General features: G+C 51.8%; 59 protein-coding genes, 1 tRNA gene and 1 riboswitch (2 of these 61 running past the window's edge). Of the genes, 23 read left to right on the top strand and 37 right to left on the bottom strand.

Features of this window, described 5'->3' with window-relative positions; translation table 11 throughout:
• From J1778_RS16840 to acrD, 4 genes are all read right to left on the bottom strand, one after another.
• Positions 1–62, bottom strand: the 5' end (the start) of a protein-coding gene (locus J1778_RS16840; RefSeq protein ID WP_217174147.1) for a M15 family metallopeptidase. The gene continues 613 nt to the left of window position 1, outside the view; the window shows 62 of its 675 coding nt (coding positions 1–62); the start codon lies at positions 60–62; the stop codon falls past the left edge of the window.
• Positions 59–1,186, bottom strand: coding sequence for a succinyl-diaminopimelate desuccinylase (gene dapE / locus J1778_RS16835; RefSeq protein ID WP_217174146.1), 1,128 nt, complete (start codon positions 1,184–1,186; stop codon positions 59–61). Before dapE ends, J1778_RS16840 begins: the two co-directional genes overlap by 4 nt.
• Position 1,187: 1 nt before the next feature.
• Complete coding sequence (locus J1778_RS16830; protein ID WP_217174145.1) at positions 1,188–1,571, bottom strand: ArsC family reductase; 384 nt, start codon at positions 1,569–1,571, stop codon at positions 1,188–1,190.
• Between the two features lie 447 nt (positions 1,572–2,018).
• Positions 2,019–5,174, bottom strand: coding sequence for a multidrug efflux RND transporter permease AcrD (acrD, locus tag J1778_RS16825; RefSeq protein WP_217174144.1), 3,156 nt, complete (start codon positions 5,172–5,174; stop codon positions 2,019–2,021).
• Between the two features lie 336 nt (positions 5,175–5,510).
• Between acrD and J1778_RS16820 the strand changes: the two genes are divergently transcribed.
• Both J1778_RS16820 and nudK read left to right on the top strand, forming a co-directional pair.
• Positions 5,511–5,795, top strand: coding sequence for a winged helix-turn-helix domain-containing protein (locus tag J1778_RS16820; RefSeq protein WP_217174245.1), 285 nt, complete (start codon positions 5,511–5,513; stop codon positions 5,793–5,795).
• A gap of 72 nt (positions 5,796–5,867) precedes the next feature.
• Positions 5,868–6,458: a GDP-mannose pyrophosphatase NudK gene (gene nudK, locus J1778_RS16815; protein ID WP_217174143.1), complete on the top strand. Its 591-nt coding sequence runs from the start codon at positions 5,868–5,870 to the stop codon at positions 6,456–6,458.
• A 71-nt stretch (positions 6,459–6,529) separates the two neighbouring features.
• Here nudK and J1778_RS16810 read toward each other — a convergent pair whose 3' ends face one another.
• Positions 6,530–7,705, bottom strand: a complete 1,176-nt coding sequence (locus J1778_RS16810; RefSeq protein WP_217174142.1) for a hypothetical protein — start codon at positions 7,703–7,705, stop codon at positions 6,530–6,532.
• A 255-nt stretch (positions 7,706–7,960) separates the two neighbouring features.
• Here J1778_RS16810 and J1778_RS16805 point away from each other — a divergent pair, with 255 nt between their 5' ends.
• The gene (locus tag J1778_RS16805; protein ID WP_217174141.1) at positions 7,961–9,031 is read left to right on the top strand and encodes a DUF1176 domain-containing protein; all 1,071 of its coding nucleotides are present in this window, start codon (positions 7,961–7,963) and stop codon (positions 9,029–9,031) included.
• 78 nt (positions 9,032–9,109) lie between these two features.
• Here the strand turns inward: J1778_RS16805 and ybcJ are convergent, their stop codons facing one another.
• The gene (gene ybcJ / locus J1778_RS16800) at positions 9,110–9,328 is read right to left on the bottom strand and encodes a ribosome-associated protein YbcJ (RefSeq protein ID WP_112287597.1); all 219 of its coding nucleotides are present in this window, start codon (positions 9,326–9,328) and stop codon (positions 9,110–9,112) included.
• Positions 9,329–9,360: 32 nt separating this feature from the next.
• On the bottom strand, positions 9,361–10,233 hold the full coding sequence (gene folD / locus J1778_RS16795; RefSeq protein WP_217174140.1) for a bifunctional methylenetetrahydrofolate dehydrogenase/methenyltetrahydrofolate cyclohydrolase FolD: 873 nt from the start codon (positions 10,231–10,233) through the stop codon (positions 9,361–9,363).
• Positions 10,234–10,429: 196 nt separating this feature from the next.
• On the opposite strand from folD, the gene J1778_RS16790 reads away from it, so the two are divergent.
• Both J1778_RS16790 and J1778_RS16785 read left to right on the top strand, forming a co-directional pair.
• A complete protein-coding gene (locus J1778_RS16790) occupies positions 10,430–11,341 on the top strand; it encodes an L-lactate dehydrogenase (protein WP_217174139.1) in 912 nt (303 codons plus the stop codon).
• A 146-nt stretch (positions 11,342–11,487) separates the two neighbouring features.
• Positions 11,488–11,564 (top strand) — tRNA-Arg (locus tag J1778_RS16785).
• A gap of 2 nt (positions 11,565–11,566) precedes the next feature.
• On the opposite strand, the gene J1778_RS16780 is transcribed toward J1778_RS16785, so the two are convergent.
• From J1778_RS16780 to J1778_RS16770, 3 genes are all read right to left on the bottom strand, one after another.
• Positions 11,567–11,911, bottom strand: coding sequence for a DUF1294 domain-containing protein (locus J1778_RS16780; RefSeq protein ID WP_217174138.1), 345 nt, complete (start codon positions 11,909–11,911; stop codon positions 11,567–11,569).
• Positions 11,912–11,927: 16 nt separating this feature from the next.
• Positions 11,928–12,557, bottom strand: a complete 630-nt coding sequence (locus tag J1778_RS16775; protein WP_217174137.1) for an ECs1377 family protein — start codon at positions 12,555–12,557, stop codon at positions 11,928–11,930.
• A 140-nt stretch (positions 12,558–12,697) separates the two neighbouring features.
• Positions 12,698–13,411, bottom strand: a complete 714-nt coding sequence (locus J1778_RS16770) for a DUF2461 domain-containing protein (protein WP_217174136.1) — start codon at positions 13,409–13,411, stop codon at positions 12,698–12,700.
• Between the two features lie 316 nt (positions 13,412–13,727).
• On the opposite strand from J1778_RS16770, the gene J1778_RS16765 reads away from it, so the two are divergent.
• Positions 13,728–14,291, top strand: coding sequence for a sugar O-acetyltransferase (locus tag J1778_RS16765; protein WP_217174135.1), 564 nt, complete (start codon positions 13,728–13,730; stop codon positions 14,289–14,291).
• An 8-nt stretch (positions 14,292–14,299) separates the two neighbouring features.
• On the opposite strand, the gene J1778_RS16760 is transcribed toward J1778_RS16765, so the two are convergent.
• The 6 genes from J1778_RS16760 to J1778_RS16735 all read right to left on the bottom strand — a co-directional run bounded on the left by J1778_RS16760 (position 14,300) and on the right by J1778_RS16735 (position 20,570).
• Entirely contained in the window at positions 14,300–14,986 is a 687-nt protein-coding gene (locus tag J1778_RS16760; RefSeq protein WP_338019651.1) for a helix-turn-helix domain-containing protein, read from the bottom strand.
• Between the two features lie 41 nt (positions 14,987–15,027).
• A complete protein-coding gene (locus tag J1778_RS16755) occupies positions 15,028–15,474 on the bottom strand; it encodes a fimbrial protein (protein ID WP_217174134.1) in 447 nt (148 codons plus the stop codon).
• Between the two features lie 95 nt (positions 15,475–15,569).
• A complete protein-coding gene (locus J1778_RS16750; RefSeq protein WP_238484755.1) occupies positions 15,570–16,580 on the bottom strand; it encodes a fimbrial protein in 1,011 nt (336 codons plus the stop codon).
• A gap of 14 nt (positions 16,581–16,594) precedes the next feature.
• Entirely contained in the window at positions 16,595–19,177 is a 2,583-nt protein-coding gene (locus J1778_RS16745; protein WP_217174133.1) for a fimbria/pilus outer membrane usher protein, read from the bottom strand.
• 101 nt (positions 19,178–19,278) lie between these two features.
• Entirely contained in the window at positions 19,279–19,956 is a 678-nt protein-coding gene (locus J1778_RS16740) for a fimbrial biogenesis chaperone (protein WP_217174132.1), read from the bottom strand.
• 86 nt (positions 19,957–20,042) lie between these two features.
• Entirely contained in the window at positions 20,043–20,570 is a 528-nt protein-coding gene (locus J1778_RS16735; protein ID WP_217174131.1) for a fimbrial protein, read from the bottom strand.
• Between the two features lie 365 nt (positions 20,571–20,935).
• Here J1778_RS16735 and J1778_RS16730 point away from each other — a divergent pair, with 365 nt between their 5' ends.
• The 5 genes from J1778_RS16730 (at position 20,936) to J1778_RS16710 (ending at position 24,457) form a co-directional block, all read left to right on the top strand.
• A complete protein-coding gene (locus J1778_RS16730) occupies positions 20,936–21,595 on the top strand; it encodes a winged helix-turn-helix transcriptional regulator (RefSeq protein ID WP_338019650.1) in 660 nt (219 codons plus the stop codon).
• Between the two features lie 173 nt (positions 21,596–21,768).
• Positions 21,769–22,176, top strand: coding sequence for a (R)-mandelonitrile lyase (locus J1778_RS16725; RefSeq protein ID WP_217174130.1), 408 nt, complete (start codon positions 21,769–21,771; stop codon positions 22,174–22,176).
• 232 nt (positions 22,177–22,408) lie between these two features.
• Positions 22,409–23,476 carry a diguanylate cyclase gene (locus J1778_RS16720; RefSeq protein WP_217174129.1) on the top strand — a complete coding sequence of 356 codons (1,068 nt, stop codon included), beginning with the start codon at positions 22,409–22,411 and terminating at the stop codon, positions 23,474–23,476.
• A gap of 84 nt (positions 23,477–23,560) precedes the next feature.
• Positions 23,561–23,914: a hypothetical protein gene (locus J1778_RS16715; RefSeq protein WP_217174128.1), complete on the top strand. Its 354-nt coding sequence runs from the start codon at positions 23,561–23,563 to the stop codon at positions 23,912–23,914.
• Positions 23,915–23,938: 24 nt separating this feature from the next.
• Entirely contained in the window at positions 23,939–24,457 is a 519-nt protein-coding gene (locus J1778_RS16710) for a cupin domain-containing protein (RefSeq protein ID WP_217174127.1), read from the top strand.
• A gap of 50 nt (positions 24,458–24,507) precedes the next feature.
• On the opposite strand, the gene J1778_RS16705 is transcribed toward J1778_RS16710, so the two are convergent.
• Positions 24,508–24,753, bottom strand: a complete 246-nt coding sequence (locus J1778_RS16705) for a hypothetical protein (protein WP_217174126.1) — start codon at positions 24,751–24,753, stop codon at positions 24,508–24,510.
• A gap of 310 nt (positions 24,754–25,063) precedes the next feature.
• On the opposite strand from J1778_RS16705, the gene J1778_RS16700 reads away from it, so the two are divergent.
• The 4 genes from J1778_RS16700 (at position 25,064) to cspE (ending at position 29,843) form a co-directional block, all read left to right on the top strand.
• Positions 25,064–27,160 (top strand): prolyl oligopeptidase family serine peptidase, encoded by a 2,097-nt coding sequence (locus J1778_RS16700; protein ID WP_217174125.1) that lies wholly within the window; start codon positions 25,064–25,066, stop codon positions 27,158–27,160.
• Positions 27,161–27,343: 183 nt separating this feature from the next.
• Entirely contained in the window at positions 27,344–28,474 is a 1,131-nt protein-coding gene (locus tag J1778_RS16695) for an ABC transporter substrate-binding protein (RefSeq protein ID WP_217174124.1), read from the top strand.
• Positions 28,475–28,689: 215 nt separating this feature from the next.
• Positions 28,690–29,445 (top strand): DUF2076 domain-containing protein, encoded by a 756-nt coding sequence (locus J1778_RS16690; protein WP_217174123.1) that lies wholly within the window; start codon positions 28,690–28,692, stop codon positions 29,443–29,445.
• A gap of 188 nt (positions 29,446–29,633) precedes the next feature.
• Positions 29,634–29,843, top strand: a complete 210-nt coding sequence (gene cspE, locus J1778_RS16685) for a transcription antiterminator/RNA stability regulator CspE (protein WP_009636912.1) — start codon at positions 29,634–29,636, stop codon at positions 29,841–29,843.
• A gap of 64 nt (positions 29,844–29,907) precedes the next feature.
• Here cspE and J1778_RS16680 read toward each other — a convergent pair whose 3' ends face one another.
• From J1778_RS16680 to crcB, 3 genes are all read right to left on the bottom strand, one after another.
• Positions 29,908–31,095: a multidrug effflux MFS transporter gene (locus tag J1778_RS16680; RefSeq protein WP_217174122.1), complete on the bottom strand. Its 1,188-nt coding sequence runs from the start codon at positions 31,093–31,095 to the stop codon at positions 29,908–29,910.
• 9 nt (positions 31,096–31,104) lie between these two features.
• Positions 31,105–31,761 carry a TetR family transcriptional regulator gene (locus J1778_RS16675; protein WP_217174121.1) on the bottom strand — a complete coding sequence of 219 codons (657 nt, stop codon included), beginning with the start codon at positions 31,759–31,761 and terminating at the stop codon, positions 31,105–31,107.
• 467 nt (positions 31,762–32,228) lie between these two features.
• Entirely contained in the window at positions 32,229–32,612 is a 384-nt protein-coding gene (crcB, locus tag J1778_RS16670) for a fluoride efflux transporter CrcB (RefSeq protein WP_112287619.1), read from the bottom strand.
• Between the two features lie 66 nt (positions 32,613–32,678).
• Positions 32,679–32,741, bottom strand: a riboswitch (Fluoride riboswitch).
• A gap of 86 nt (positions 32,742–32,827) precedes the next feature.
• Between crcB and J1778_RS16665 the strand changes: the two genes are divergently transcribed.
• The gene (locus J1778_RS16665; RefSeq protein WP_217174120.1) at positions 32,828–33,259 is read left to right on the top strand and encodes a GNAT family N-acetyltransferase; all 432 of its coding nucleotides are present in this window, start codon (positions 32,828–32,830) and stop codon (positions 33,257–33,259) included.
• 32 nt (positions 33,260–33,291) lie between these two features.
• Here J1778_RS16665 and J1778_RS16660 read toward each other — a convergent pair whose 3' ends face one another.
• Positions 33,292–34,638, bottom strand: a complete 1,347-nt coding sequence (locus tag J1778_RS16660; protein WP_217174119.1) for an aminotransferase class I/II-fold pyridoxal phosphate-dependent enzyme — start codon at positions 34,636–34,638, stop codon at positions 33,292–33,294.
• 210 nt (positions 34,639–34,848) lie between these two features.
• Between J1778_RS16660 and J1778_RS16655 the strand changes: the two genes are divergently transcribed.
• The 5 genes from J1778_RS16655 to J1778_RS16635 all read left to right on the top strand — a co-directional run bounded on the left by J1778_RS16655 (position 34,849) and on the right by J1778_RS16635 (position 39,548).
• A complete protein-coding gene (locus tag J1778_RS16655; RefSeq protein ID WP_338019649.1) occupies positions 34,849–35,805 on the top strand; it encodes a substrate-binding domain-containing protein in 957 nt (318 codons plus the stop codon).
• 44 nt (positions 35,806–35,849) lie between these two features.
• Entirely contained in the window at positions 35,850–36,644 is a 795-nt protein-coding gene (locus J1778_RS16650; RefSeq protein WP_217174117.1) for a deaminated glutathione amidase, read from the top strand.
• A 221-nt stretch (positions 36,645–36,865) separates the two neighbouring features.
• Complete coding sequence (locus tag J1778_RS16645) at positions 36,866–37,774, top strand: ABC transporter substrate-binding protein (RefSeq protein ID WP_217174116.1); 909 nt, start codon at positions 36,866–36,868, stop codon at positions 37,772–37,774.
• Positions 37,771–38,754: an amino acid ABC transporter permease gene (locus J1778_RS16640; RefSeq protein ID WP_217174115.1), complete on the top strand. Its 984-nt coding sequence runs from the start codon at positions 37,771–37,773 to the stop codon at positions 38,752–38,754. The genes J1778_RS16645 and J1778_RS16640 overlap by 4 nt, the downstream gene beginning before the upstream one ends.
• Complete coding sequence (locus J1778_RS16635; RefSeq protein ID WP_274388774.1) at positions 38,751–39,548, top strand: amino acid ABC transporter ATP-binding protein; 798 nt, start codon at positions 38,751–38,753, stop codon at positions 39,546–39,548. The genes J1778_RS16640 and J1778_RS16635 overlap by 4 nt, the downstream gene beginning before the upstream one ends.
• 31 nt (positions 39,549–39,579) lie before the next feature.
• Here J1778_RS16635 and J1778_RS16630 read toward each other — a convergent pair whose 3' ends face one another.
• Positions 39,580–40,644, bottom strand: a complete 1,065-nt coding sequence (locus J1778_RS16630; RefSeq protein ID WP_217174114.1) for a diguanylate cyclase — start codon at positions 40,642–40,644, stop codon at positions 39,580–39,582.
• Between the two features lie 256 nt (positions 40,645–40,900).
• Between J1778_RS16630 and tatA the strand changes: the two genes are divergently transcribed.
• The gene (gene tatA, locus J1778_RS16625; protein ID WP_217174113.1) at positions 40,901–41,107 is read left to right on the top strand and encodes a Sec-independent protein translocase subunit TatA; all 207 of its coding nucleotides are present in this window, start codon (positions 40,901–40,903) and stop codon (positions 41,105–41,107) included.
• 144 nt (positions 41,108–41,251) lie between these two features.
• Here the strand turns inward: tatA and lipA are convergent, their stop codons facing one another.
• The 13 genes from lipA to leuS all read right to left on the bottom strand — a co-directional run bounded on the left by lipA (position 41,252) and on the right by leuS (position 55,269).
• Positions 41,252–42,217, bottom strand: coding sequence for a lipoyl synthase (lipA, locus tag J1778_RS16620; RefSeq protein ID WP_217174112.1), 966 nt, complete (start codon positions 42,215–42,217; stop codon positions 41,252–41,254).
• A gap of 334 nt (positions 42,218–42,551) precedes the next feature.
• Positions 42,552–43,235 carry a lipoyl(octanoyl) transferase LipB gene (lipB, locus tag J1778_RS16615; protein WP_112287627.1) on the bottom strand — a complete coding sequence of 228 codons (684 nt, stop codon included), beginning with the start codon at positions 43,233–43,235 and terminating at the stop codon, positions 42,552–42,554.
• A 76-nt stretch (positions 43,236–43,311) separates the two neighbouring features.
• A complete protein-coding gene (gene ybeD, locus J1778_RS16610; protein ID WP_013576500.1) occupies positions 43,312–43,575 on the bottom strand; it encodes a DUF493 family protein YbeD in 264 nt (87 codons plus the stop codon).
• Positions 43,576–43,699: 124 nt separating this feature from the next.
• Positions 43,700–44,908: a D-alanyl-D-alanine carboxypeptidase DacA gene (dacA, locus tag J1778_RS16605; protein WP_217174111.1), complete on the bottom strand. Its 1,209-nt coding sequence runs from the start codon at positions 44,906–44,908 to the stop codon at positions 43,700–43,702.
• Positions 44,909–45,080: 172 nt separating this feature from the next.
• Complete coding sequence (rlpA, locus tag J1778_RS16600) at positions 45,081–46,232, bottom strand: endolytic peptidoglycan transglycosylase RlpA (RefSeq protein ID WP_217174110.1); 1,152 nt, start codon at positions 46,230–46,232, stop codon at positions 45,081–45,083.
• Between the two features lie 9 nt (positions 46,233–46,241).
• The gene (gene mrdB, locus J1778_RS16595) at positions 46,242–47,354 is read right to left on the bottom strand and encodes a peptidoglycan glycosyltransferase MrdB (RefSeq protein WP_112287630.1); all 1,113 of its coding nucleotides are present in this window, start codon (positions 47,352–47,354) and stop codon (positions 46,242–46,244) included.
• Positions 47,355–47,360: 6 nt separating this feature from the next.
• Complete coding sequence (gene mrdA, locus J1778_RS16590; protein WP_217174109.1) at positions 47,361–49,265, bottom strand: peptidoglycan DD-transpeptidase MrdA; 1,905 nt, start codon at positions 49,263–49,265, stop codon at positions 47,361–47,363.
• Positions 49,266–49,303: 38 nt separating this feature from the next.
• Positions 49,304–49,774 carry a 23S rRNA (pseudouridine(1915)-N(3))-methyltransferase RlmH gene (rlmH, locus tag J1778_RS16585; protein WP_112287631.1) on the bottom strand — a complete coding sequence of 157 codons (471 nt, stop codon included), beginning with the start codon at positions 49,772–49,774 and terminating at the stop codon, positions 49,304–49,306.
• A gap of 3 nt (positions 49,775–49,777) precedes the next feature.
• Positions 49,778–50,095: a ribosome silencing factor gene (gene rsfS, locus J1778_RS16580; protein WP_217174108.1), complete on the bottom strand. Its 318-nt coding sequence runs from the start codon at positions 50,093–50,095 to the stop codon at positions 49,778–49,780.
• Positions 50,096–50,301: 206 nt separating this feature from the next.
• The gene (gene nadD / locus J1778_RS16575) at positions 50,302–50,982 is read right to left on the bottom strand and encodes a nicotinate-nucleotide adenylyltransferase (RefSeq protein ID WP_217174107.1); all 681 of its coding nucleotides are present in this window, start codon (positions 50,980–50,982) and stop codon (positions 50,302–50,304) included.
• Positions 50,983–50,996: 14 nt separating this feature from the next.
• Positions 50,997–52,037 (bottom strand): DNA polymerase III subunit delta, encoded by a 1,041-nt coding sequence (holA, locus tag J1778_RS16570; RefSeq protein ID WP_217174106.1) that lies wholly within the window; start codon positions 52,035–52,037, stop codon positions 50,997–50,999.
• Entirely contained in the window at positions 52,034–52,672 is a 639-nt protein-coding gene (lptE, locus tag J1778_RS16565) for an LPS assembly lipoprotein LptE (protein WP_217174105.1), read from the bottom strand. Before lptE ends, holA begins: the two co-directional genes overlap by 4 nt.
• 14 nt (positions 52,673–52,686) lie before the next feature.
• Positions 52,687–55,269 (bottom strand): leucine--tRNA ligase, encoded by a 2,583-nt coding sequence (gene leuS, locus J1778_RS16560; protein ID WP_217174104.1) that lies wholly within the window; start codon positions 55,267–55,269, stop codon positions 52,687–52,689.
• A gap of 268 nt (positions 55,270–55,537) precedes the next feature.
• Between leuS and J1778_RS16555 the strand changes: the two genes are divergently transcribed.
• A complete protein-coding gene (locus J1778_RS16555) occupies positions 55,538–56,041 on the top strand; it encodes a zinc ribbon-containing protein (protein ID WP_217174103.1) in 504 nt (167 codons plus the stop codon).
• Between the two features lie 80 nt (positions 56,042–56,121).
• On the opposite strand, the gene J1778_RS16550 is transcribed toward J1778_RS16555, so the two are convergent.
• Together J1778_RS16550 and gltK are read right to left on the bottom strand one after the other, a co-directional pair.
• Positions 56,122–56,847, bottom strand: coding sequence for an amino acid ABC transporter ATP-binding protein (locus J1778_RS16550; protein WP_217174102.1), 726 nt, complete (start codon positions 56,845–56,847; stop codon positions 56,122–56,124).
• Positions 56,844–57,089: the final stretch of a glutamate/aspartate ABC transporter permease GltK gene (gene gltK, locus J1778_RS16545; RefSeq protein ID WP_217174101.1), read on the bottom strand. It continues 432 nt past the right edge of the window; the window shows 246 of its 678 coding nt (coding positions 433–678); its start codon lies beyond the right edge, outside the window; its stop codon occupies positions 56,844–56,846. Before gltK ends, J1778_RS16550 begins: the two co-directional genes overlap by 4 nt.

The raw sequence follows: 57,089 nt of genomic DNA, 5'->3' as shown, positions 1-57,089 counted from the left end.
CCTTCGCCCAGCGTCACCAGATGCTCAGCGGACCGGCCGGTCAGCATTTCATGGCTAATCATGCGACTAACTGTTCCATGATGCGCTGATACATACGGCTCAGAACCTGCAAATCCGCTGCGTGAACGCATTCATTAATTTTGTGGATGGTGGCGTTGACCGGCCCCAGTTCGACCACCTGCGCGCCCATCAGTGCGATGAAACGCCCGTCAGAGGTGCCGCCGGTGGTTTGCAGTTCCGGTGTGATTTCACTGTAGTGACGCACGGCATTCACCACCGCATCGACCAGCGCACCGCGTGAAGTCAGGAACGGCTGACCGGACACCACCCAGTTCAGGGTGTATTGCAGGTTATGTCGGTCCAGCAGTTCTGCCACGCGCTGTTTGATGATGGCGTCGGTCAGTTCGGTGCTGAAACGGAAATTGAACTGAACATACAGCTCACCAGGGATCACGTTGTTGCTGCCGGTACCGGCGTTGATATTGGCGATCTGCATGCTGGTCGGCGGGAAGAATTCGTTGCCGTTATCCCACACGGTGGCGACCAGTTCATTCAGCGCAGGCATCGCGCGATGCACCGGATTGTCCGCCAGATGCGGATAGGCTACATGTCCCTGAACGCCGTGCACGTGAAGATTAGCCGTCATCGAACCGCGGCGGCCATTTTTAACAATATCGCCGACGCGCGTGGTGCTGGAAGGCTCGCCGACTAAGCAGTAATCGAGACGCTCATTGCGTTCCATCAGCGCGTTGACCACTTTTACGGTGCCGTTGACGGCGCTGGCTTCTTCATCTGAGGTAATAAGAAACGCCAGACGGCCCTGATGATTCGGGTTTGCGGCAACGAAACGTTCCGCCGCAACGACCATCGCCGCCAGCGAACCTTTCATGTCTGCCGCACCGCGACCATATAACATTCCGTCGCGCAGTGTTGGCTCGAACGGACCGGTCACCCACAGCTTATGATCGCCGGTTGGCACGACATCAGTATGACCGGCAAAGGCCAGCGTTTTTCCTTCGCCACGCGTGGCCCAGAAGTTCTGGGTATCCCCAAAATGCATCGGCTCCACGTGAAAGCCAGCGGCTTCGAGGCGGGCAATCATAATTTCCTGGCAGCCTGCGTCGTCCGGGCTGAGGGAAGGGCGGCGGATTAACTGTTGGGCTAAATCGAGAACCGGACAACTCATGTTACTTCACCTGTGCGAGAAATTGCTGATAGGTTTCTGGTTTGAATCCCAGCAGGGACTGACCGTCGGCGGCCAGCAAAAATGGGCGTTTGATCACCGCAGGCTGTTCGAGCATCACCGCTTTGGCGCTGGCTTCGTTATCACAGGCTACGCGCGTGGCTTCATCAAGTTTGCGCCAGGTCGTCCCGCGCGTATTGAGCATGGCTTCCCAGCCTTGTTTATCCAGCAGGTTCTGCAACAACGCCTCATCCAGCCCGTCGACACGGTAATCATGAAACTGGTATTCAACCCCGTTTTCTTCCAGCCAGCGGCGGGCTTTTTTCACGGTATCGCAATTTTTTATGCCGTAGAGAATAAAAGAAGTTGGAGCGGAAATCGTTGCCATAGAAAAACGTAACCTGTCAGTAAAATAAGAACTTTTCGCCCGTACAACAACAGACGTAAGGATGGGACACATAATGAGGCAAAACGGCTGCAGGATCCAGACGGGGCGGGATTGTGATCGCGCTTAAAAAATAATGATGGCCTTTTTACATGGTCAAAAAATAGACGTATAATCCGTCCGTCCAATCAAGGGGAGTAAAATGTTAGAGCAAGAGTTAGGTCACTGGAAAGACTTTATCGACCGTATGTTGAAAGCGTAATTGCCCGCATCGTTACCGTTAAAGCAAAGAAAAGATTTATTCTCAGTGCAGTACGTCATTATAAAAAGCGTTTGTTCAGGAAGACCATTACGTCCGATTTAGCGACGATTCTCACAGCCAGTAAATCATTAATAAAAAAGGCGTTAATTCACATTAACGCCTTTTTTGTTGCCTGAAATCCAGTGCCGTTATTTGTGCTCTGCGGGCAACGTCTCAACGATATCGGCAATCACGGGATGCGCAGTTTTCCCGGGAAACCTGCGGCGGATCAGCACAAAGAACAGGGGCACGAAGAAGATGGCCAGAATCGTCGCGGAAATCATCCCGCCGATGACACCGGTACCGACGGCGTGCTGGCTGCCTGAACCTGCGCCCATGCTGGTTGCCATCGGCAGAACACCGAAAACAAATGCCAGCGATGTCATCAGAATCGGACGCAGACGCATTCTCGACGCTTCAAGCGTGGCCTCCAGCAATTCCTTTCCGCGAACATTCAGGTCATTGGCAAACTCGACAATCAGAATGGCGTTCTTGGCTGATAGCCCGATGATGGTCAGCATCCCGACCTGGAAATACACATCGTTTTCCAGTCCGCGCATCCAGGTGGCAATTACCGCCCCCAGTACGCCGAGCGGAACGACCAGCATGACGGAGAACGGAATCGACCAGCTCTCATACAAGGCGGCCAGACACAGGAACACCACCAGCAGGGAAATGGCATACAGCGCAGGAGCCTGCGACCCTGACAATCTTTCCTGATACGACAGACCTGTCCATTCGAGGCCAATCCCCACTGGCAGTTTCGCGACCAGTTTTTCCATGTCATCCATCGCCGTACCGCTGCTGATGCCCGTTGCCGGTTCACCCACAATTTCCAGTGCGGAATAGCCGTTGTAACGTTCCAGACGCGGTGAGCCGGTCAGCCATTTCGACGTGGCGAAAGCGGAGAAGGGCACCATGGTTCCGGCAGAATTTCGCACATACCAGCGGTTGATATCGTCCGGCAACATACGGTATTGCGCTCCGGCCTGCACATAGACTTTCTTCACACGGCCGCGGTCAACGAAGTCATTGACGTAGGTCGAGCCCCACGCGGTACTTAACGTGCTGTTGATATCAGAGATGGCGACACCCAGCGCCTGCGCTTTTACCTGATCGATGTCGATCTGCAATTGCGGGCTGTCATCCAGACCGTTGTGACGTACGCGGGTCAGATTGCTGTCTTTCGACGTCATTTCAAGTAACTGATCGCGCGCGGCCATCAGCGCGTCGTGGCCAAGCCCGGCGTGATCTTGTAATTCCATATCAAAGCCGGTGGCGCTTCCCAGACCGTTGATGGCGGGCGGGCTGCTGGCGATAACACGGGCTTCGGTTATCTTGTTAAACGCTTTGGTCGCCCGTTCAATCAGAGCAAAAGAAGAATCGCCTTCGCCGGTGCGTGCATCCCACGGTGTCAGGCGCACAAACATACGTGCGACGTTTTGCCCGTTACCGCCGGGGCCTGCGCCGATGGTCGAGAACACTGAAAGTACGTCTTTCTTATCTTCTTGCAGGAAATACTTCTCGACCTTTTCCACCACTTTTTGCGTCTGCTGCAACGTCGAACCCGGCGGCAGCTGGATCTGAACAGTGAATACACCGCGGTCTTCCATCGGCAGGAACGAGGTCGGCAGTTTGATAAACATGACTGCCAGCAAGGCGACCAGCGCCGCATAACCGAGCATGTAGCGCAGGCTGTTACGCAGAACACGCGCCACGCCGTTTTCATAGCGACGGGCATTGCGGTCGAACATCCGGTTAAACCAGCCGAAGAAACCGCGTTTACCGTGATGATGTCCTTGTGCGATAGGTTTGAGAATGGTTGAGCACAGCGCCGGTGTCAGTGTCAGGGCAACGAACACAGACAGCACCATCGCGGAAACAATCGTGATGGAGAACTGACGGTAAATCGCGCCGGTGGTGCCGCCGAAGAATGCCATCGGCACGAATACCGCCGACAGCACCATGGTGATACCGACCAGCGCACTCTGAATTTGGCCCATGGATTTTCGCGTCGCCTCCCGGGGGCTGAGGCCTTCTTCGCTCATCACGCGCTCGACGTTTTCCACCACCACAATGGCGTCATCTACCAGCAGGCCGATGGCGAGCACCATCGCGAACATCGTCAGAGTATTGATGCTGTAACCGAACTGATGCAGCACAGCAAATGTACCCAGCAAAACCACCGGCACGGCAATCGTCGGGATAAGTGTGGCGCGGAAGTTTTGCAGGAACAGATACATTACCAGGAACACCAGCACGATCGCTTCAAACAGCGTTTTCACCACGTCGGTGATCGCCGCTTTAACGAACGGTGTGGTTTCGTAGGCAATTTCGGCTTTCAGCCCGTGCGGATAATAATGTGACAGCTCATCGAGGCGCGCGCGGACGGCTTTGTCCGTTTGCAGTTCGTTGGCACCGGACGCCAGTTTCACGCCCATACCGGATGCGGCCTGTCCGTTGTACCGGCTGAGCAGGGCGTAGTTTTCCGCGCCGAGACCGATGGTTGAGACATCGCCAAGTTTGACCTGCGAACCGTCCTGATTCACTTTCAACGTGATCTGGCGGAACTGTTCAGGTGTCTGTAACTGCGCCTGCGCGTTGATGGTGGCATTCAGCGCCTGAAAATCCACAGAAGGCGCACCGCCGAGCTGACCCACGGCCACCTGACTGTTTTGCGCTTTAATCGCTGTCACCACATCGGCGGTAGTGAGCTGATAATTATTCAGCTTGTCCGGATCGAGCCAGATACGCATGGCGTACTGAGAACCGTACGCATCAATGCTGCCGACGCCCGGCACGCGGCTGAGAGGATCCTGAATATTGGACGCCACATAGTCGGCGATATCCTGTTTATCCATGCTGCCGTCTGTGGAAACAAACGCCACCATCATCAGGTTGGTATCACCGGTCTTTGAAACGGTCACGCCTTGTGTCTGCACGTCCTGCGGCAGACGTTTCAGCGCCTGTTGCAACTGGTTTTGCACCTGCTGGAGCGCTTCGTTCGGATCCGTACCGGCGGTAAAACTCAGGGTGATCTGCGATTTGCCGTCGTTACTGCTTTGCGAAGACATGTACATCAGATTATCGAGGCCAGTCATGTTCTGTTCGATAATCTGAGTAACGGTATTTTCTAATGTTTGTGCTGATGCGCCGGGATAGGTGGCAGAGATTCTGACGTTTGGCGGAGCCAGATCAGGATACTGCTCAACCGGAAGAAAATAGATCGCGAGTGCGCCGGTCAGGGAAATGATGATCGCTAAAACCCAGGCAAATATTGGGCGATCGATGAAAAAGTTAGCCATGCTTCAGGAACCTCGTTGTCACTCTGGCGTGAGTGACTAACATCAGCAAACAAACACAATGCCAGTAATCTGACAAAAAAATCCCCTGAGCATGGTCTTCTTAGAAGAGGTCTCAGAGGCGATACTGTCCCGGCGGGACGGAGCGAGTGTTAGAGTGTAGTTCTACGTCTATGCACTTTACCTGTTCACATGGCATAAAACGTGGAGAAATAAAGGAGATAATGTAAAAAAGCCTCCTCATACACGGAGTTATCTCTCAGCGATATTCGCTGAAACAGTCTACTCTTTGGCTATCTTGATTTTTATGACATCCCGGCAGGAGCAGTCCAGATGAGTTTGCTTATAAATTCCGTCTTTGCCCGTCGTTTATATCTTTGCTGGTTGCTTAATAATGAGCAAAAACCGAATGTGCCAAAGCTGATGGAAATCACCGGATGGCCGCGGCGCACTTTGCAGGATGTGCTCAAAGCCCTGCCCGGAATGGGTGTCGGACTGGAGTTTGTACAGCAGGGGGTGCGCAACAATGACGGCTATTATCAGCTCTCGAGCTGGGGGCCGTTAGATCCCCAGTGGATAGAACGCCATAGCGAAGAACTTCTGGCCGCAATTGAGCAGGGTTGACGGTAGCGGCAGCAGATGAATCCGGCTATGCTGTCTGGCTTCTCTCATAACTTCTGAGCGGGGGCACGCAATATGTCATCTCATGACAAGTCATCCAGAATCGAAAACGTCCGGAACCAGTTACTCTCTGATAACTGGTATGTTCTTCGCAAGTACACCTACGATTTAATCAGGCGCAACGGCGAACGCCAGCCGCAGTCCCGTGAAGTGTATGACCGGGGGAACGGGGCGACGATCCTGCTTTATAACCGGCCTAAAAAAACCGTCCTGCTGATCAAACAGTTTCGTATGCCGACTTACGTCAATGGCAACCCGACCGGAATGTTGCTGGAAACCTGCGCGGGTTTACTGGACAACGATTCGCCTGAAGATTGCATCCGTAAAGAAGCGATTGAGGAAACCGGTTTTGCGGTGGGCAAGGTAGATAAACTGTTTGAAGCCTATATGTCGCCCGGCAGTGTGACGGAAATTGTTCACTTTTTTGCCGCCGAATACGATGAGTCGCAGCGCCAGAACGCCGGTGGCGGCGTGGAAGATGAAGATATTGATGTGCTCGAAGTACCGTTCACCGAAGCACTGGCGATGATCAAAGATGGCCGCATTAAAGACGGCAAAACCATTATGCTGTTACAGCATGCGCAAATTCAGGGCTGGCTGGCATAACGCTTCCGCCACTGAGCTTTAATGCAATGAGCTTCAATAAAAAAGGCACCCGCGAAGGTGCCTTTCGTCTTTTAGTTTTCCTGACTGATGGCGACGCTGCCGGCGTGACCTTTCATCGCTGACCACGGCAGAACTGACCATTCCGGACCTTCGCATGAACGTAAAACGCGGGCGAACGTTGGATCAAAATACAGTCCTTTCTTCGTGAAATACCACGCCGGGAATTGCCAGACTGAAGTGTCGGAGTAATCACAATCATCGTCACTTTCTTCGGTCGGCTTTTTCATTTGCTCCGGGTACGCCGCAGTCAGTTGTTTCACCAGCCACGGCGCCCATTTCTTATCGCGATAATCCGCAAACGTATCAAAATCCACGTCATTTTTGCCCGCCAGGCTACGATCTTCCGCGTTCAGATAATGGAAAGGAGCCCCTTCGCCAACCCACACCACATCTTCCAGCGTCAGTGTTTCTGCGGTTTTAGCATTGAGGTTGACTGGCGATTCGCCGAAATCAGGGTGCGCGCCGCCACAATCATAAGAGGTAAATACGCTGACACTGACGATTTCGTCACTCAGATATTCCGGTGTGACGGTCTGCTGATATTCGCCCTGACCAAACCGGCTCGCGCCAAGCATACAGGAATGCCAGCCGCTGACTTCCTGCCACAAGCGGGTGCGTAATTTCTGGTTAATCGCCTGCATTTCTGTTTCCGGATAGCCTGAAACAATTTCGAAAAAACTGATTTTCGACTGCGGCTCCGTCCACCATTGCAGCTGGTAGCCCATGAAATTCTCGCTTTTACCGGCTTTAAGTTGCAGCGCAGATAACCGCAGATACTCATAAGGATCGGTATGAATAAGCGCACTCAGGTAGCCGTCGTCCGTTGTCGCTGCAGGCAGTTGCACCGGTTGCAGCGTCACTGGCAACGTTTTTCCTTGCGGGTTGGTCCAGTTGCCCTGCCAGCCGCCATTTTCATCTTTTGTCAGGGTCAGCTCAGGACGCGGCGTATCGTCAAAATCGTCCAGACCTTCCTGAAGTTTCAGTTCCTGACCATCCAGCGCACCGTTGAGGGGTAAATCTAAATGATATTTCTGATAGAAATACCGGCCAGTGACTTCGTCTGGTTTGTTCAAATCCAGTTCGAGCACAATGCTGGTTTTACCCAGCGTACCGGAGTAAACCACCGGCGGCTCTTCTGCCAGCGCAGGCAGCGAAAACACGGCTATCAGCCAAATCCATAACTTCATCTGAATCTCCCGGAGAAATGAAAGTCATCCTTTACGCCATTATTTTTCGTTATTGGCTTTGCCAGTGTACTGAATGTTTCGTTACGTCACCATTACGTGATTTCATATCCGGCGAAAAATTATCCTCTGCTAAGGGACGATCTGGCTGGTTATCTCTTTCTTATTTCGAATAAAAAATGCTGCATTGTTGGCAGTCTGCTGGCGGGTGTTACGCTATTATCAGAAAGATAAATCCAAACAGAGCTGAAACTCATAATGTGCAGATGGATAACCGCCCCTTTATGCCTGCTGACTACCCTGCTGGCTTTTAGTACGCAGGCTGAGCCGTTACAGGCCATTTACAGCGACTGGCAGGTCAGTTGTGACAACCTTAACCATTGTGTCGCGCGCAATTCTCAGGATGGCCAGGAACTGGTCATGAAAATCAGCCGTGAGGCCGGACCGGAAGGTAAATCCTCCGTCAGCATTGATTATCAGCGTAACAGCGATGAACAGAATGCCGATGCGCCGATTGCCAGCCGCCTGCAGATGAACGGCAAAACCCTGAGCTTTAATCACCGTGAATGGGATGTCAGTAAAAAACATCTTTCCACGAACAATCGTCTGGTAGTGAATGATTTTATCGCTGCCATTCGCGAAGGCAGCGCAATTTCGCTGGCGGGTAAAGCGGATCCTGCACAGCCCGTTAAACCGGAAATTTCACTGAAAGGTATTAAAGCCGCGTTGCTGGCGATTGATGCTCAGCAGGGGCGTGTGGGTACCAGAACAGCCTGGATTAACCGCGGAGCTAAACCGGCAAATACCGTACCGCCGATACCGGCCACGCCGGTACTGCCGCGCTTCAGCGAACCGCAGGCGTTAACTGAATCCGAAATTTCTGCCATCACGCAAAACGCGGCGACCACGATTGAGAATAATGACTGCAGTCTGGATCCTTCGGAACGTGAAGTGCATATTTTTGCATTGAGCAGCGACAAAGCACTGATGACCGTTAATTGCGATATGGGGGCGTATAACCTGTTCGCGCTTGGCTTTCTGGTGAACCGGCAGGCGCCTTATAAGATGGAAGATCTGGCGCTGAACATGCCGTTTAAACTGGGCGAAGATGACGAGTCGCCGGAACTGATCAATGCCGATTTCGACCCTAAAACAGGCATACTTTCGACCTATGACAAAGGGCGCGGTGTCGGGGATTGTGGTGTTTCATCACGCTGGGTATTTGATGGTAAAGCTTTCCGTCTGGCGGCGTTTGCTTCTGAACCGAGCTGCGACGGATATAGCAGCGGCGGAGAATGGCCGGTACTGTGGGTAACTCAGGTGCCATAGCCTGCGTACACAAAACAAAAGCCCTGTCAGCGTGAAGCTTGCAGGGCTTTTTTGTCATCATAAAGAATCTGAGAAAGTTTACTCGGACGCTTTAACAACGACTTTGTTGCTGGCGAACTCAACGTTCATATCAGCAACGATTTTGCAGCGTTTACGGGTTTCGACTTTGCCGTTGACCATAACCTGACCTTCAGCAATCACTGCTTTCGCAGTACCGCCGCTGTCACACCAGCCCATAAATTTGAGCAGATCGCACAGTTCTACGTGCGGGTGTTTTTCGAGAAAGAAAGTTTCCATGTGTTCCTGACTTTTTATGTAGTGCGAATTGTTTAAGGCTTACTGGCGCTGATGTCGTGATATTCCTCGCACGCCTGCAAGGTATTCTGAATCAGCGTCGCGACCGTCATCGGGCCAACGCCGCCCGGCACCGGTGTGATAAAGGAAGCGCGCTCAGCGGCGGCATCATATTCCACATCGCCGACAACTTTACCACTTTCCAGACGGTTAATACCGACATCAATGACAATCGCGCCCGGTTTAATCCATTCGCCGGGAATAAAGCCCGGTTTACCGACCGCAACCACCACCAGATCGGCATTCTCAACATGATGTCGCAAATTTTTGGTGAAACGGTGCGTCACGGTAGTGGTGCATCCGGCCAGCAGTAATTCCATGCTCATCGGACGGCCAACAATGTTGGAAGCGCCGATCACCACCGCGTTCAGACCGAAGGTATCGATACCGTAACGTTCGAGCAGTGTCACGATGCCACGCGGCGTACAAGGGCGCAGCGTGGGCGCACGCTGGCACAGACGGCCAACGTTATACGGATGGAAACCATCCACGTCTTTGTCCGGATGAATACGTTCCAGCACTTTAATGTTATCGATACCGGCAGGCAGCGGAAGCTGAACAAGAATGCCGTCGATTTCAGTGTCATTATTAAGTTTTTCAATAAGATCCAGCAACTCGCCTTCGGTGGTGGTTGCAGGCAAATCGTAAGAACGCGAGATGAACCCGACTTCTTCACACGAACGGCGCTTGCTGGCGACATAAATTTGTGACGCCGGGTTTTCACCCACCAGCACTACCGCCAGACCCGGAGCACGTTTTCCTTCGGCCAGTCGTTGTTGAACACGCGCTGCAACTTCGCTTCTGACTTGCTGCGCAATCGTTTTACCGTCAATAATCTTTGCTGCCATCAGGGAATAAATCCATCAATTAATAAATGCAGGGGATACGCCTATTTTGTCAGAAGCGGCGGGCGCTGTCAGGCGTTGAATGCGAATTACTTGTTTATACACGTGAGAATAGCGGGCGAGAATTTAACCTGCGACAGTGGTGAAAAAAGTGTCTATTTTAGATATGACTCTTTTTAAATCATAAGGAAAGGAACAAATGACGCGCAAAGTGGGGATTGTCGGTGCCGGTCATGTCGGCGCTGACGTTGCATTTTCTCTAGTCACACAAGGGGTGTGTGACGTGATTGTCTTGCTCGATGAGAACGAACCTAAAGCGACCAGTCAGGCGCTGGAGTTGCGTGACATGGCATCGCTCACCGCTTCCCGCGTACAGGTCATCGCCAATGATTACAGCGAACTACAGGATGCCGACGTTCTGGTCATCGCCGTCGGCCCGAAAACCTTACTGCGTGAAGATCGTCTGGAAGAACTCGCCGAGACACGCGCCGCCGTAAGAGACGTGATCCCGCGCGTGATTGCCAGCGGCTTCGGCGGCGTTATCCTGAACATCACTAACCCGTGCGATGTCATTACCCAAATTATTCAGCAGACCAGCGGCTTCCCGGACACGCAGGTGTTTGGCACCGGCACGTCGCTGGATACCGCGCGTATGAAACGCGTGGTCGGCGAGTTCTTTGGCATCGATCCGAAAAGCGTGACCGGCTATGTCATGGGTGAACATGGCGAATCACAATTTGTCGCCTGGAGTACCGTCATGCTGGGCGGCCGCCCGGTGGCAGAACTGGCGGGCGACCGTGACGTTGACTGGGCAAAAATGAACGATGCCGTACGCGGCGGTGGCTGGGAAATCCTGAAAGGGAAGGGCTGGACCAGTTTTGGTATCGCCACAGCGACGGTACGACTGGTGGATGCGATTTTGTCCGATGCGCACAGCGTCTGGCCGGTTTCGGCCTGGGATGAAGAACTGGGTGTTTATATCGGCCAGCCCGCCGTCATTGGCAAAAAAGGTATTGTGCAAACTCTGCAACCGGAACTGACTGCTTACGAAGGTGTGGCGTATCACGCTTCCGCCCGTGTTATCGCGGCCGCGCTGAAATCCGAAAAATAGCCGATACCCGTCACATAACGTTGCAAGGCGGTCCGGGAATATCTGCAAATTGTTCAGGCATTAAGCAGAGAGTTCGAAAGCCATTGACTCGTCCCGGTCTGCCCGTATAATCCGAACCCGCAACGCTCCCAAATGGGACAAGCAATGCGCCCTTAGCTCAGTTGGATAGAGCAACGGCCTTCTAAGCCGTAGGTCACAGGTTCGAGCCCTGTAGGGCGTACCATTTCAAAGAAACAAATCCCTCATCAGCCAGCCCGCACCCGCCACAATCAACAGATTTAATATCACACTGATGGCGAACCAGGTTCTAAAAGGCTGTTTTTTCGTTTTATGTCGAAAAAGCTGCTGACCAAAAATCGCTCCAATCCAGCCACCGGCAAAACCAAGCAGCAGTAAGGTGAATTCAGGAACTCTGCTCGTTGCGTTACAGGCGGCTCGTTTGTCTACACCGTAGAAGACCAGTGTTAACAAATTAATGATTAAAAACCACATCACAAAAGGGTGGGGGGAACAGGCGCTGCCAGCCGCTGCGGCTATCAGCAACAGATAACTTAAATTTCTAAAATTCATAGTGTTGACTGCATATCTACGCCTTCAGCCTGTACGCCGGAATGCGCCTTGTCGTCCCGGTCAGCGTATCAAATACCTCGACTTCAGCCGTTGCTATCGCCATTCCCGTCTTTCTCAGCCTTAAAACATCAGCGGCAATACGCTGAAGTCCAAACCAGAACAGCCCGTCCAGCGGATTGACCTCCAGCCCGGCTTCCAGTGCTAACAGCAGGCGGTCGCGTGGCACCTTGGTTTGTTGCGCTATTTCCCGGTAAGTGGCTTCTGTTGTACCGGTCGCATCGACGCGCCGGATCCGGGTCGTAAGACGGTATTGAAACTCATCGGGTATCCCGCCCAGATCCATTTTGAGGCTGTAAACGCAGCCGAAGCGCTTGCCATTAAACAGGACATTTTTCTGACTGAGCTGCAATTCATCGCGCACGCTGTCGATGAGCTGGGGAGCGCGGGTAAGCAAAAGCCGGAAAGGAAGCTCAAAGCTGGTGACATAGTCCACATTGAGCAGGGCGATACGCAGGCGCTCTGCTGCGCCCGCCTTATTTTCCTGACATTCGGCAATCACATCTTTCCATTGCTGGATAAGGCGAGGGGATTCTGCCGCTTCAGAAAAATGGTATTTTTCAATCTGGTAGTCAATGCGTCCGGTCACACCAAATTCCCTTCTGGTCACATTTCAGTATCGGTTGTTTATTTATACCAGCGACAGGGCATCACCGGAAGCCTTCACAAAGGCCTCACGACCAGGACAGAAAATGTCTTACGCTGCGCATCACTCTATTTCCTGCTGCTTCAGAAATCGAGCTCCAGCGCGAAACATAAATAGGCCATCAGCGGGGCGCAATGCCGGAACTGTTCTGCACAAAAATCGACAACATCTGGCCTGCATAGATCTTCAAAGGCGATGTTTTTGATCGCGATATAATCTTTGCGTTTTAATTCAGCTAACAACGGGTGGTTTTTGTCGTAGCCTCTTGGCGGACGGATCAGGCTGTCGCCATCCATCGCAAACCCGTTATCGTGCAATGTCTTAAGGGCTTTTTGATAGGCATTCGGGTTCTCATCAATGCACGCGCGAATTGCGTTTAAGGCTTTTGATTCCGGATGCCAGATCCCCGCTGCAATAAAACAGCCGTCTTCGGCGATGTGCAGATAGAGGCCGGGAGCGTGAACGTCCTTGCCCTGAAAATGACGAAACTGAATGCCGACATTGGTTTTGTAAGGCGTTTTGTCTTTGCTGAACCGGCTGTCGCGCTGCGGGCGCATCAGGCTGCCACCAACTTTCTTAGCGACGGCAGTCAGTCTCGGAGAAATGGCAACAATCTCTGGCTGCATTTGTTCGATAAAGCGCAACGCGGGCGTTCTCAGCGTGTCCTCGTATTCTTCCTGATTAGCCTTAAACCAGTCACGGGTGTTGTTCTGCGCGAGTTTATTCAGAAATTGCAGACCGGCGGTGCTAAAAATTGTCCCTGCCGCAACCGGCGTTTTAGGTGTCTGAGTCGTCATTATCGGTAAGCCTTTATCACTGCCAATGGGAAATCAGGCTAAATCCTGACGCCAGACCGGACTCAGTGCAAACTGAAAAGTAAAAATATTTTCCCTGCAATGTAGTTCACTTCTCCGGAGTGACCCCGATCACAAAAAATCCGCCGCAGCAGGATGGTGTATATATGTGCCTTTTCTTCCCTCACTCCACGGGACACTTGCGGATATCGTCATGACTCATCGGAAGAAATCCCATATCCGGGAAAAAATGCGTCATATCGGGCAGTAAATTCACCGGATGTTCATTGTGGATATCCGTATGGTCAGGGAGTGGTAAATGCGTGAGTTAACGAAAATGATCCAGGGTTTGGATTACCATATTAATGATGAAGAGTTACGTGAGATTCGTTATCAGACCCGCGATAAAGTGGACGAATTTAATGCGCTGAGTGCGCGCCAGGCGCCTGAAAAAGATGCGCTGATAAGAACAATATTTGGTGAGGTTGGCAGCAATGTTCATTTCGAAAAAGGCATGCGCATTGACTACGGCATTAATACCACGCTTGGCAATAACGTTTTCATTAATTTCAATTTTGTTTTACTCGATTGTGCACCGGTCACGATAGGAAATAATGTTTTTATCGGGCCAGACGTGCAGGTTTATACCGCACAACATCCGCTGGATATCGATTTACGGCGTGAACATATTGGCAGCGCAAAGCCGGTGAGTATCGGAAATGATGTCTGGATTGGCGGCGGTTGCATAATTTTGCCTGGTGTGACGCTGGGTGATGGCTGCACGATTGGCGCTGGCAGCGTGGTAACCCGCTCTGTACCTGCAGGCGCAGTCGCCTGCGGCAATCCATGCCGGGTGATCCGTTATAACGTGAAGGGAGGCTGACTGACTGTTCAGTATTTGAGAGGCAGTTTGCGCACTTCTTTGAGAATGCCGTTTTCCAGTGTGATATACCCCCCTTGTTTTAACTGGGCGAGCATTTTCATGATAGTGCTGCGGGAAAGACGTGTCTTTTGCTGAACATAGTTTACGGCAACGGTAGTATGACGAATTTCCTCGGGTTCGTTCATCAGTTCAATCAGATGAAAACGGATGATTTCATAAGATGTACTACCGGTGAGCAGCACCCCCTTGGTGAATATACTGCCGGTCATCCTGAAAATATGCTTGGATAACATTTCCCACAAATCAAGTTCATTAATTAACGCGTGCATTTCAGGAACGGTAGAAATCGCCAATTCTGATTCTACCTTCGATTCAATATATAAACCTGCAGACTCCGGTATGGCACCGCCTATACCGATAATACCCGGCAGCTGTAATGTACCTAGTAAAACAGGATCCGCGCTGTGATGAATGCTGAACCAGCCATTACGTACGAAATAACAATATGATGTGCCGTCTTTAAATAAATCTAAGCGTGTCTGTGCAGGAACTTTTTTAAATTCCAGAAACGGACTGAGTTTTTCAAACAGTTCAGCCGTTGCATAGAGCAGGCTTTTATCGCGTTCACTTTTTAGCGTCGTGAGGTCTTTCATTGCAAGCGCCAGGGTGACAGAGAATTCTTTTAAATTTAGCACAATTCTCTGCGTATCGGGCACCCTGCCGGGGGATCGGACCGTTACTGATAAGTAAACGTCATTTGCATCATCCCGTTAATATCACCGGAACCGGCACTGCCCGTGGGGGCGATAACCCGCCCGGCCAGGGCGAAAATGGCATTGTGCTGAACCGGGTCAATACCGACCGTCATGGTACTGCCACTGCCTTTTACGCTGGATTTTGTGGCGTCATCCACCACCTGAATCGCCACATTGGCAGCAGAACCGCTGTTGAGAAAAAGCGTAGGATCGCCCGGATAAACTGCGCCACTAAAGGTGGCGGTTGCACTGACGGTGGCTGCCGGGCAATTGTTCAGTCTGACCTCAAAGGGCTTCCAGTCCGAAGCGGCGCCGGCAGTACGTAACTCCGTTCCGAGTAATTGCCCGAAATTTACCGTCCTGCTAACCGAACCAGTATCGACGGTGCAGGGGGCTGCAACGATATTCCCCGTGACGTTGATATTCACGACATCTGTCGCCCTTACCTGAATTGAAAACAAAATCACCGCTAATGCACAGCCGGATGCGAATAAGATTTTAAATCTCTGCAGGTTCATGTTCATTATTGATACGCCAGTGTGACAGTGGCGGAGGCATTGGCTTGTCCCGGGATCACCGTATCTGAGAACTGATAATAGCGGGCAGTAAATGCCGCGTTTAGCGTGCCGCCTGAATTTGAAACAGCGCCAGCCTGAAAATAATTATCAAAAGTCACCGGCATATTATTGAAAAGCATTTGTACACCAATGCCTGTCGCATTGTTTGTACCGCTGTTGATGGCCATCACTCCGTTAGGTTTTGAAACATAAGCAGGGGAACTCATGCTCATGGCGATATTGACCGGATTATCGCAGGTTACCGGGATGAGGAAGTTTCTGTCGCCTGCGGTAGAACCCGGGCCGGAAAAGGCACTCACCGGAATATCGCCCAGCGGAACGGGGACAGTACTTCCCGTTGAACAGGAAACGCTGCGATAGATAATATTCCCCGAGTAAGAAACTGAGCTGTCGGTCGAACTGCCCAGACCCCAGCCTGTGTTATACATGCCGATACCGAAGTTAGTCTGCGACTGGTTAAGTGAACCGGTGCCGATGGTGGCAGCGGTTTTAACCAGCGCCAGGGTTATGTTGACAGAAAATGTTTTTCCGGCTGTGTTGGAAATATATCCCAGCGGCGTATTGCGGGTATCACAGTTTGCGCCGCCGCCCACGACTCGTTGCCCGGCGGAGTTGACCAGCGTAACGCCAATCCCGCTGACGCCGGTATTATAAACGCCCGGCATGCCGCTGATTTCCGTCCCGCTGCCGTAATAACAGGTAATAATGATCGCCCCCTGAGGAACGCCGCTGATAGCCGCACAGTTGCCGTTAAACGTGAACATTTTCCCCGAGCCGGGAATGAGTGATCCGACGGGTAAACTGGCATCAACCGCGATATTGCCGAGAGACGCAACAGCCGGAACATCCGGCGAGCTTGTGCAACCGGTATTGGCTGCCAGTGCAGCAGGTGAAAGAAAACTCAGCCCGGCGAGTAAACAGCCCAGCATCACTATTTTTTTTACTATCGTCATCATCGGTATCTTTCCCCTTACCCGCATTTCGCGTCCAGCATCTGAATGCCTGTCTGGTCTGTCGTTTGTTTTGCCAGGCTGTAATGCACGGCACACTGTTCAGCGGGAGAGTTCCCCCATTTAACCCACAGCGAACCGCTTTCCGCCATGCCGGTCAGATAGACCTGTCCGGCGTCGCCGACAATAAAGCCCTGCGCGGTTTTCTGCGCTGTATCGCTGACCGTGGCACCGAAAGGTACCGGCGAGCCGTTCTGGCGCTGCAATGTCATCATCATGCGCAGGCCCACGCTTGCCGCAAAACGTGCACGTACGACCGCGCCGCGGGTCGGGATCACCGTCTGCGTGGTCTGAGGCAGTTCAACATCGTCAGGCAATGTTTCAGTGTCCAGTTGCACCAGATTCTTACGGTACGGACTGCTGTAGGGAACAATGGCGTAACCGCGCCAGTCGGTTTTTACACCGGGCTGATTGCTGATACTGACACCGCTGGCACCGGAGGCCTGAACCAGCGCAAGGGTTTCGCCCATTGGCTGGCCCAGCGTGACCCCATTTTCATGAGCCAAAATGCCGCCCTGAATACCATAGTTCAGGCGGCGACTGTTCTGGTCATAGGCATAACCCGCGGCCACTTCCCCGTAGGTTCCCCGGTAATCGGCGTTCATATTTCCGCTGTTTCCCGTGCCCTGGCTGCCGTAGCCTTCCTGCACGTTCCAGTTAAGATTATTGGTGGTAAGCGCTGAACCGTTAAGCCCGACGGTATGCGTGGTATTTCCCTGTTTGCTGGTGTTAAAGCTGTAACTGGCGTAAACCGGGGCCTCGAATAAACTCAACGGCACGCTGATATTAAATCCGATGATGCGATCCCGATCGTAAATGCGTTTTCCGTCGGTGCTGCCGTTACCGCCGCTGCTGGCATTTTCGTTAAAGCTGTAGTTGAGCCCGTAACTGATCCCGCGCCAGCTGTTGTTATAGCCGAGCCCGACTGAGCGCATGGAACGCCCGCTGTTCCAGTAATTCTCGCTTATCCAGTTCAGAGAAAACGACCCGGCACCCTGCCAAAGGTTTTGACTCATGGTCATTTCGCTGCGATTACGGCGCCGACCGGCAGGCGGTTCAGCATTCTGGTCCCGCCATGTATCCATCACTTCCTGCAGGTTGTAATAGCCATCAGTGGAGTAGCGGTAGCCGGCAATCGCGAAGTTAGTGCCAGTCTGTATGATGTTTTTGCTGTAGCGCACCCGCCATGACTGACCACTGTTATGGGGCTGATTTTCCATCGCTGACCATGCATGCGTCAGATCAGATGAAAAGGCGCCGAAGTCGCCCAGATTCTTACCCACGCCCAGCGTCACCGACTGATAGTGACTGGAAAACTGGCTGCCGCCGTAGGCTGTCAGACCATGAGGCAGACCATAAATAGCGGTCCCCTGACCGAAAGGTGTCGCGTCAACATTGTTGTCGTACGCACGATATTGTCCGCCGGTCAGACTGTATTTCAGGCGGCCTTCACGCTGTAACACCGGCAGAGAGGCGAAGGGCACCACCAGCAACTGCTCGCTGCCATCGGCTTCTTTAACGGTCACGTATAAATCCCCGGAGCCACCGGTCGGGAACATATCGGCGATTTCAAATGCCCCTGGCGAAACGTAACCTTGATAAATCACATAGCCGTTTTGGCGCACGATGACCTGCGCATTGGTGCGTGCAATCCCCCTGACCACGGGTGCGTACCCTTTCAAGCTTTCTGGCAACATGTCATCGTCGGATGCCAGTTGCACGCCGCGAAACGGCACGCTGTCGAAGATGTCGCCGGGCGAGGAACTGTCACCGATCGTCATCTGACTTTTCAGCGAAATAATGCTGCGCATGGCGTAGGTATAAACGGTAGCCCATTTATCTTTTCCGCTGCCGTCATGTTCCCAGGTGGTGTAATTACGCAGCCGCCACGGGCCGATATTCAGACCCGGACGCAAATTTGCGTACTGCGTACTGCTGTTGGTACCGGTATTGCTGCGTGCAGAGTTATCCGCTCCGCTCAGGTTGTAATTGAGCAATGCGGCGCTAATCCCGTTATCCCACTGGCTTTCAGGGACATTTCCGCGGGCTTTCTGCGCTATCGCCGCCTGCGGTACGCTGAGTAATAATTGCTGCGCACTGAAGCGAAATTCGGCTTTCCCCTGCGGGATGGCATCAAGATTGACGCAAGGCGTCTGCGCGTTACCCAGCTCAGGGAACAGCTGAATTTTGATGCCCATTTCTTCCAGCTGCGCGAGGGTCAGGCAGGGCGCCAGAACCGTGGAGCCGTCGGCCATTTTCTGCGTATGAAATACAACGTCCCGGGTATCCTGCAATTCATTGTTGAGATAAATGTCAACGCGATAGGTACCGGGTAACTGACCTGAGCCTGTTTCAAACACCGACAGGTCGGTGCTGCCCTGACCCGGGCTTTCTATTTCAAGCAATGCCGGGTTAAAGGTCTCACCCGCCTGAACGGCAAACGATGTCCCTGCGCAAAGTGCCAGCTGGCTGGCGATCAGGCAGGCGAGTCTGCTCAGAGGCCGGGAAAATGAAGACTTTCCGTGTTGTTTTTGGCGATTCATCCGTGTTTTCCACACCCGGAAGGAGTGGCGGCGTCTCCTCCTGGCTTCATTTTTATGCTCAACCGCAGGTGTTCTTTTCTGACATATTTTCCAAAAGTGAATTACAGGGCTGCACTATGCTCATTACCGATGCCGCCGTAATCACTGATGATCTTCCAGCTGACGCTGCCTGCATTAGCGCCAGCGGGCAGAGCGAAACTGGCAGTGCCACCAGGCGCGACAAATGTCACATCCTTCACGTCTTTCCCGCCGACTTTCACCTGCATAAAGTTCATGTAAAACGGCGTCGGATTGGTGACCTGCAAAGTACTGCCGTTACGCTGCCAGTGAAGCTTTTCGGTTACGGCTTCTGGTACGCCCGTCACGCCTTTTGGCCGGTAGATCAGCTTGATGCGGGTCTTCAACGCAATCTGCAATGTATTCTGGTGATCATTGTTTTCAGTCGAAGGAATGGATTTGATATTCATCCAGTACAGAGATTCTTTATCAGACGACAGAGTGCTGCCGGCCTGAACAACGCGAAGAACGTTCTGTTGCCCGCTGTCGAGGCGGAACAGCGGCGGCGTGACCATAAAAGGAGCTTTCTCAGCGCCCGTACCGGCGGGCTCTACCCAGGTCTGGATCAGGTAAGATTTTGTATCCGGATTACTGACGCTCAGTGAAGCTTCCTTCTTCCCGCCGTCATAGATCAGACGCGTGCCGCCGACGACGACCCCGGCCTGTGCTGATGTGGCGCAAACCAGGGCTACAGCCAGTAATGTGCATGGGAACATTTTCATAAATCATTTCCGCTAACGAATAAATAATGGCCGGCAGTGTCTGCCGGCCAGTAAAACCCAGTCGCCCGGTGAAAGGCGACGAAGGATCAGTTGTAAATCACAGAGAAATTCGCGACGGAGTTGGCAGGGCCCGGGTTAACAGTGTCGGACGTAGCGATGTAACGCGCTATGAACTCCAGATTGTTGTCCTGAGTATCTGTCAGCATATACGTCTTGGTTTCAGTAAACAGTGGCACAACAGTGTTGTTGTCATCGGTCAACTGAATCGCCACGTTTTGCGCGACCCCTGATTCCTGAGTCAGTGCAAGCAGGCTGGTATCGCCATTCACACTGGAACCGTCAAATTTAATCTTTGCCATAGAGACAGTTGCCGGGCAGTTGGTTAACACCAGAGTGAATTTGGTCGGCGCAGCGGTAGAACCGGTACCGGTAAATTCACTTTTGGCCACCTGACCCATGACGACATTCAGCGGAGAGCTTGGGGTATTTACGATATTGCAACCTGCGTCGACAATTTCACCCGTAAAGTTCACCTGGCCGCTTGTCGCCATTGCTGAAGCACCCCAAAAAACAGCGGTAGTAATAACAGCAAGACTGATTAAATTCTTTTTCATAATAATTCCTTTAAATGAATGAATCTGACTCTGAAAATAAAAGGTTGAATTTAAGATAAATAAATCCCACCGCTTTGAAATTCAAAGTGTCCATGATGTGTTATGTTTTTTTTTGCAATGCCGGCCGCCATAAATAATCGCCGCTGAGATATAAATAACGTACTAAAACGCTAAGGTATAATCGGTGCGGGTAGCGTTATGACTGCGGTTGCTAACCATGATTTTGATTGAAATGTGAGGAACTATTCAAGAAAATTATGAGTGTAATTTTACACCCACAAATAACTTTATAATTTAACGGGTTTTCGCATAATCCTTTCGCAAGAAAAATCCTAGCATTACTGGAAATTCGTGGAGGGAATCACGTGCACCGAGATATAAAGCCTTTTTTTACAGATAATTACAGTGTCAGAGACAAGAAGCCTTTGAAAGAGATAGAGATATTAATCGAGCATCTCTCCCCAGACTCAAAAATACTCCAAACGAATGTCAGGGATTCACTGAGTTATTCTGCGGATAAAGAAAAGAATTGCTTCTTATTACACAGCGGCAGCGTGATGCTGCACCGTAAAGTGGATGGGATGGTCTTAAATTCTGAATCCGCGCCGTATGTATTTGGAATAAGTACACAATACACTGATCCGGATTATCTTTTTATCCGTATCCATGAACATTCTCAGGTTAGCGTGCTCCCTGTCGAGCAGGCGAATCAGATTATTTCGGCGTGTAATCTGTGGCGCAGTCTTGCGCAACTCTTGATTTATACCGCCACACGGGTTTATGACCACTGCGCCAAGATTTGTGCGCTGTCGTCATATGAAATTATTTGTTATCAGCTGTATGAGCTGATGTATGAACCGGAGGACGTGAGGAATAATATCACCGTTGCTTCGTATGTGATGAACCGTACTTTTCTTTCGCGCAGTACCATCATGAAAATTCTCGCACAGCTGAAAGCGGGCGGTTACATTGGTATGGAAAAAGGCATTCTGAAAACGATTAACCGAATTCCTTCACGATATTAATGGGTTGCTTCATGCTCTCCCGTTGTATTTTTTGCCAGAAGAAGTCACGTCATTCATGAATAGAATTCATAACGTCATTCAGGTTTAGCCCTCTGGATGCTTCCCGCCAACGGCGATATTGTTAGCTTACAATGAAATGGCCAGCGACAGTCTGTGCCGAAGCGGAGAATGAAATGACTGATAAAATGAAAATCACCCAAAGCGGTTCTGTGCCATCACAAAATGGTCCGGAGAATTACTTCACCGGTAAAGTGCGTATCGACTCACCTTTCAGCGGCACAGGATCCGCCCGCGTCGGCGGTGCCACCGTGACCTTCGAGCCAGGTGCGCGTACTGCCTGGCACACGCATCCGCTGGGCCAGACGCTGATTATCACGCAGGGGCGTGGCTGGTTGCAGGAAGAAGGCGGCGAAATCCGCGAGATGAACGTCGGCGATATCGTGTGGATCCCGGAAGGCGTAAAACACTGGCACGGTGCCACTCCCGAAAATTCCATGACTCACATCGCGATTGCCGAATCCCTGAACGGCAGCCCGGTTGAGTGGCTCGAAAAAGTGACTGACAGCCAGTACTCAAAATAATTTCCCCCCTCCCTCAGGACGCCGTCTTTTGGCTGCGTTCGCGCTAATCCTGTCCGGTATTGCCGGTCAGGATTTTTTTGTTTTAACCTAAATTCTCTGATTAAAGACCAATGCCTCTTATTTACGCCTAAAAACCCCGCTGTTCGGGCCATTGAAACCCATGCTTTCTATAGCTCTCTGATAAGTAACTCGACTACTATAAATAGACATCAACTTAAGAGTCGCTTCAGGTATGCCATATTATTCTCCCGGTGAAAGCCTTGTTCGCGAGCGTTCAGATCGCTTCTTACGCCGAATGTACTTTATGCGCATGCTGGGCACGTTCCTGTGCTTTTTCCCGATCCTTTCCGTACTTCTGGAACGGGGGGCTTCCTGGGTCGCGATCGCTTTGCTGACGCTGAATGCCTTTGTCTGGCCACATGTCGCGATGCTGATTTCCCAGCGTTCGAAACAACCCAATCAGGCTGAATTTCGAAATCTGGCGTTTGATGCCATTGCCGGTGGCGCGTGGGTGGCGCAGATGGGCGTTTGTTTGCTGCCCTCGGCGGTGATCACCTCCATTCTCATTGCTGACCGGTTCTCTGCCGGAGGCTGGCAGTTATTACGCCGCGCGGCGCTGTTTTACTGCATCGGATTTATTGTTTGCTGGCCGTTTACGGGGATGACGTTTTATACCACCGTCACCGACCGGACGTTATGGCTGACATTGCCTCTTTCGACGATTTATATTATTGCGTTCAGCGCTGCCAATTATTCCATCTCAAGAAAGCTTCGCGATAAACAGCACGAGCTGGAGAAAGCGGCGCTGATGGATCCTTTTCTCGGATTACCCAACCGCCGGCTGCTTGACCGGCGACTGATGCTGGAATTTGAACGTTCTAAACATGACCTGGCCTGTCTGATGGTGCTGGGCGTGGATGACCTGAAAATGGTGAATGATCTGTTCGGGCGTGAAGCTGGAGATTACGTTTTGCGATCTGTTTCCGCTATTTTGCGCCAGGAAACAGGGCTGAATGATTTTCCGGCTATCCTTGGTGGTGATGAATTTGTGGTTATTCTGCCGGGCGTTTCTGAAGAAGAAGCCTACGCCGTCGGTTACCGGCTGTTGCTGAAAACGTCCGAAATTCGTTTATCGCAGGATGAAGGGTTTCAGTGTTCGCTAAGTATTGGGGTGGCGACATCAAAACATCATGAGAATCACAACCAGTGGCTGGCAACAGCGGAACGTGCGCTGGTGAATGTAAAACGTAATGGTAAAAACAGTATTGGCAGCGCGGGCAGGGCAGAGGCCGTCGCCTGACTATACTGACTACGCTATAGGCGAAGAACGCTACAGGCGACGAACCCTATACATGACTGAGTACGTATTTTCCCGGATGAAAAAATGAAAAATATTAAAATAATGATGATGGCAGCGGTTGCAGCGACGAGTGTTCTGACAGGATGTTCATCGATAGATAAACCCGTGGGGGCTGAAACTTACCGGCCTGCAAATTATGATGCATCTTTTGCACAGGGCGAGGCGAGCTATACCACGTCAGTGTTTTCGATACTTGAACGCCAGCGTCGTGCGGATACTTACAAGAAGATCTTCGAATTCTGTAACGGTAAATTCCAGACGCTCGGTGAAAGTGATGATGGCGAAAAGATGCATATCCGCTTCGCCTGTTTGCCAAAACAAACGGTTCAGACCCAAAGTTCTTATTCAGTGCAGCAGAAGTCTCCTTCACTTTACTGAGTTTGATGCTTACACGGAGAATATATGAGCACAGAAAGACCTGATTTTATCCGTCACTGGACTGAGCTTGAAGGCGCGGACGACGGCAATTATCCGGGCGATGACGAGCTGATGTCGATTGGCGCGCCGCTGGGAAAAGCCCTCGGACTGACGCGCATTGGCATTCATCATGAACGCCTGTTACCCGGCCGTCGCACCTGTTATGCCCATGCGGAAAGTGCAGAAGACGAATTTGTGTATGTGCTGGAAGGGCATCCCGACGCATGGATCAACGGCACATTGCACCGGCTGAACGCAGGCGACGCCGTGGCGTTTCCGCAGGGGACGGGAATTTGCCATACTTTCATCAATAACACGGATGAGGAAGTGCGGTTGCTGGTCGTGGGTGAAGCCAATAAACCGGAAAACCGGATTTATTATCCGCTCAATCAGGAATACGAAGCGACGCGTAAAGACCGCTGGCTGGATGTTCCGCCGCAGGAATTTGGCGGGCACGATGGTCTTTCCGATGTAAGAAGACAGCAAATTAAAAAACCGGTGTAGAAACCGGTCTTTCTGTTCTTTCCATTAATTTCTCAATAATCACCGGGTGATTACTGGATGGAAAGCGACTGCCAGCGTTGCTGACAATAAGGCATCATCTTATGGATCTTCAGACTTTGCGCCTGATGATGATTCAGAGAATAGCCTTCCGGCGTGATCTCTAAGGTATCACCGGCTTTCAGGGTAAAATCGTTATCCACAGTCAGGATCAGCTTCAGATTTCTGAACGCCTGAATGCAGATATACTTCAGTCCCGTCTGAGGGATGCTCAGGATATCTATGATTTTCCATTCCATATTCTCACTCCTTTCGTGTTTCTGTCTGATTTCTCGTGAGTCTTTCTGCCTCTTTTTTAACTCATAAGTCCGTCATGTTTTGTCATCACAAAGTAATGATTTCTTTATAGGCGTTCCGATAGGTTCAATGCTTGAACTGACTCACAAAAGAGGCAGGAAGAACTTTCACAGATCGCATAATGAATGAATAACGACAAAATGAATTTATTCGCAACGGGATTTGGAAATGAAAACGAAAGCAAAAAGACTTGATATGACAACGTTAAAACAGGTATTTCTGAATCCTTTCTGATTTTCAGGGCTGAACATCATGACAACTGATTCATTATCTGTGCCGGAGGATGATTTCATCTGGCTGGAAGGATTGCGTAACGAAAAAGCGCTCGAATGGGCGCACGAACAAAATGCCATTACGCTGGCGGCTTTCACACAAGGCAGTGAATTTATGCCTCTGCGCGAAAAAGTGCTGCAAGGGCTGAATTCTCCGGAGCAGATCCCGGTGGTCTCCAGGTGCGGCAATGACTGGTACAACTTCTGGCAGGATGCGCAGAATCCAAAAGGATTACTGCGCAGAACCACGCTTGAAGAGTTTCGTAAACCGCAGCCGAAGTGGGAAACCGTCCTGGATATTGATGCGCTGAGTAAAGCCGAAGGCAAAGACTGGGTGTATCACGGCGTGTTCGCGCTGAAGCCTGATTTTAACCGTGCGTTGATTTTTCTGTCTCCGGATGGCGGTGATGCTTCAGAAGTGCGCGAGTTTGATTTGCGGACGCTGGAATTTGTCTCTGACGGTTTTTTCCTGCCCGTTGCCAAAAGCCGCGCCGGCTGGATTGATCATGACCATCTGTTTGTCGCCACCGACTTTGGCGAAGGCTCACTGACCGATTCAGGTTATCCGCGTATCGTAAAAATCTGGCAACGTGGCACGCCGCTCTCAGAAGCCGAAGTTGTTTTCAGCGCAGATAAGAAAGACATGCTGGCGGCCGGTTATCACGACAGTTTTAAAGGCTTCGAACGCGATTTTGTGGTGCGCGTTATCGACTTTTATCATCGCGAGGCCTTTGTGCTCAATGCGCAAAAAGAGCTGACCAGGATTGACCTGCCAGCGGATGCCAAATTCAGTACCTGGCGCGACTGGCTGCTGATCCAGCCTTCCAGCGAATGGCAGATTAACGGTGAAACCTGGCCTTCAGGTTCGCTGCTGACCGTGAACTTTGACGCGTTTCTGGCCGGGGAACGCGCGCTGAAACCGCTGTTTATGCCGGGTACGCATTCCTCTCTCAGCGGTGTGACGGCAACCCGTGATCAGCTTAACGGCTACTCTTTTACCCGCGATCACATCATTCTCAGTATCACGCATGATGTGGTGAATCGTCTCGAAGTGATGACGCCGGAAAACGGGGAATGGCGGCGTGAGCCGTTCGGCAAGGTGCCTGAGCTGAGCAAAATCAATGCCTGGGGCGTGGATGATGACACCAATGAATATTTTGTGAGTGTCAGCGGTTTCCTGCAACCAGCGAGCTTATCCTTCGGCAATCTGGATAACGGCGTGGATGTGGAGGCTGAATTGCTGAAACAAGATCCGTCGCATTTCGATGCGTCCCGGTATCAGGTCAGCCAGCATTTCGCTCAATCTGATGACGGCACGCGCGTGCCTTATTTCCTGATCTGTCGCAAAGACGTGGTGTACGACGGGAAAAATCCGACGTTACTTTATGGTTACGGTGGTTTTGAAGTCTCGCTGGATCCGTATTATCTCGGTGTCAGCGGCGTGTCATGGCTGGATCGCGGTGGTGTGTTTGTGGTCGCAAATATCCGTGGCGGCGGCGAATACGGACCGGAATGGCATAAAGCAGCACTGAAAGAAAAACGTCTGCGGGCTTATGAGGATTTCGCGTCAGTTGCCAAAGCGCTGACCGCCAGCAATATTACCTCTCCGGCGCATCTTGCGGCGCAGGGCGGCAGCAACGGCGGCTTACTGGTCGGCAATATGCTGACGCGTTATCCGGAATTATTCGGAGCGATTGTCTGTGAAGTTGCGCTGCTGGATATGTATCGTTATACGCAAATTTCAGCTGGCGCTTCGTGGATTGCTGAATATGGCGACCCGCAGAAGCCGGAAGAGTGGGCGTTTATCCGCGAGTTTTCGCCGTACCATAATCTTGATGCGACGAAAAAGTATCCGCCGGTACTGATTACCACGGCCACCAGCGATGATCGCGTCGGGCCTGATCATGCACGAAAAATGGCTGCCAAAATGCAGGCGATGGGCATCCCGGATGTGTATTTTTATGAGAATACCGACGGGGGACACAGTGCGGCGGCAGACAAGGCGCAGTCTGCGTTTAAGCGCGTGATGGTGAGTGAATTCCTCATGCACTTCATCGGCAGAAATGCTGAACAGTAATTTGGAGACTTAAGCGAAACGGGATGCCGCTGTGGTATCCCGTTAATATTTCGACATGTTTTATCCGCCAATATTCCCCCTAAAAACGTTGCCCCGCAGATCCTTCCTTGTTTATTATTTCGACTTCATTTGATAACAATTATCAAAATCATTTCTTATTCATTCTCATCTTCGGGTAATCGCATGTTAAAGAACACCGCTCGCGTGCTGTCTGTTACAGGTCTGATGGCTGCCTCATTTTCCGTTTTTGCTACCACCTATCCGCTGACCGTGACCGATATGGCCGGGCAAAAGGTCACAATTGATAAAGCGCCGCAGCGTGTGATTTTGCAGGACGGGCGCGATCTGCTGGCGCTGGCCGTACTGGATAAAGCCAATCCGTTCCAGCATGTGGTGGCGTGGAATAACCTGCTGAAGAAAACTGACAGCGGCACCTGGGAGATGCTGAAAAGCAAATGGCCTGAATCAGCGAAAATCCTCGATATGGGATTCAGCGATAAAGGACAGATAGATCTGGAAACGGTGATCGCCAAAAAACCGGATCTGATGATTGCTCAGAAGCGTGCCAAAGACTCGCTGGCGCAGGCTGGCGTACTGGAAAAACTGGCTGCGTTGCATATTCCGGTGCTGTTCGTGGATTACGAACTGGATCCGGCCAAAAATACCGCGCCGAGCATTGAGCTGCTGGGTAAAGTGATGAACCAGGAAGACAATGCCCGCGCCTATACTGCATTTTATAATGAGCACTTCCGGGCTATTCAGAAGGCCGTCGCTGCGATTAAAACTAAGCCAAATGTGTTCATCGAGCCGATTGCCGGACGTGACGATTCCTGCTGCTTTACCCACGGAAATGCAGGCTGGGGTAAACTGATCCAGGCCGTCGATGCCAATAATATTGGTTCTAAATTGCTGCCGGGCGCATCCGGCACGGTTTCTCTGGAACAAGTCATCAGCATGAAACCGGACGTTTACATTATGACCGGTTCTGCCCGTCCGGCTTCCGGTTCTGTGACGCACATTTTGCCATTCGGTTATGGCGCGAATGAAGCTGATGTGGATAAACAAGCCAAAGTGTTGCTCTCCCGTACCGGCGTTGCGCAGATCCCGGCGGTAAGCGCCAACCATGTGTATGGCGTTTATCACCAGTTCTATAACCATCCGTACAACATTGTCGGCATGGAATATCTGGCGAAATTTATCTATCCGGAACAGTTCAAAGATTTGGATCCGGCGAAGACGTATCACGACATCGTGCGTAACTTCACTAACCTGCCGGATCAGGATTTCATTCTGGGCTGGACGCCGAAAAAGTAACGACTGACATCTGTCCTTCTCAGGTCTGATAATTCCGCCTGTGGTCCCGCAGGCGGATTTTCAATCCCTCCGCATGTTTTCTGCACCAACTTTACCTCCGTCACATTTGTTGACACTCCGTTAATTTATACAAAAATGTAACTGTATTACTGTAGCGTTATCACGCCGGTGAATACCGTATAAGGCGTCGTACGACACATCAACAAGGTGAATTTATGCAATCTGAAGAACAGCGTTTAATTGACGGACTTTTTGGTCGCTTACAACAGGCTGAGTCCAATACAGCACCGCGTGATGCGGAAGCTGAGCGTGTGATTCAGGCCCATATTCGTCAGCAACCGTCTGCCCCGTATTACATGGCGCAGGCGATGATTATTCAGGAAGCGGCGCTGACCAAGCTCAATGCGCAGGTGCAGGAACTGCAACAGCAGAACGAACAGCTGCAACAGCAGGCGCAAAACGCCAAACCGCAAAGCACTGGTTTTCTGGCCGGTTTGTTTGGCGGCGGTTCCTCTCAGGCTGCGCCACAGCGTCAGGCGTCACAGGGCAGCCAGCCTATTCCCGGTACGCAAGGGTGGGGCAGTCAGCCTCAGCAACAGCAATATGCTGCACAGCCGCAGCAGCAGGCTCCGGCCGCGCCTCAGCAGCCGGGCTTTTTAGGCAGCGCACTGCGCACTGCGGCGGGTGTCGCGGGCGGTGTGGTACTGGCTGATATGCTCACCGGCATGTTCCATCACAGCCAGCCCCAGGAAATCGTCAATATTATCGAAGAGCCGCCGGTGCAGGATCTTAATCCGGCTGACAGCAGTTTCCTTGATAACAATCCGGGTTTCGACAACAGTCAAAGCTTCGACAGCGGCCAGCCTTCCTGGGAAGATGCCTCGCTGCGCAGCGATAATTCGGATTTGGGGTTCGGCTCTGACAGCTTCGATTCGGATGATTACAGCAACGACGACGATTCGTTTTTCTAACTCTCTTTCTAACTCTCTGATGTCATAAGGCTATTTAAGGCCTTTTTGACAGCAGAAAAAGCAACAGAAAACGAAGAGTGAGAACTTTGTCGCTTATTGCCATCAGAATTCTGGACAAAAGTGAAATCTGTTGCTGTACTGTATTTGACACACATTTTGTGTCCAACATTCACGTAAAGGTAAGTTTGATGTCTAAGATTAAAGGTAGCGTTAAGTGGTTCAATGAATCTAAAGGTTTTGGTTTCATTACCCCTGAAGATGGCAGCAAAGATGTTTTCGTTCATTTCTCTGCTATTTCCAGCAACGGTTTCAAGACCCTTGCTGAAGGCCAGCGCGTAGAGTTCGAAATCACCAATGGTGCCAAAGGCCCGTCGGCTGCTAACGTTATCGCTATCTGACTTTAGCCGAATTCTAAAAAACCCGCCGAAGCGGGTTTTTTTTTGCCTGCTGTTCGTGAATTCTTTATGCCGGTTTGCGTACCAGCATCACGAACATCAGGATAGCAATCGCATAGCAGCCCAGAATGGTCAGCCCCATCGACAGCGCCGGCTGGCTGCCAAAACCCGTCACCGGAACCGCCAGGGCACCCAGCGCAAACATACAAACACCGAGCAATGCAGATGCGCTGCCCGCATTTTTACCCTGACTTTGCATCGCCAGTGATCCGGCATTCGGCCCGATAATCCCGATCACCATCACTGAGAAGAACAACGGGATCAGCAGCATCACCATCGGTGCATTAAGGCTTGCGGCGATGACCAGTGAGACGGATGCCACGGCGGCAATGCATAATCCTGCTTTAACCAGTGCCAGTTCACCAAAACGACGACTCAGGCGGGTAGATACCTGTGCGGAAATCACCAGACCGATGCCGTTTATCGCAAAGCACAGGCTGAACATCTGCGGACTGAGATGATAAATCTGTTGCAGCACAAACGGCGATGCGCCGATATACGCAAACATTCCCGCCATGATAAAGCCCTGTGTCAGACACAATCCCATAAACGGGCGATGTCGGAGCAAACCAAATATCGAAATCAGCATACTCAGAATACCGCCACGGGCGCGGCGTTCGGGTGCTAACGTTTCGTGGAGCTTCAGGGAAGAGAAGCTAAACAACAGGATGGCGATCAACGCCAGTACGCCAAATATTCCCCGCCAGTCCACCCAGTTCAGTAATGCGCCGCCAAGTACCGGCGCGATGATCGGTGCCAGCCCGTTGACCAGCATCAGCAGGGCGAAAAACCGCGTTAATTCATGTCCGTTATACAAATCTCTGGCCACGGCACGGGAAAGAACCGCACCACCGGCACCGGCAATTCCCTGCAACAGACGTGCGACGATCAGCTGATCAATGTCCTGCGCGACCGCGCACCATACCGACGCGGCCAGCAATAAAGCCAGTGACCACAATAAAGGGCGCATACGGCCATAGCGGTCGCTCAGCGGGCCAAACAGTAACTGGCCGAACCCGAGGCCGAGTAAACCGGCTGTCAGGCTGAGCTGCGCGCTGGCAGTTGAGGTATTCAGATCGCCTGCCATTTCAGGCAGAGCGGGAAGGTATAAATCGGTGCATAAGGGACCCAGTGCGGCGAGGGAGCCTAGCACCAGGGCATAACCGAGGCGTTTTTCTTGCAGATGAGCGCTCATGGTAAAGGTTTATTCCGGTTTGCTGGTGATTAAATCCGTTTCGAAGAGGCTCTGGAAGTAGCGATGGTAGATGGCTTCCAGAAGCTCCGCGTCGGCGTGAACTGTCGTCAGGCGACGAAATGCGGTGCCCTCACAGATGACGGCTAAGGTTTCCACTTTGGCCGTCATTTCAGCCTCTGAAAATTGCGGGAAAGTGGCACTGAGCAGTGACTTTGCTTCGTTAAATAATTGTTTTTCTGAATCGCGCCAGATTTTTTCCACGACAGGATTACGGGTGGCTTCTGCGGCCACTTCCAGCATTAATGCGTGGTCAATTTCTGCCTGTTCTTTTTGAACCGAGCACAGTTCTTCTTTGTAAGGTGCGCTGAGATTGCCAATCCGGCGGTACGCCAGATTGTGTGCCACCTGCTGCAGGTTGTGGGCATTGCCGGTCATCAGTTCGATTTTTTTCATGACGATGCGGCGCACAATCTCTTCGATGATGGCGTCTTTATTCGCGAAATAACGGTAAATTTGTCCCACACTGAGCAGTGACGTTTTAGCGATTTCAGCCATGCCGGCACCATGAAAACCGTGCTTGCGAAAACACAGGCGTGCTGCTGCAATAATCTGGTCGCGTCTGGCGCTGATGCGTGCGTCTTTACTGCATTGTTGTGGGTGAAGCATGATTTACCTGAGAATTTTGCTGATATTGCCTGTGAACGATCATTCTCAAGTATAGGCAATAAGGAGGAACAGGTAAATATTTGTATTATGAATGGAATGAAAAGTGACGTTTCTTTTCTTCGCCATTAAGCAGGGCGCTGAAATGCAAACGGCGCAAACCAGAGGAATGCGCCGTTTACGGAAAAGGAGAGGGCCTAAACTGCGGGCAAGCCGTTGTTATTTATGCAAAGTATGCCTGCATAAAAGCGACTACTGTGAGAATGCAGAGAGCAACAACCAGAAGCTCAGAAGACGTTTTAGGAACAGAAAACATGCCATACCTCGAAAATAAACCAGAGTGAACTGACGCTATTATCTGCACAGAAGATGAAGGAAACATTAAGAAAGGGGCGAGGATAAGAAGCTGTGTCACAAATTTATAACAGCGATGCCTTTTGTCATAAAAAAGGCATCGCCGGAAGATAGTATCAGTGCGCGCTAAACCAGCTGACCAGCATGAAGGCCAGTAAAGTCATGGCCAGGGAACCGGCAAGATTGAGCGCCATATTGAGCAGCGCGGCACCAAATCGGCCATCCTGTAACATGTATACGACTTCCAGTGAGAAAGTGGAGAAGGTAGTTAAACCGCCGCAAAAACCGGTGGTAATCAGCAATTTCCACACCGGATCTATATGGGTCAGGCGGGTGAAAAGCGCGATACACAGGCCGATAATAAACGCGCCGACCAGATTCACCGTCAGCGTACCGACGGGCAATACCGGGCTCATCCCGTTCATTTTGAGGCTGACATACCAGCGAACCACACTGCCAATACCACCGCCAATAAAGACTGCAAGTAAGGTGCTAAACATAGTGATACCTTAAAAAATAATTGAAATTCAGAAAGGTCCGGGCGCAACGCTACGAACCTCTCGCGAGATTGCGCAGACATCATCAGCCGGTAAAGGCGGTTTGGGAGGAATGTCATCTCCCTGGTGCAGATTCATAGTGCAGGGGCTAAGTTTACCCTGCGGGATGACACTTGTGTAGCCGCGATACAGAAACAGTATGTAACCAGGAAAATGCCATGTTAATCAGAGAAGGTGTTGTTGCAGATGCGCAAATTCTGGCGCAATTGCTGGCCGATTTGGATTATCCCAATACGCCGGAAGCCGTAGCAGAACGTGTGGTAAAAATGGCAACCAACCCGGACAGTTGTCTGCTGGTCGCTGAAGCAGAGGGTAAGGCGGTAGGTTTTATCTCGCTGCACTATATCCCGCAAATCGCCCTGGCCGGAGAATTCTGCCGTATCAGCTATTTATGTGTCAGCGACCAGTGCCGTGGCACTGGTATCGGTCAGAAATTGCTCGATGAAGCAGAACGTCTGGCAGCGGAACGTGGATGTGACCGTATGGAAGTTCACAGCCATACCCGCCGCGTGCGCGCCCACCAGTTCTATGCGCGGGCGCAGTACGAAGAGTCACCGAAGTATTTGCTCAGGCATTTACTCAAGTCTTGATTCAAGCCGGTGTTCTGCACACAGCTGAACAATCAGGCGCCCATTGCCAGAACCAAAGCATCCGCAATTAAATCGACCTGTTCCGGTTTCACCTGACTGGTACTGATACGAATAAACTGTCCCGGCCCGATGCGGCTGCGCTCACCGGGCAGAACGGCAATGCCCCGCGCCGCCATTGTCACCAGCGCGAACTGCTCTGAAGGCACCGGGATCCACATCGCCAGTCCGTCGCGTTCCGGTATGTTAATCCCGCGTATGCGTAAGGCATCGGACATGGCTTTGCGGCGCTGCGCATACACGCTTTTGGCGTGCGAAATACCTTCCTGCGTTTTCGGATCTTTAATCAGCCACGCCAGCGCTTCCTGTAAAATTCGGCTCGACCAGCCTGCACCAAAGTTACGGAATGATTTGATTTGTTTGATTAAATCGTTCGATCCTGAAATAACGGCCAGCCGCAAATCCGGCCCGTAAGCTTTGGAATAAGAGCGGACATGCACCGTCCGGTCAGGCAGGCGACTGCCCATACTGAGCGGCGGATGACAGGACAATTGTCCGATGCCGTCATCTTCAATGATCAGCGTATTGCTCTGGCTGAGAATTTCCGCCAGCGCAGCATAACGTTCCGCATTGATGGCGTGGCCACAATGTGAGTGCGTACGGGGCTGATAAATGAACGCGGAGGGATTTTTCAGCAGAGCCTGTGACAGGGATTCCGGCAGCGGGCCGAACTCATCGCATTTCACTGCAATGACCTGCGCGCCAAGATTGTCCAGAATATCCAGCAAACGGGTGGCGGTCGGATCTTCGATAGCCACCACGGAACCCTGCATCAGCAAGGTTTGCAGCGTCAGGTTCATCCCGTCAAAACCCCCATCCGCAGACATAAACGCCGGTGCGTCATAAGGCCAGTCGAGTTTAGCTGCTGCAAGCAAAGACGGCGCGATGGCTTCACGCTGATAACTGTTGAGATTATCAGCGCCAACACCCTGTTGCATGGCTTCGAGCAGGTTTGGCAGCAACTCAGGATCCGGCGAAGACAGCGCCAGATCCGCAATGATATGTTCGCCAAAATTGCCGATTTTCTCGAAGCGCGCCGGTCTTGGCGAGAGCATGTCCCCGCACACCCAGACGCCGTTACGACCACGCCCGGCGATAACTTTTTGTCTCCGCAGTTGCCCCCAGGCTGCGGATACCGTGGCCGGACTGACCCCCAAAGCCTGCGCCAGTTCACGAACGGCGGGCAGGTGCGTTCCGATTTCGATCACACCGGAGCGGATCATCGCCGCGGTTTCAATCGCAATGCCCCGCATGGAACGATCCTGTAATTGCGTCGCTAACCATTGTGCATCCAGCGTTTTCTCGAGGGGGTTTTCTGCCATTTTCTCGCCTTTTGTTCAGTAACAAAGAATCTATTGTACATATTAATTTATGCCATTAGTATCAAACTTAGCCAACGGAGGCGATAAAATAATCACATTGCAATAAAGATGGTCTCCTTCGTAAAAGAATTTGGTGTGTTTACCGGAAAGTTTGTAAACGCACAGTTGTTTTTCTGCATATCAACCATGCTGACACTTAAGGGGACAGATGTGACGATTACCATCAGGCTGGCGGTTCGTGACTGGGATTATTTTACGCCGCTGGCGTTGGGCGACCTCAAACCGGAAGGCTTTAACCTTGAAATCGATCGCGTAGGTACGCTGGTCGACAATCTGGGCAGCAGCGATAAATACGATGCGGGTGAAGTGTCTTTCAGCCGCTACGCACAAGGGCGGGCGCGGGGCGAATCCGATTTACTGGCGATACCGCATTTCCTGATGCGCGGTTTCCGCCAGCGTTGCATCATCACCCGCGAGGACAGCCCGCTTACCGAACTTTCTCAGCTGGCAGGCAAACGTATCGGGCTGACCGGCTGGCAGGATTCCGGCAATACCTGGACCCGCACGTTGCTGGCGCTGGAAGGCGTGGGCATTGAAGATGCCCGCTGGTATGTCGGTCGTCTGACCGAAGCGCATCCGGTTGTGGATCGTCTGGCAGGCTTTGGTCGTGAAGGCCGTATTGAAGCGGTGCCGGAGGAACGCCCGATGATGGAATTGTTGCAGGAAGGCTGGCTGGACGCGATTTTCACCCCTTTCATGCCTGACGGCTTTTTCAAGCCTGACTCCGGCTTCCGTCAGTTCCAGCCGGATTTCCGCGCAGCCGAACTGGCCTATTTTAACCGCGTCGGCTATATCCCGGGCATTCACCTGCTGGCGATTAAACCTGCGCTGGCCGAAGAGCATCCCTGGTTACCCCAGGCGCTGAGCGAAATTATCGACCGTTCTTATCAGCTCTGGATGGACAAGCGTGCTAAATATGCCGATACCACACCCTGGTTGCTGGACGATTTACGTCGAACGGTCATCGATTTACCTGCGGACTGGAATGCAAACGGTTTCGCTGCCAACGAGAAAATGATCGACGATTTTGCACATGAATTACATGCGCAGGGGCTGACGGCTAAACGTCTGACGCCGCAGGAGCTGTTCCCGCAATTTGCCCGATAATATCTAACCACTTGCCTGAATCCTCAGGCGACAGGGGAGTAAAGATGAAAGTTGCATTAGGTCAGTTTGCCGTTTCCCGTGAATGGGAAGCGAACGTCGAAACCTGTCTATCGCTGATGGCGAAATCACTGGAATCGGGCGCGGATTTGCTGGTATTGCCCGAAGGTATTCTGGCGCGTGATATCACCGATCCGGATTTGGTTTTGAAAGCGGCGCAACCTCTGGAGGGGCCGTTTGTCAGCCAGCTGGTCGCCGCCAGCCGTGGCAATCAGATGACCACCATGATGAGCGTGCATACGCCGGCACCGGATGGTCGCGCGTATAACGTACTGATTTCCATCCGCAATGGCGAAATTATTTCCCAATATCAGAAACTGCATCTTTATGATGCATTTTCTTCGCAGGAATCGAAAAACGTCACCGCGGGCGACGAAGTGCCGCCGCTGGTGAATGTCGCCGGCTTTAATGTCGGCCTGATGACCTGTTATGACGTGCGCTTCCCGGAACTGGCGCGTCGTCTGGTGCTCGACGGCGCAGACGTGCTGGTTCTGCCCGCTGCATGGGTGAAAGGCCCGCTGAAAGAGATGCATTGGGAAGTGCTGGTCACGGCGCGCGCACTGGAAAACACCACGTATATGGTGGCGGTGGGCGAGTGCGGCGAGCGTAATATCGGTAACAGTATGGTGGTCGATCCGCTGGGTGTTGCCATTGCCCGTGCAGCAGAAGCCCCGGCGCTGGTGTTTGCTGAACTGGACAAAGATCGTCTGGCACACGCCCGCAAAGTATTACCGGTGCTGGCTAACCGCCGCTTCGGTATACCGCAATTACGTCAGAACTGATATTCGCTGCCGGTCCTCAACGGCGGCCACTGATTTCATGCAGTACCGCGCCCTCACCAGGGAATGCGTTTGTTCTTTAAATAAAAGGCTAAAGCTGTTTAAAAGGCCATAAAAAAGCTTCAAAAATAAGCATCTGGAAACTCGCCACGGAAGGCGCTCACTATAAATACACAACATTCATAAACTCACAGACCGACTTTTTCGACAGAGGAAATAAGAGAATGATGGCAAAAAAATTACGTCAGGCTGCTGTTCTGACTGCTGCATTACTTTCCGTATCTTCCATGAATACCCTGGCTGCTGAAAATGTGACCATCCCGACGCAGACGATGGATCCGGCGATCCACGCTAAATTACCTGCAGATATTCAAAAGTCAGGCGTGATGACGTCCGTGAATAACGGATCATTTCCTCCGTATGAAATCGTCACCGGCGCAAACGGTCTGGACGGTGCCAGCGCAGATCTGGCGCACGCACTGGCCGAAGTGTTAGGGGTGAAAATTGAACATGCTTCCGTGAGTGGTTTATCTGGCATCCTCAGCGGTATGGCGGCAGGCCGTTATCAGATGGGCATCGGCCCGATTGGCGATTATCCGGACCGTCAGGCGAAAAATGATTTCATCGATTTTGTGAAAGAATACGTGGTGTTCGGCGTACGCAAGGGTAATCCGGAAAAGATCACTTCTCTCGATGATACCTGCGGCAAACGTATTGCCGTCATGGCGGGCGGTTCTGCTGAACAGGTTATCCGCAAGCAGTCTGATGTGTGTGTGAAAGACGGTAAACCGGCAGTGACGGTGCAATCTTTCTCTGATCAGCCGACGTCGATTCTGGCTGTGCGCTCAAACCGTTCCGACGCGTTCTTCTCTTCTCAGGCTCCGCTGACCTACTTCGTGGAAAAAGCCAACGGCCAGCTTGAGCTGACCGGTACCGGTAAATCCAACGGATTTGGCGATATCTTCCAGGGCACCGTGGTTGCCAAAGATTCACCGGTGCGTGATGCGATCCTTGCCGGTTATCAGAAACTGTTCGACAACGGCACTTACGCCATCATCATGAAAAAATGGGGCCTGGAAGGCAATATGATTCCGGCACCGGGCATTAACCTGGCAAAGGCGCAGGCTAAATGACTGATAAAACGTATAGTTCCAGGCCGGCAGTCAAGGACGACTATACGCAGGATCCACGACGTAACGTTGAGTTTTCCCATGCACCGCGTAATTACGGACGCTGGATTGCCTGGATAGTGGTGCTGCTGATTGCTGCTGATGTTCTCTGGGCAGTCTCCCACAATCCCAATTTCGAATGGCACGTGGTGGCTCAGTGGTTTACGGAAGGTTCCGTCATCAAAGGCCTGGGCGTTACGCTCGGCCTTACCGTGGTCTCGATGGTACTCGGCGTTTTCATCGGCCTGATGCTGGCGATTGCCCGCTTGTCCGACAGCATGTTGCTGCGAAGATTAGCCGGATTGTACATCTGGTTCTTCCGCGGTACGCCGCTGCTGGTGCAATTGCTGTTCTGGTACAACATGTCGACACTGTTCCCGCGGGTAGTGATCGGCATTCCGTTTGGTCCGGAATACATGAGCTGGAATACCAATGATCTTATCACGCCGCTGACGGCGGCGATTGCAGGTCTGGCGCTGAACGAAGCGGCGTATATGGCGGAAATCATCCGCGCCGGTTTGTTATCGGTTGATAACGGTCAGGCGGAAACAGCGCAGGCTTTCGGCATGAGCCGCGGTCGCGCGCTGCGCCGGATTATCATTCCGCAGGCGATGCGTTCGATTATTCCTCCGACCGGTAATCAGCTGATCAGCATGATAAAAGCGACGTCACTGGTCAGTGTTATCGCCATGGGCGACCTGCTGTATTCAGTGCAAACCATCTATAACCGCACCTTTGAAGTGGTACCGATGCTGATGGTGGCGGTGATCTGGTATCTGTTTATCACGTCATTGCTCAACCTCGGTCAGTCGGCGATTGAACGCTATTATTCCCGTGGTACTCGCCGGACATTACCTAACGCGAAACGACGTCAGAGTAATGCGGAAGAAAAAACCGCGCCCATCATTAATTCCCCGGGACTGGCCCGAAAGGAGGACTTATGAGTCAAATGTTATCCGACGCACAGTCATCCGAACCGGCATTACTGGTGACGGCCCGTAACGTGCATAAAAGTTACGGCGATAATGAAGTGCTGAAAGGCATTGATCTGGATGTGAAAGCCAGCGAAGTGGTGGTGATCCTCGGGCCTTCCGGCTCGGGTAAATCGACATTCCTGCGCTGTATTAATCATCTGGAAGATATCGACCGCGGTTCTATTATGGTGGGCGGTGAGCAAATCGGTTATGAACTGCGCGGCGAGCGTTTGCATAAATTGCCGGAACGGGCGATTGCGCGCCAGCGCCGGGATATCGGCATGGTGTTTCAGCAATTCAATCTTTATCCGCACATGACCGTGCTGCAAAACATTATTGAAGCCCCGGTCGGCGTGCATAAAGAAAGTCGTCAGGATGCTGAGAAATATGCCCATGAGTTGCTGCAAAAGGTTGGCCTGAGCGATAAGGCGGATGCGTATCCGCGCCATCTTTCCGGCGGACAACAGCAGCGCGTGGCGATTGCCCGGGCGCTGGCCGTCAAACCTAAACTGATGTTGTTTGATGAACCGACTTCAGCGCTTGACCCTGAACTGGTGGGCGAAGTGCTTGCCACTATGCGCGATCTGGCAAAACAGGGTCTGACCATGATTGTGGTCACTCATGAAATCGGTTTTGCGAAAGAAGCCGCAGACCGCGTGGTCTTTATGGATCGCGGGGTGGTAGTCGAGCAAGGCGCGGCGGATGAGGTGCTGGTGAATCCTCAGCATCCGCGCACGCAGGCATTCCTGAGCCGCTTCATCTGATAACGGCGGGCAGAACACGGGGAAGCAATCACTACTCTGCTATCTCAACCCGGTTCCGCCCGCTTTTCTTCGCGATATACAGGGCACTATCGGCGGCATTCAGCCAGTTTGTCGGTGTTTCCTGCGCATCATCACATTCGGCTATTCCTGCACTGATGTGGATTTGTAATTCGGGATGATGCGGGAACAGGCTGTTAGCCAGACGACTTTGCAGGCGTTCAATCGCACGTTTCGCCTGAAGTTTGGTGCTGTGCGGTAAAATAGCTGCAAATTCGTCACCGCCGAAACGTCCGATGATATCGGCAGTGCGCATGGTCTGTTGCAATTCCTGAGCCAGCAAAATAATGGCCTGATCGCCGACGCTGTGGCCGTAGTTATCGTTGATACTCTTGAAGTGATCGATATCAATCAGCACCAGCGTCGTCTTATGCCGGTAACGCCGGAAACTTTCCAGCTCAGTGTTCAGCAGCGATTCCCAGTGACGGCGGTTATAAAGGCCGGTCAGACCATCGCGAACGCTTATCTGCATAATCGCCTGTTTGTGTTCGGCGAGCTTTCGGTATGTCCGGTAGGTGACGTTACCGAGGAAAATCGGGTAAATCATGATCATCGGCAAACAGAGATAAAGCTGAAACGGCGAAGTTTCAGGCAGGAAAGGAATTTTCGCGACCCACAGTAATGCCAGCGCAACGCTAATTTGTGCGATAACGCAGCGAAAGAACAACGACTTGCCGCCCGCTGAAATATTATTCATGCCCATCATGGCGAAAATAGTCGCTGAGGGCAGGGCATTGAACCCCATGACGGCAATCCAGATGCCGCCGAAAATCGCATCAACCTGCAGGTTCTGAATTTCACTTTTAAACGGCGTCGCTGAACGTTTTGCTTTCCAGTAGGCGAGATGCGGCCAGATAAATCCTTTGAAAAACAGTAACAGCCACAGCCAGACGGGCGTTGAATGTTCAATCATTACCGAGCCGACACAGAAACAGCCTGTGCCCAGTCCGACAATGCGGGGTAAATAAGTCCGTTTCGCAAAACGCAGGCCGGAATGATGAGTATCGTTAACCAGAGTCGTTTGAAGCTTTTTCGGCATCGGTTCTCATTAAGGGTTCGCAAACCCGGTTGATAAAACGGGTCGAAATCAAAATAGAAGTGGTTTTGCTGTAAATAAAGTCAGAATTACTTTATGCGTATGCTATTCACGCTCATAATAGCTCACTATGGTCATAATGCGCACAGTTCTGGATCCGTTCTGTTACATTTTCGGGTTGTATTAACGTCGCGAATGGCCGTTAATAGCGACAAATTGTCACTGCTGTTTTCCGGCACTCAGTGTAAAGAAGGTATGTATGGAAGGTCTAAGTATTACTAAATTGTTGGTGGTCGGCGTGCTGATCGTCCTGTTGTTCGGTACCAGCAAACTGCGTTCTCTGGGCGGCGACCTAGGTGCAGCACTGCGTGGCTTTAAGAAAGCCATGAATGATGATCCGGCTCCGGCATCTGCTGAAAAAACAGCAGAAGCAAAACCGGCTGAACGTGTCGAGCATAAAGACTGAGAATTCTTTTCAAAAGTCTTTGTCGTCTCTGCTGACGTGAAAAGCCAGACATAAAAAAGGTTGTTCTTGCGAACAACCTTTTTTGTTTTAGGCGATAAGAAGTAACAAAATATTAAACGCAGTGCCGAAGCACCACGTAAGACTTTATTTAACTTCTAAGCCTTTGGCTTGTAGATCGGCGTGATAAGAAGAACGCACGAACGGACCGCAGGCTGCATGGGTGAAGCCCATTTCCATCGCTGCTTCTTTCATCTGATCAAACTCTTCCGGGCTCACGTAACGTTGAACCGGCAAATGGTGACGGCTTGGCTGTAAGTACTGGCCGAGCGTCAGCATAGTCACACCGTGGCGACGCAGGTCGCGCATCACTTCGATGATTTCTTCGTTCGTTTCACCCAGACCGACCATCAGGCCAGACTTGGTGGGGATATCCGGGTGCGCTTCTTTAAAGCGTTGCAGCAAGGTCAGGGACCATTCGTAGTTCGCACCAGGACGAACCTGGCGGTAAACGCGCGGCACGTTTTCCAGATTGTGGTTAAACACATCCGGCGGGCTGGCGTTGAGAATGTCCAGTGCGCGATCCATACGGCCACGGAAATCCGGCACCAGTGTTTCGATTTTGATGGTCGGATTTTTCGCGCGGATTGCAGTAATACAGTCAGCAAAGTGCTGGGCACCGCCATCACGCAGGTCGTCACGGTCAACAGAAGTAATCACCACATAACGCAGGCCCATATCAGAGATGGTCTGCGCCAGTTTTTCCGGCTCGTTAGTGTCTGGTGCGGTCGGGCGACCATGCGCCACGTCGCAGAACGGGCAGCGACGGGTACAAATAGCCCCCAGGATCATGAAGGTCGCAGTGCCGTGGTTGAAGCATTCGGAAAGGTTAGGACAAGCTGCTTCTTCACAGACAGAATGCAGGCCGTTCTTGCGCAGCGCTGATTTAATGCCCTGAATTTTTGTTGAGTCGGCAGGTAATTTGATTTTCATCCATGCCGGCTTACGTAACATTTCCTGCCGGTCACTGACCACGGTTTTCACCGGGATTAACGCCATCTTGTCTGCATCGCGGTATTTGACGCCGCGTTCCATCTGAATCGGTTTACTCATAATCTCGCAGCTTCCAGGTTTATCACTCGTTACCCGAGTTTTTTCAGGACATTCAATGAACTGGCTGATTCATCAAAAAAAGTAGAAATAATGCGGAAATTATATCATCGAAGCATGACTACGTTCAGCCCTTCGTCATGGCCTGGAGTGCTAAATGCTGCAATTATTTAACCTTAAACAAGAATAATTCTCGAAAAAACAATCCTGAAATGATTTCAGTGGATTGAAAATATTAGCTTTTCTCACAAGCACCCCTTGTGGGCGAGAGGGTGTTAATGATGTGTAAATATTTTTTCGCAGCAGATTTTATGACGCAGTTTTTGAATCTGAAAAATCATTCCGCCGAAGAGGAATAGTGTTCAATTTGCCACGGCAGATAATCAACCTGCTGATAATCAAGGCGATGATTAAAGGATTTCACCAGAACGGGCATGACCTGATCGACGGTTAAGCCGGGCTTTTCGAGACTGGCCTGTGTCATTTCAAGGCCGGCATATCCGCAGGGATTGATGCGGTGGAAAGGCTCCAGATCCATATCAATATTCAGTGCCAGACCATGTAACGAGCAGCCTTTACGGATACGCAAACCGAGCGAACAAATCTTTTTTCCATCGACATACACACCCGGCGCATCAGCCCGCGGATAAGCATCAATGGAGAAATGTGCCAGCGTATCGACCACCGTTTGTTCAATAGCCGTAACCAACTGACGGACGCCGAGTTTTTTTCGCTTGAGATCGACCATCACGTACATCACTTGCTGACCGGGACCGTGATACGTCACCTGACCACCGCGATCGCTCTGGATAACCGGAATATCACCGGGCATCAGAACATGTTCAGCTTTGCCTGCCTGACCCTGCGTAAAGACACGCGGATGCTGAACCAGCCAGATCTCATCAAGTGAGTCAGCATTACGGTGCTCAGTAAAATGATGCATGGCCAGAGAAACAGGCTCATAAGGCTGAAGGCCAAGCTGGCGCAGTACGATACGTTCTTGCGGGTTATGTGGTTGCACGGCAGTTATCGTCAGTCAGAGAAGGGGAGAACGCGCGACAGTGTTGTGGCTCCCGCGCGTATCGGTCAGAAAGGGCTTACAGCACCATGCGGACAATTTCGATATTGCCCAGCTCATCGTATAAGGTCTCGACCTGATCGATGTGGGTGGCAGTGATCGTAATAGAAACGGAGTGGTAATTCCCTTTACTGCTCGGTTTTACCTGAGGATTGTAGTCACCAGGCGCATGGCGTTGCACGACTTCCACAACCTGGTCCACCAGCTCGGGTTGTGCCAGGCCCATTACTTTGTAAGTAAAGGGACAAGGGAATTCGAGCAGTTCGTTCAGTTTGGTTTTCATGTGCACTCCAGCGTGTTGTACAGCGTGTTAAGTTTTGTCTCTGAAAGTATAACTCCCGCCGTAGCGGGAGCCATAATCTATACCGGTTATATGGGGATTGTTGCAAACTTTTTCAAGCAGTAACTTAACCGAACCAGTGGTGGAACATCAGTTTGATGTAGTCCACGATGCGACCGAAGAAGCCACCTTCTTTCACTTCGTTCATGACCACCAGAGGGCGCTCATCAATGGTTTTACCATCAAGCTGGAAGTTGATTGAGCCAACCACCTGATTTTTCAGCAATGGAGCGTGCAGTTCCGGGGTGTTCAGAACATAGCTGGCTTTCAGATCTTTCATACGGCCACGCGGGATCGTCAGGTAAGCATCTTTTTCGACACCCAGCGCAACACGGTCGGTATCGCCGAACCAGACAGGCTCTGACGCAAACTCTTTCCCGGCCTTCAGCGGAGAAACTGTTTCAAAGAAGCGGAAGCCCCAGGTCAGCAGTTTTTTACTTTCAACTTCACGGCCTTTGTAGGTGTGACCACCCATGACGGCAGAGATCAGGCGCATCTGGCCTTCAGTCGCAGAAGCCACCAGGTTATAACCCGCTGAATCCGTATGACCCGTCTTAATGCCATCCACGTTCAGACTGTTATCCCACAGCAAACCGTTACGGTTCATCTGGCGGATATTGTTGAAGGTGAATTCTTTCTCTTTATAGGTGGCGTATTCTTCCGGCACATCGCGGATCAGCGCCTGACCAATCAGCGCCATATCACGGGCGGAGCTGTACTGACCGGCGGCATCAAGACCATGAACGGTACCGAAATGGGTATTTTTCAGACCCAGCGCGTTCACGTAATTGTTCATGATGGCAACGAAAGCGTCCTGGCTGCCGGCAACATGGTCCGCCATTGCTACACAGGCGTCGTTGCCCGATTGCAGAATGATCCCGCGGTTCAGTTCGGAAACCGGTACGCGATCGCCTGGTTTTAAGAACATCAGTGAGGAGCCTTTGAACACCGGATTACCGGTTGCCCAGGCATCCTGACCGACGGTCACGATATCCGTTGGCGAGATTTTGCCAGCTTTAATGGACTGACCAATAACATAACTGGTCATCATTTTTGTCAGGCTGGCAGGGTCGCGGCGTGCGTCGGCATTCATTTCTGCCAGAACTTTACCGGAGTTGTAGTCGATCAGGATATAGGCTTCAGCATCGATTTGCGGAACGCCAGGGATCATTGTTTTTAAATTAACATCGTCGGCATAGGCGGACGCTGCACTTAAAGTGATTACGGTGCCAAATGCGAGGCTTTTGACTAAACGTGAAGTATTTACAAGTTTCATGATCGGGACAACAACATCCGTGGGAGTAAGTGATAAACGTGCGCCACTATAGCAGAAGAGTCATAAGTCAGACATCTTCGATTACCGGCGCTTACTGACTTTTACTTATAAGACAAAGTCTTTATAAGACAGGGTCCTTATAAAAACGGGGCCGCAGCCCCGCATTTCTAAATTACATGCTGGCAGTGATGAAAGACTGCTGCTGGGCTTCGCTGGCCAGTCGCTGTTTCAACTGTTCGGCCTGCTGGCGGGTACTGAACGGCCCAAGCTGCACGCGGTAGGTGCTGCCATTAGCCTGCACTTTGCCTGGTACAGAAAAACGCTGGCTGAGGCTTTTTTGCCATAACTGCGCGTTCTGAGGATTACTCAGTGCGCCAACCTGCACCATATAACCTGATGAAGGAACCGCTGTAGTATGCGCAGGCGCTGCGGTGGCTGTAGCCGCGGCGACCGGTGCGGTATTGGCGACAGCAACCGGTGCTGCCACAGGTTCACTGCTTTCTAACACGCCCTGACGCAGTGGCGTTGGCGCGCTGAGGAATCCGCCGCTGCCGCTGTTACCGGACATGGTGGTTGCTGCTGGCGCTGCGGCTACGGTGGCGTTGTTATCTTCATCATTGGTCAAGGGGGCAGCATTTGGATTGCTCAGGGTGCTGTTACTGATCGGGCGCACGTCTGAGGTATCCACCGGCTGAGCGGTCAGCGTCGGCGTGCCCATGTTGCTGGCCCCTAAACTTGGACGTGACGGCAGGGCATAAGATTGTTTAGCGACAGTCGTACCAATCGTACCCGGACCAGACAATGTGCCGTCTTGTGCCACGTTGATGAAATCGACACGGACTTTAGTGCTGTTGGTCAGATTCAGGCGATCTGCGGCTGCCTGTGACAGGTCAATGATTTTGCCCGGCACATAAGGACCACGGTCATTAACACGCACAACCAGCATACGGCCTGTTGCCATGTTGGTGACGCGAACATAGCTTGGGATCGGCAGCGTCGGGTGGGCGGCAGTCATAGCGGTCGGATCGAATTCTTCACCGATTGCAGTGGTATTGCCGCCATTTTCCTGGCCATACCAGGCAGCCTGACCGACCTGAGAGAAGTTCGACGGGTCTTTGACGATTTTATAGGTTTTACCGTTAACGGTATAATCCTGCATCGTGCCCTGATTATAAGGTTCGTAACGCGGATCAGCCCCGCCGATTTCCACCACCGGGCCGTTATAGGCTTGTTGCGGTGCCGGTTGTTGTTGCTGGGTATCGTCAGTGGCACAACCACTTAACAGCAAACCGATAATGACAGCTCCAAGCCACTCCTTACGCATTGCTCACCTCTATAAATTTTTTGACAACATTTTTCGATGAGTATGTATCGACATGACGATACCAAACCCTGCCATTAGCACGATGAGTGCTGACCCGCCATAGCTGACCAGAGGCAAAGGTACCCCAACTACCGGGACAATACCACTGACCATACCGATGTTAACAAAGACATAAACGAACAGAATCAGCATCAGTCCGCCGGACATTACGCGCCCGAATGTCGTTTGCGCATTGGCGGCGATCACCAGACCACGCATGATCAGACACAGGTATAGCCCCAGCAGCACCAGCACGCCAATCAGGCCCAGTTCTTCGGCCAGTACTGCAAAGATAAAGTCGGTGTGTCGTTCCGGCAGGAATTCCAGCTGTGACTGGGTACCGTGCAGCCAGCCTTTGCCGGAAAGTCCGCCCGAACCGATAGCGATTTTCGATTGAATAATATGATAGCCGGCACCCAGCGGATCGCTTTCCGGATCCAGTAACATCATCACGCGGTCACGCTGATAATCGTGCATCAGGAAGAACCACAAAATCGGGATAAACGCGGCAACCAGAATGGCGGCGACGGCGATCAGTTTCCAGCTCATACCGGAAAGGAACAGCACAAACAGACCGGAGGCCGCAATCAGAATCGAGGTGCCGAGATCGGGCTGCGCTGCCACCAGCAGGGTAGGGATGAAGATCAGTGCCAGTGCGATGGCGGTATTTTTCAGTGACGGCGGACACACGTCGCGGTTAATAAAGCGTGCGACCATTAACGGCACGGCAATTTTCGCCAGTTCTGACGGCTGAAATTTGATAATGCCCAGATCGAGCCAGCGTTGCGCGCCTTTACTGATACTGCCGAAGGCATCCACCAGCACTAACAGGAAGACGCAGAAGATATAAAGATAGGGCGCCCAGCTTTCATAAACGCGGGGCGGGATTTGCGCCATGACCAGCATGATCACCAGACCCATCAGGATCTGGCCGATTTTACGCTCCATCATGCCCATGTCCTGACCGCTGGCGCTCCACATGACAAACGCACTGTACGTCAGCAGCGCAAGTATGATCAGTAACATCGTCAGGTCGATATGCATTTTCGACCACAATGATCTTTTCTGTTGGTTCTCAGTCATTGACGGTTAATCACCTTCGGTTCCCGGCGGCGCTGGCGCGTCAGCCGGTAATTGTGTCGTATTGTCGCCCAGTAAAATATGGTCGAGTATCTGGCGGGAAATGGTCCCCACTGCCGGACCTGCACCGCCGTTCTCCAGCACCACGGCCACGGCCACGGTCGGTTTGTCGTACGGTGCGAAAGAGGTCATCAGCTTATGGTCACGCAGATGCTCAGCGATTTTATGCGCATTATAGATTTCATTGGCTTTCAAACCGTAAACTTGTGCTGTCCCGGATTTAGCCGCCGCTTTGTAAGGCGCATCAGCAAAATATTTGCGCGCTGTTCCGTTCGGACGGTTAGCTACGCCATACATCCCGTCTTTGGCAATTTCCCAATAGCCGGAATGAATATCACCAATTTGTGTGGTTTCCTGTTGCTTATAAGGCACAAGCTGCCCGTCAACTTTGGTACTCAGCAGTAAATGCGGTGTTTTGACATTGCCGTCGTTAATCAGCGTGGTCATGGCTTTCATGATCTGGACCGGTGTTGCCGTCCAGTAGCCCTGACCGATACCAACCGGGATGGTGTCACCCTGATACCAGGGCTTCTTGAAGCGTTTAAACTTCCAGTCGCGGTTGGGCATATTACCGCTGCGTTCTTCTGATAAATCGATGCCGCTGTAATGCCCGTAACCAAATTTGCCCATCCACTCGGAAAGACGGTCAATCCCCATATCATAAGCCACCTGATAGAAGAAGGTATCAGCCGATTCCTCAAGGGCTTTGGTGACATTCAGACGACCATGCCCCCAGTGTTTCCAGTCGCGGTAACGCTTGTCCGAACCCGGTAACTGCCACCAGCCCGGATCGAACAACGAAGTATTTTTAGTGATCACGCCCGAGGTCAGTGCTGAAACCGAAATGTACGGTTTCACGGTCGAGGCCGGCGGATAAACACCCTGCGTGGTACGGTTTATCAGCGGCTTGTTCGGGTCGTTAAGAAGACCGCTGTAATCCTTGCTGGAGATGCCATCCACAAACAGATTCGGATCATAACTTGGGTTAGACACCAAAGCGCGGATTGCGCCATCCCGCGGGTCGCTCACCACCACGGCAGCACGACTGCCGGTCAGCAACACTTCAATGTATTGTTGCAGAGGCAGGTCAATAGTCAGGTAAATATCTTTCCCCGCCTGAGGCGGTTCTTCGTGAAGCTGGCGGATAACGCGGCCGCGGTTATTAACTTCAACCTCTTCATAGCCGGTTTTACCGTGCAAGGTATCTTCGTAATAACGCTCAATGCCGAGCTTACCAATGTCGTGCGTCGCCGCGTAGTTGGCGAGAATGCCGTCTTTATCCAGACGTTCCACATCGCGGTCATTAATTTTCGACACGTAGCCGATCACGTGCGTTAGTGCAGAGCCGTAAGGATAATAGCGTCGCTGATAGCCTTTGACTTCAACGCCGGGGAAATGGAACTGGTTCACGGAGAAACGCGCGACCTGAACTTCGGTCAGGGCCGTTTTAACCGCAATAGAAGTAAAACGCCGCGAGCGCTGACGTTCTTTTTTGAAGTTGTCGATATCTTCATCGGTGAGATCAACGATGGGTCTGAGGCCTTCGAGAGTGGCCTGCAAATCATCGACCTTTTCCGGCACCAGCTCCAGCTGATAAATCGTCCGGTTCAGCGCCAGCGGGGTGCCGTTTCGGTCATAGATAATCCCGCGGCTTGGCGCAATCGGCACCAGCTTGATGCGGTTATCATTGGAACGGGTTTGGTAATCCTGAAACCGGACAATTTGCAGGTTATAGAGATTGAAGGCCAGGACACCGCTAAGTAGCAGAATGCCGATGAACGCCACCAGTGCACGGCGCACAAAGAGGGCTGATTCAGCCGTATAGTCGCGAAAAGGGTTACGATCTATTTTCATCCCACTACTTAATTCATGTTGCTGACATTCACCACCCGTTATTCGCGGTGGTATGGATGATTAGTGGTAATACTCCAGGCACGGTAAAGACTTTCCGCGACCAGAACCCGAACCAGCGGGTGAGGAAGTGTCAACGGAGAGAGCGACCAGCTCTGTTCCGCCGCCGCCTTGCAGGCCGGGGCTAACCCTTCCGGACCGCCGATCAGCAGGCTGACATTACGTCCGTCCTGTTTCCAGCGTTCCAGTTGTTGCGCCAGTTGCGGGGTTTCCCACGGTGTCCCTGGAATATCCAGCGTCACGATGCGATTCCCTTTACCGACTGCGGCCAGCATCAGCTCGCCTTCTTTCTCAAGAATGCGTTTGATATCTGCGTTCTTTCCGCGTTTCCCTGCCGGAACCTCAGTCAGTTCAAACGGCATGTCTTTAGGAAAGCGGTGCAGATAATCGTTAAAACCGGTTTGTACCCAGTCAGGCATTTTAGTGCCGACGGCGACAAGTTGCAGCTTCACGCATCAGCCCCAGAGTTTCTCAAGCTCATACAACTGACGGCTTTCTTCCTGCATAACGTGAACGATCACTTCGCCGAGATCGACAACGACCCAGTCAGCTTCGTTGATGCCTTTCACGCCCATCGCATCGAGACCGACGGCTTTAATTTCTTCAACCAAATGCCCGGCGATGGACATAACATGGCGGCTTGATGTGCCGGTACAAATAATCATGCAGTCAGTGATGCTTGATTTACCTTTAACATCAATGGCAATGATGTCTTGTGCTTTCAGGTCGTCGACTTTATTGACAACAAAATCTTGGAGCGCTTTACCTTGCAAAGGTTCCCCCTGGGGATGTTTGAAACAATTGACACCACAAGACGTGCGCCGGTGCGGCACCGAAGCGACAATCAGTCTCATGATGGATAAACATAGCGGTTATCAGGAAAACAGCCTAAAACGTTTAACAATCAATACATTGTATTGGTGAGTCACGTAGCGTTATCGAGAGCCGAAATTAAGCGGCGCAGTATAGCACGCGTTCGCTACTGGCGGTACAAGCCCTGCGATTCAATATAGTGCTCAACGGCTGCTGGCAGTAAATCTGAGCAATCAAGCCCCGCATGGCGCCGCTCACGGATTTCAGTCGCTGAAATGTTCAGCAGTGGCGTATTGGCCTGATAAATGAATCCGCAAGGTTTCTGTTTCAGCTTTTCAGCATCAGTCACCCGGTGCGCGTCATACCATTTCTGTAATTCTGGCGTATCCAGGTGCTCTTTGTATCCCGGTCGCGCCATCACCACCAGATGACAAAAATCCAGCAGTGACTCCCATCGGTGCCATTTGTGCAACGTCAGCAATGAATCCTGACCAATGATAAACGCCAGCGGGCAATCATCGCCATGTTCTTTACGTAACGTTGCAAGTGTCTCAATGGTGTAGGAGGGCGTATCCACCGTCAGTTCACGGGCATCCACAGAAAAAAGCGGATCGGCGGCGACAGCAAGTTCCACCATCTGCAGGCGTTGCTGTGCACTGGCCTCGGGCTGAGGACGGTGCGGCGGGACATTATTAGGCAGCAGGATCACCTGATCAAACCCGGCGATTTTCGCCAGACTGGCTACCGGTTTCAGATGACCGTAATGGATCGGATCGAACGTGCCGCCAAAAAAGGCCAGCAACGGTGCTGAGCTTGAGGATGAAGTAAAAGAGGTGTTACGCGGCATACTGATACCTGACTTCAATACGAACCCAAACCAGCGAAATGGGTGGGTAATGGTTTTCCACATAATAGCATGGAGAGGCTTTCAAGCTCCGACCAGACTGACTGACCGTAATCTTGCTTTAGCGTAATTTCCATTTGAGTCAGTAAACGTACGGCCTGAGAAAGTTGCTCAAGTGTCAGGCGTTGCAGCGCCTGCGTCACCAGCGCCCGGCGGTTTTGCCAGACTTTTTGCTGATCAAACAACGTGCGCAGCGGGGTCGTATCCATTTTACGTTTCAGATTCAACAACATCAGAAGTTCACGTTGTACGGTGCGCAGTAAAATAACCGGTTCGCTGTCTTCCTGCTGCAGCTGACGCAAAATGTGCCAGGCGCGTTTACTTTTCCCCGCAAGCAGGGCATCCAGCCAGTGGTATGGCGTAAAATGCGCGGCATCATTCACGGCTTCTTCCACGCGTGGCAGCGTGAGTTTGCCATCAGGATAGAGCAGGGAGAGGCGTTCCAAAGACTGCGCTAACGCCAGAAGGTTGCCTTCATAGCAGTAACACAAAAGCTGGTTGGCAGGTTCATCAAGCTCAAGGGATAACTCTTTCGCACGGCGTGAAACCCAGCGCGGCAACTGAGCCTGTTCAGGCGTCTGACAACTGACGAAAACGCCCCGATCACTCAGTGCTTTAAACCATGCACTGTTTTCCTGAGCTTTGGTGAGCTTTGTTCCACGTAATAACAGCAGAATGTCTTCATGCAATAGCGTCGTCAGCCTGAGGAGTTGTTCGGCTACCGGCGCTGTCGGGCCATTTTCAGGCAGGATAAGCATCAGAGTCTGACGGCTTGCGAAAAGACTCAGAGCCTGACAGATGCTGAAGATTGACTCCCATTCAGTATGGTTATCAATGATAAAGGTGTAATGCTCCTGAAAATCAGCCAGCTGTGCCGCTTTACGGATGCTGTCCTGACTTTCCTGCAGCAACAAAGGATCGTTGCCACATAACACATAACAAGCGCGCAGCCCCTCCCGGAGCTGCGCGGCAAGTTGTTCCGGATAAACTCGGATCATTTTACAGAAGTGCTGGACGATGTCGTTGGTGATACCTCTGTGGCATCCTCAGACGACTTGCTGGCAGCGGATGTACTGGTAGAAATGACTTCTACCTCACGTCCGCCGACATCTTCAGCTTTATGCAGTTCAGACGCATGAACGGTCAGCAACTTACGGATCAGTTGCTGTGCAGCCTGCTGACGCATTTCATCGATAATAATGTCCTGTTCGTTATCTTTTGCCAGCGCCGTTAACGGGTTGTCAAAGAACGAACGGAACACTTTCACGTGGATTGGATAAATGTCTTTACCCGGCATCAGTACGGTTGCACTCAGATTCATTTCCATCTGGTACTCAGCGGTTTTACCGTCCTGGAAGATCGACGCGGTACTTTGACCTACTGACTCTGCACCCACGCGCAGCGAAGGAATATCCTTACGCTGCTGTTTGGTTGGATCATCAACAATGGTCACATTGCTGAGGCGCAGCTGAGTCCTGATATTACGAGTCATCGGACCATACGGATCCCCACTGTCTAAAACGATTGTTTGCAGTTCGTCGGGAACGTTGGTTTTTCCACGTAAATGGAATCCGCAACCTGCTGTCACCATAACTGCGGCGGTCAGCAGCAGTGTCACTAAGGGATGTCGCACAGATCCTCCTTGACTCAACCTACAACCAGGTTAAGAAGTTTGCCCGGGACGTAGATTACTTTGCGAACCGTAACCCCATCCAGATATTTTGCGACCAAATGCTCTTCTGCCGCACGCTCGCGCACTTGCTGCTCGGTAGCATCAGCGGCTACGGTGATTTTAGCACGCACTTTACCGTTCACCTGTACCACGACCAGCTTGGAGTCTTCAACCATTGCCTTTTCGTCAGCCTGTGGCCACGGCGCGGTGTCGACATCGCCTTCACCTTTCAGTGACTGCCAGAGTGTGAAGCAAACGTGCGGGGTGAACGGATAGAGCATACGCACAACCGCCAGCAACGCTTCCTGAAGCAACGCACGATCCTGTTCAGTCTCTTGCGGAGCACGCCCCAGTTTGTTCATCAGCTCCATCACGGCAGCGATTGCAGTATTGAAGGTCTGACGGCGACCGATATCATCGGTGACTTTAGCGATAGTTTTATGCAGGTCACGACGCAGATCTTTTTGCGCTTCGTTCAGTGACGCTGCGTCCAGAGCAACGGTTGCGCCTTTTTCAGTGTGCTCGAATGCCAGTTTCCAGACACGTTTCAGGAAGCGGTTTGCGCCTTCAACGCCAGACTCCTGCCATTCCAGCGTCATTTCAGCCGGAGAAGCGAACATCATAAACAGACGCACGGTATCGGCGCCGTATTTATCTACCATAACCTGCGGGTCGATGCCGTTGTTTTTAGACTTGGACATCTTGCTCATGCCGGCGTAAACCAGCTCGCGGCCCTGCGGATCGGTGGCTTTCGTGATGCGGCCTTTTTCGTCACGCTCAACCGTGGCATCCGTCGGGGAAACCCAGATACGCTCGCCATTGCTGCCGGTGTGGTAGAAGGCATCGGCCAGAACCATACCCTGACACAGCAAACGTTTTGCCGGTTCGTCAGAATCGACCAGACCTGCGTCACGCATCAGTTTGTGGAAGAAGCGGAAATACATCAGGTGCATGATAGCGTGTTCAATACCACCCACATACTGATCGACTGGCAGCCAGTAGTTGGCGGCTGCCGGATCCAGCATACCTTCGTCATATTGCGGGCAGGTGTAACGCGCGTAATACCAGGAAGATTCCATGAAGGTATCGAAGGTGTCGGTTTCACGCAGACCCGGAATACCGTTCACAGTGGTTTTCGCCCACTCAGGATCGGCTTTGATCGGGCTGGTGATGCCGTCCATTACGACGTCTTCCGGCAGGATGACGGGTAACTGATCTTCTGGCGCAGGAATAACGGTACCGTCTTCCAGCGTGATCATCGGGATTGGCGCCCCCCAGTAACGCTGACGGGAAACCCCCCAGTCGCGCAGGCGGTAGTTGACTTTGCGCTGACCTACGCCCTGAGCAACCAGTTTGTCGGCAATGGCATTGAAGCCGTCTTCGTGGCTCAGACCATCGAATTCACCTGAATTGAACAGCGTACCTTTTTCGGTCATCGCTTCTGCGCTGACATCAGGCTGGCTGCCATCAAGGTTCAGAATAACCGGTTTAATTTGCAGGTTATATTTGGTGGCGAATTCCCAGTCACGCTGGTCGTGACCCGGAACGGCCATCACGGCGCCGGTGCCGTATTCCATCAGAACGAAGTTAGCGACCCAGATTGGCAGCTTTTCACCGGACAGCGGGTGAATAGCAAACAGACCGGTTGCCATGCCTTTTTTCTCCATTGTTGCCATTTCTGCTTCGGCAACTTTGGTATTTCGGCATTCGTCGATGAAATCGTTCAGCGCAGGATTGTTTTGTGCACCTTGTTGCGCCAGCGGATGACCGGCTGCCACGGCGACATAAGTCGCGCCCATGAAGGTGTCCGGACGGGTGGTGTAAACCGTCACTTTTTCGTCGCTCTCTGCCACGTCAAAAGTAATTTCCACGCCTTCGGAACGGCCAATCCAGTTGCGCTGCATGGTTTTCACCTGCTCCGGCCAGCTTTCCAGCGTGTCCAGATCGTTAAGCAACTGATCGGCGTAATCGGTGATTTTGATGAACCACTGAGGAATTTCTTTGCGTTCTACTTTGGTATCACAACGCCAGCAGCAGCCGTCGATAACCTGTTCGTTCGCCAGAACCGTCAAGTCATGCGGGCACCAGTTCACTGCGGAAGTCTTCTTATAAACCAGGCCTTTTTCGTACAACTTGGTGAAGAACCATTGTTCCCAGCGATAATAATCTGGTTTGCAGGTCGCCACTTCGCGATCCCAGTCATAGCCGAAGCCCAGCAGTTTAAGCTGGTTCTTCATGTATTCGATGTTTTCGTATGTCCACGGCGCAGGCGCAGTGTTGTTTTTTACCGCAGCACCTTCAGCAGGCAGGCCGAAAGCATCCCAGCCGATTGGCTGCAGAACGTTTTTGCCGAGCATACGCTGATAACGGGAAATCACGTCACCGATGGTGTAGTTGCGCACGTGTCCCATATGGAGACGACCCGACGGGTAAGGCAACATGGAGAGGCAGTAATATTTCTCCTTGCCAGGCTGTTCGGTAACTTTAAAGGTTTGCTTCTCTTGCCAGTGAAGCTGAACGTGTGACTCGATGTCTTCTGGACGGTATTGCTCTTGCATGGCGGCCGGTGGTCCTGTGAGTGAAAACAGCTACGCCTGTAGCTCAAAAAGTTTTAATCAAAAGATCCGCATAGCATAGCTGATAAGCGGATGGTGCAACAACACCCAGCGAAGGCTAAAGGGGATTTCTGTCCGCTATTGGCGCAATATTCATAATCTGCGAGCCAGCACGACATAATCTGCGCAACGGATCAGGGATTTACGGCTAAAATAAAGTCAGTACGCTTGCCTCGGGCAAATGATTACGTCAGTTCAAGGAGAAGACATTATGAGCAATATTACGCAATCTTACCGCCAACTGGTGGCTTCACTCACTGAACGGTTAAAAAATGGGGAACGTGATATCAGCGCGCTGGTGCAGGATGCCCGTACAGAGCTACAAAACGAAGGCAAATTGTCTGAAATCCAGATTGAGCAGTTAACTTCGGCGGTCAGACGCGACCTGCATGAGTTTGCGCGCAGCTATTCTGAAAACCAGCATGCTGTGGCAGAAGCAGAAGATGACGGCACGGACAGCGTATTTATGCGGGTGATTAAAGAAAGCCTGTGGAAAGAACTGGCGGATATGACGGATAAAACCCAACTGGAATGGAAAGAAGTCCTTAAGGATGTCAACCATCACGGGATTTATCATAGCGGGGAAGTGGTCGGGCTGGGGAACCTGGTATGTGAAAACTGCCATTTCAATTTAGCGGTGTATACGCCGGAAATCTTGAGCAAATGTCCTGAGTGCGGCCACACGGAGTTTTCACGCCGTCCCTTTGAGCCTTGATTGTTAATAGCAGCCTTGATTGTTAATAACCTTAACAGTCAATAACCTGCCCCGACTCTGCGGGGCAGGTTTTATTCTGATCAGTGCAGGATTTTCGCCAGGAAGTCCCGCGCACGGTCTGATTCCGGATTATTGAAGAAATCGTCTTTATTACGATCTTCCACAATTTTACCTTCATCCATGAAAATCACGCGGTTAGCCACTTTACGGGCGAAGCCCATTTCGTGTGTCACCACCATCATTGTCATGCCTTCGTTTGCCAGCTCAACCATAACGTCCAGCACTTCGTTGATCATTTCCGGATCAAGCGCAGAAGTCGGTTCGTCAAATAACATGGCGATAGGATCCATACATAACGCACGGGCAATCGCGACACGCTGCTGCTGACCACCGGAAAGCTGACCCGGGAACTTATTGGCGTGTGCAGATAAACCCACGCGATCCAGTAATTTCAGGCCTTTATCTTTCGCTTCGGCTTTATCGCGTTTTAATACTTTGACCTGTGCCAGCGTCAGGTTGTCGATGATAGAAAGGTGCGGGAACAATTCGAAATGCTGGAACACCATGCCCACTTTGGCACGCAATTGCGCCAGATTGGTTTTCTTGTCATTCACCGGCGTGCCGTTAACCAGTATCTCGCCTTTCTGAACCGGCTCCAGACCGTTAACGGTTTTGATCAGCGTCGATTTACCTGAGCCGGAAGGCCCGCAAACCACCACAACTTCACCTTTTTTAACTTCGGTGCTGCAATCGGTAAGCACCTGAAAGTGCCCGTACCATTTAGAAACATTCTTCAGTGAAATCATGAAACGGTCCTTTTCTTCAAATAACGCACCAGCAAGGAAGCACAAAGGCTGATAACAAAGTAAATAAGTCCTGCAAACAGCACCATCTCAACCAGCGTACCGTCACGGTCGCCAATGTTGGATGCACTGCGGAAGAAGTCCGCGAGGCCGAGAACGTACACCAGCGAGGTATCCTGGAATAACACAATCGCCTGCGTCAGCAGCAGGGGCACCATGGCGCGGAAAGCCTGCGGCAAAATCAC

It is taken from the genome of Rahnella bonaserana, assembly GCF_019049675.1.
GTDB classification, from domain to species: domain Bacteria; phylum Pseudomonadota; class Gammaproteobacteria; order Enterobacterales; family Enterobacteriaceae; genus Rahnella; species Rahnella bonaserana.
This window is presented reverse-complemented; position numbering and strand designations above follow the sequence as displayed.

Bases quoted from the DNA above. Each gene is read 5' to 3' on its own strand.
- J1778_RS16645 (WP_217174116.1), top strand. From the start codon at position 36,866: ATGATGGCAAAAAAATTACGTCAGGCTGCTGTTCTGACTGCTGCATTA.
- J1778_RS16725 (WP_217174130.1), top strand. From the start codon at position 21,769: ATGACTGATAAAATGAAAATCACCCAAAGCGGTTCTGTGCCATCACAA.
- acrD (WP_217174144.1), bottom strand. From the start codon at position 5,174: ATGGCTAACTTTTTCATCGATCGCCCAATATTTGCCTGGGTTTTAGCG.
- J1778_RS16705 (WP_217174126.1), bottom strand. From the start codon at position 24,753: ATGGAATGGAAAATCATAGATATCCTGAGCATCCCTCAGACGGGACTG.
- J1778_RS16715 (WP_217174128.1), top strand. From the start codon at position 23,561: ATGAAAAATATTAAAATAATGATGATGGCAGCGGTTGCAGCGACGAGT.
- J1778_RS16650 (WP_217174117.1), top strand. From the start codon at position 35,850: ATGAAAGTTGCATTAGGTCAGTTTGCCGTTTCCCGTGAATGGGAAGCG.
- J1778_RS16805 (WP_217174141.1), top strand. From the start codon at position 7,961: ATGTGCAGATGGATAACCGCCCCTTTATGCCTGCTGACTACCCTGCTG.
- J1778_RS16710 (WP_217174127.1), top strand. From the start codon at position 23,939: ATGAGCACAGAAAGACCTGATTTTATCCGTCACTGGACTGAGCTTGAA.
- J1778_RS16665 (WP_217174120.1), top strand. From the start codon at position 32,828: ATGTTAATCAGAGAAGGTGTTGTTGCAGATGCGCAAATTCTGGCGCAA.
- nudK (WP_217174143.1), top strand. From the start codon at position 5,868: ATGTCATCTCATGACAAGTCATCCAGAATCGAAAACGTCCGGAACCAG.
- J1778_RS16635 (WP_274388774.1), top strand. From the start codon at position 38,751: ATGAGTCAAATGTTATCCGACGCACAGTCATCCGAACCGGCATTACTG.
- J1778_RS16750 (WP_238484755.1), bottom strand. From the start codon at position 16,580: ATGATGACGATAGTAAAAAAAATAGTGATGCTGGGCTGTTTACTCGCC.
- ybcJ (WP_112287597.1), bottom strand. From the start codon at position 9,328: ATGGAAACTTTCTTTCTCGAAAAACACCCGCACGTAGAACTGTGCGAT.
- J1778_RS16550 (WP_217174102.1), bottom strand. From the start codon at position 56,847: ATGATTTCACTGAAGAATGTTTCTAAATGGTACGGGCACTTTCAGGTG.
- J1778_RS16675 (WP_217174121.1), bottom strand. From the start codon at position 31,761: ATGCTTCACCCACAACAATGCAGTAAAGACGCACGCATCAGCGCCAGA.
- holA (WP_217174106.1), bottom strand. From the start codon at position 52,037: ATGATCCGAGTTTATCCGGAACAACTTGCCGCGCAGCTCCGGGAGGGG.
- dapE (WP_217174146.1), bottom strand. From the start codon at position 1,186: ATGAGTTGTCCGGTTCTCGATTTAGCCCAACAGTTAATCCGCCGCCCT.
- mrdA (WP_217174109.1), bottom strand. From the start codon at position 49,265: ATGAAAATAGATCGTAACCCTTTTCGCGACTATACGGCTGAATCAGCC.
- J1778_RS16720 (WP_217174129.1), top strand. From the start codon at position 22,409: ATGCCATATTATTCTCCCGGTGAAAGCCTTGTTCGCGAGCGTTCAGAT.
- J1778_RS16680 (WP_217174122.1), bottom strand. From the start codon at position 31,095: ATGAGCGCTCATCTGCAAGAAAAACGCCTCGGTTATGCCCTGGTGCTA.
- cspE (WP_009636912.1), top strand. From the start codon at position 29,634: ATGTCTAAGATTAAAGGTAGCGTTAAGTGGTTCAATGAATCTAAAGGT.
- J1778_RS16695 (WP_217174124.1), top strand. From the start codon at position 27,344: ATGTTAAAGAACACCGCTCGCGTGCTGTCTGTTACAGGTCTGATGGCT.
- crcB (WP_112287619.1), bottom strand. From the start codon at position 32,612: ATGTTTAGCACCTTACTTGCAGTCTTTATTGGCGGTGGTATTGGCAGT.
- J1778_RS16765 (WP_217174135.1), top strand. From the start codon at position 13,728: ATGCGTGAGTTAACGAAAATGATCCAGGGTTTGGATTACCATATTAAT.
- J1778_RS16740 (WP_217174132.1), bottom strand. From the start codon at position 19,956: ATGAAAATGTTCCCATGCACATTACTGGCTGTAGCCCTGGTTTGCGCC.
- folD (WP_217174140.1), bottom strand. From the start codon at position 10,233: ATGGCAGCAAAGATTATTGACGGTAAAACGATTGCGCAGCAAGTCAGA.
- J1778_RS16555 (WP_217174103.1), top strand. From the start codon at position 55,538: ATGAGCAATATTACGCAATCTTACCGCCAACTGGTGGCTTCACTCACT.
- J1778_RS16700 (WP_217174125.1), top strand. From the start codon at position 25,064: ATGACAACTGATTCATTATCTGTGCCGGAGGATGATTTCATCTGGCTG.
- J1778_RS16780 (WP_217174138.1), bottom strand. From the start codon at position 11,911: ATGAATTTTAGAAATTTAAGTTATCTGTTGCTGATAGCCGCAGCGGCT.
- J1778_RS16770 (WP_217174136.1), bottom strand. From the start codon at position 13,411: ATGACGACTCAGACACCTAAAACGCCGGTTGCGGCAGGGACAATTTTT.
- dacA (WP_217174111.1), bottom strand. From the start codon at position 44,908: ATGAAACTTGTAAATACTTCACGTTTAGTCAAAAGCCTCGCATTTGGC.
- lipA (WP_217174112.1), bottom strand. From the start codon at position 42,217: ATGAGTAAACCGATTCAGATGGAACGCGGCGTCAAATACCGCGATGCA.
- J1778_RS16735 (WP_217174131.1), bottom strand. From the start codon at position 20,570: ATGAAAAAGAATTTAATCAGTCTTGCTGTTATTACTACCGCTGTTTTT.
- ybeD (WP_013576500.1), bottom strand. From the start codon at position 43,575: ATGAAAACCAAACTGAACGAACTGCTCGAATTCCCTTGTCCCTTTACT.
- J1778_RS16660 (WP_217174119.1), bottom strand. From the start codon at position 34,638: ATGGCAGAAAACCCCCTCGAGAAAACGCTGGATGCACAATGGTTAGCG.
- rlpA (WP_217174110.1), bottom strand. From the start codon at position 46,232: ATGCGTAAGGAGTGGCTTGGAGCTGTCATTATCGGTTTGCTGTTAAGT.
- J1778_RS16830 (WP_217174145.1), bottom strand. From the start codon at position 1,571: ATGGCAACGATTTCCGCTCCAACTTCTTTTATTCTCTACGGCATAAAA.
- mrdB (WP_112287630.1), bottom strand. From the start codon at position 47,354: ATGACTGAGAACCAACAGAAAAGATCATTGTGGTCGAAAATGCATATC.
- J1778_RS16630 (WP_217174114.1), bottom strand. From the start codon at position 40,644: ATGCCGAAAAAGCTTCAAACGACTCTGGTTAACGATACTCATCATTCC.
- J1778_RS16790 (WP_217174139.1), top strand. From the start codon at position 10,430: ATGACGCGCAAAGTGGGGATTGTCGGTGCCGGTCATGTCGGCGCTGAC.
- J1778_RS16640 (WP_217174115.1), top strand. From the start codon at position 37,771: ATGACTGATAAAACGTATAGTTCCAGGCCGGCAGTCAAGGACGACTAT.
- tatA (WP_217174113.1), top strand. From the start codon at position 40,901: ATGGAAGGTCTAAGTATTACTAAATTGTTGGTGGTCGGCGTGCTGATC.
- nadD (WP_217174107.1), bottom strand. From the start codon at position 50,982: ATGCCGCGTAACACCTCTTTTACTTCATCCTCAAGCTCAGCACCGTTG.
- J1778_RS16810 (WP_217174142.1), bottom strand. From the start codon at position 7,705: ATGAAGTTATGGATTTGGCTGATAGCCGTGTTTTCGCTGCCTGCGCTG.
- J1778_RS16690 (WP_217174123.1), top strand. From the start codon at position 28,690: ATGCAATCTGAAGAACAGCGTTTAATTGACGGACTTTTTGGTCGCTTA.
- leuS (WP_217174104.1), bottom strand. From the start codon at position 55,269: ATGCAAGAGCAATACCGTCCAGAAGACATCGAGTCACACGTTCAGCTT.
- J1778_RS16745 (WP_217174133.1), bottom strand. From the start codon at position 19,177: ATGAATCGCCAAAAACAACACGGAAAGTCTTCATTTTCCCGGCCTCTG.